General features: G+C 69.9%; 50 protein-coding genes and 1 tRNA gene (2 of these 51 cut by a window edge). 31 read left to right on the top strand and 20 right to left on the bottom strand.

Annotated features, from left to right (window positions below):
- The 4 genes from SANBI_RS10010 to SANBI_RS09995 form a co-directional block, all read left to right on the top strand.
- Nucleotides 1-802: the 3' portion of a LysR substrate-binding domain-containing protein gene (locus tag SANBI_RS10010; RefSeq protein WP_319154628.1), read on the top strand. Its footprint begins 71 nt before the window's first position; 802 of the gene's 873 nt are visible here — the last part of the coding sequence; its start codon lies off the left edge, out of view; it ends in the stop codon at nt 800-802.
- 168 nt (nt 803-970) lie between these two features.
- Complete coding sequence (locus tag SANBI_RS10005; RefSeq protein WP_319154626.1) at nt 971-1,345, top strand: hypothetical protein; 375 nt, start codon at nt 971-973, stop codon at nt 1,343-1,345.
- A 280-nt stretch (nt 1,346-1,625) separates the two neighbouring features.
- Complete coding sequence (locus tag SANBI_RS10000) at nt 1,626-2,162, top strand: VanZ family protein (RefSeq protein ID WP_319154624.1); 537 nt, start codon at nt 1,626-1,628, stop codon at nt 2,160-2,162.
- A 281-nt stretch (nt 2,163-2,443) separates the two neighbouring features.
- On the top strand, nt 2,444-2,833 hold the full coding sequence (locus SANBI_RS09995; RefSeq protein WP_319154621.1) for an ATP-binding protein: 390 nt from the start codon (nt 2,444-2,446) through the stop codon (nt 2,831-2,833).
- A 43-nt stretch (nt 2,834-2,876) separates the two neighbouring features.
- On the opposite strand, the gene SANBI_RS09990 is transcribed toward SANBI_RS09995, so the two are convergent.
- The 4 genes from SANBI_RS09990 to SANBI_RS09975 form a co-directional block, all read right to left on the bottom strand.
- On the bottom strand, nt 2,877-4,628 hold the full coding sequence (locus SANBI_RS09990; protein WP_319154620.1) for a SpoIIE family protein phosphatase: 1,752 nt from the start codon (nt 4,626-4,628) through the stop codon (nt 2,877-2,879).
- A gap of 70 nt (nt 4,629-4,698) precedes the next feature.
- A complete protein-coding gene (locus SANBI_RS09985) occupies nt 4,699-5,559 on the bottom strand; it encodes an SDR family NAD(P)-dependent oxidoreductase (protein ID WP_319154618.1) in 861 nt (286 codons plus the stop codon).
- Nucleotides 5,556-6,155 carry a TetR/AcrR family transcriptional regulator gene (locus SANBI_RS09980; protein WP_319154616.1) on the bottom strand — a complete coding sequence of 200 codons (600 nt, stop codon included), beginning with the start codon at nt 6,153-6,155 and terminating at the stop codon, nt 5,556-5,558. Before SANBI_RS09980 ends, SANBI_RS09985 begins: the two co-directional genes overlap by 4 nt.
- The gene (locus SANBI_RS09975) at nt 6,152-7,114 is read right to left on the bottom strand and encodes an AvrD family protein (protein WP_319154614.1); all 963 of its coding nucleotides are present in this window, start codon (nt 7,112-7,114) and stop codon (nt 6,152-6,154) included. The genes SANBI_RS09980 and SANBI_RS09975 overlap by 4 nt, the downstream gene beginning before the upstream one ends.
- A 92-nt stretch (nt 7,115-7,206) precedes the next feature.
- Here SANBI_RS09975 and SANBI_RS09970 point away from each other — a divergent pair, with 92 nt between their 5' ends.
- The 5 genes from SANBI_RS09970 (at nt 7,207) to SANBI_RS09950 (ending at nt 10,902) form a co-directional block, all read left to right on the top strand.
- A complete protein-coding gene (locus SANBI_RS09970; RefSeq protein WP_319154612.1) occupies nt 7,207-7,812 on the top strand; it encodes a TetR/AcrR family transcriptional regulator in 606 nt (201 codons plus the stop codon).
- A gap of 325 nt (nt 7,813-8,137) precedes the next feature.
- On the top strand, nt 8,138-8,251 hold the full coding sequence (locus SANBI_RS09965) for a lasso RiPP family leader peptide-containing protein (RefSeq protein ID WP_156382781.1): 114 nt from the start codon (nt 8,138-8,140) through the stop codon (nt 8,249-8,251).
- A gap of 505 nt (nt 8,252-8,756) precedes the next feature.
- On the top strand, nt 8,757-10,226 hold the full coding sequence (locus tag SANBI_RS09960; RefSeq protein WP_319154608.1) for an asparagine synthase-related protein: 1,470 nt from the start codon (nt 8,757-8,759) through the stop codon (nt 10,224-10,226).
- Nucleotides 10,223-10,489 carry a PqqD family protein gene (locus tag SANBI_RS09955; protein WP_319154606.1) on the top strand — a complete coding sequence of 89 codons (267 nt, stop codon included), beginning with the start codon at nt 10,223-10,225 and terminating at the stop codon, nt 10,487-10,489. The genes SANBI_RS09960 and SANBI_RS09955 overlap by 4 nt, the downstream gene beginning before the upstream one ends.
- The gene (locus SANBI_RS09950; RefSeq protein ID WP_056133430.1) at nt 10,486-10,902 is read left to right on the top strand and encodes a lasso peptide biosynthesis B2 protein; all 417 of its coding nucleotides are present in this window, start codon (nt 10,486-10,488) and stop codon (nt 10,900-10,902) included. The genes SANBI_RS09955 and SANBI_RS09950 overlap by 4 nt, the downstream gene beginning before the upstream one ends.
- A gap of 66 nt (nt 10,903-10,968) precedes the next feature.
- On the opposite strand, the gene SANBI_RS09945 is transcribed toward SANBI_RS09950, so the two are convergent.
- Both SANBI_RS09945 and SANBI_RS09940 read right to left on the bottom strand, forming a co-directional pair.
- Complete coding sequence (locus tag SANBI_RS09945; protein WP_319154602.1) at nt 10,969-12,024, bottom strand: GNAT family N-acetyltransferase; 1,056 nt, start codon at nt 12,022-12,024, stop codon at nt 10,969-10,971.
- Between the two features lie 116 nt (nt 12,025-12,140).
- Entirely contained in the window at nt 12,141-13,142 is a 1,002-nt protein-coding gene (locus SANBI_RS09940; protein ID WP_319154599.1) for a LysR family transcriptional regulator, read from the bottom strand.
- Nucleotides 13,143-13,348: 206 nt separating this feature from the next.
- Here SANBI_RS09940 and SANBI_RS09935 point away from each other — a divergent pair, with 206 nt between their 5' ends.
- Nucleotides 13,349-14,500: an MFS transporter gene (locus tag SANBI_RS09935; RefSeq protein ID WP_319154597.1), complete on the top strand. Its 1,152-nt coding sequence runs from the start codon at nt 13,349-13,351 to the stop codon at nt 14,498-14,500.
- 188 nt (nt 14,501-14,688) lie between these two features.
- On the opposite strand, the gene SANBI_RS09930 is transcribed toward SANBI_RS09935, so the two are convergent.
- Nucleotides 14,689-14,765, bottom strand: a tRNA-Leu gene (locus tag SANBI_RS09930).
- A gap of 253 nt (nt 14,766-15,018) precedes the next feature.
- Here SANBI_RS09930 and SANBI_RS09925 point away from each other — a divergent pair.
- Nucleotides 15,019-15,672 (top strand): ANTAR domain-containing response regulator, encoded by a 654-nt coding sequence (locus SANBI_RS09925; RefSeq protein WP_042439004.1) that lies wholly within the window; start codon nt 15,019-15,021, stop codon nt 15,670-15,672.
- Nucleotides 15,673-15,762: 90 nt separating this feature from the next.
- Nucleotides 15,763-16,476 carry a GNAT family N-acetyltransferase gene (locus tag SANBI_RS09920; RefSeq protein WP_319154595.1) on the top strand — a complete coding sequence of 238 codons (714 nt, stop codon included), beginning with the start codon at nt 15,763-15,765 and terminating at the stop codon, nt 16,474-16,476.
- Here SANBI_RS09920 and SANBI_RS09915 read toward each other — a convergent pair.
- The gene (locus tag SANBI_RS09915; protein WP_319154593.1) at nt 16,444-16,881 is read right to left on the bottom strand and encodes a hotdog fold thioesterase; all 438 of its coding nucleotides are present in this window, start codon (nt 16,879-16,881) and stop codon (nt 16,444-16,446) included. The two genes, SANBI_RS09920 and SANBI_RS09915, sit on opposite strands and share 33 nt — an antisense overlap.
- Here SANBI_RS09915 and polA point away from each other — a divergent pair.
- A complete protein-coding gene (gene polA, locus SANBI_RS09910) occupies nt 16,880-19,588 on the top strand; it encodes a DNA polymerase I (RefSeq protein WP_319154591.1) in 2,709 nt (902 codons plus the stop codon). The two genes, SANBI_RS09915 and polA, sit on opposite strands and share 2 nt — an antisense overlap.
- A gap of 46 nt (nt 19,589-19,634) precedes the next feature.
- Here the strand turns inward: polA and SANBI_RS09905 are convergent, their stop codons facing one another.
- Complete coding sequence (locus SANBI_RS09905) at nt 19,635-20,471, bottom strand: class I SAM-dependent methyltransferase (protein WP_319154589.1); 837 nt, start codon at nt 20,469-20,471, stop codon at nt 19,635-19,637.
- 296 nt (nt 20,472-20,767) lie between these two features.
- Between SANBI_RS09905 and SANBI_RS09900 the strand changes: the two genes are divergently transcribed.
- Both SANBI_RS09900 and rpsA read left to right on the top strand, forming a co-directional pair.
- Nucleotides 20,768-21,793, top strand: coding sequence for a 6-phosphofructokinase (locus tag SANBI_RS09900; RefSeq protein WP_319154587.1), 1,026 nt, complete (start codon nt 20,768-20,770; stop codon nt 21,791-21,793).
- A gap of 343 nt (nt 21,794-22,136) precedes the next feature.
- Nucleotides 22,137-23,627: a 30S ribosomal protein S1 gene (gene rpsA / locus SANBI_RS09895; protein WP_056133331.1), complete on the top strand. Its 1,491-nt coding sequence runs from the start codon at nt 22,137-22,139 to the stop codon at nt 23,625-23,627.
- A 337-nt stretch (nt 23,628-23,964) separates the two neighbouring features.
- Here rpsA and SANBI_RS09890 read toward each other — a convergent pair whose 3' ends face one another.
- Nucleotides 23,965-25,869 carry an ABC transporter ATP-binding protein gene (locus SANBI_RS09890; protein WP_319161245.1) on the bottom strand — a complete coding sequence of 635 codons (1,905 nt, stop codon included), beginning with the start codon at nt 25,867-25,869 and terminating at the stop codon, nt 23,965-23,967.
- Nucleotides 25,870-26,049: 180 nt separating this feature from the next.
- On the opposite strand from SANBI_RS09890, the gene coaE reads away from it, so the two are divergent.
- Both coaE and uvrB read left to right on the top strand, forming a co-directional pair.
- Entirely contained in the window at nt 26,050-26,673 is a 624-nt protein-coding gene (gene coaE, locus SANBI_RS09885) for a dephospho-CoA kinase (RefSeq protein WP_056133329.1), read from the top strand.
- A gap of 78 nt (nt 26,674-26,751) precedes the next feature.
- Nucleotides 26,752-28,848 (top strand): excinuclease ABC subunit UvrB, encoded by a 2,097-nt coding sequence (gene uvrB / locus SANBI_RS09880; protein WP_056133326.1) that lies wholly within the window; start codon nt 26,752-26,754, stop codon nt 28,846-28,848.
- Nucleotides 28,849-29,116: 268 nt separating this feature from the next.
- On the opposite strand, the gene SANBI_RS09875 is transcribed toward uvrB, so the two are convergent.
- Genes SANBI_RS09875 through SANBI_RS09865 form a run of 3 tightly spaced genes read right to left on the bottom strand, consistent with a single transcriptional unit; the run spans nt 29,117 to nt 32,086 of the window.
- Nucleotides 29,117-29,413, bottom strand: coding sequence for a YciI family protein (locus tag SANBI_RS09875; RefSeq protein WP_319154581.1), 297 nt, complete (start codon nt 29,411-29,413; stop codon nt 29,117-29,119).
- Nucleotides 29,414-29,423: 10 nt separating this feature from the next.
- Nucleotides 29,424-30,119 (bottom strand): MBL fold metallo-hydrolase, encoded by a 696-nt coding sequence (locus SANBI_RS09870; protein ID WP_319154579.1) that lies wholly within the window; start codon nt 30,117-30,119, stop codon nt 29,424-29,426.
- Nucleotides 30,116-32,086 carry a glycoside hydrolase family 15 protein gene (locus SANBI_RS09865; RefSeq protein ID WP_319154576.1) on the bottom strand — a complete coding sequence of 657 codons (1,971 nt, stop codon included), beginning with the start codon at nt 32,084-32,086 and terminating at the stop codon, nt 30,116-30,118. The genes SANBI_RS09870 and SANBI_RS09865 overlap by 4 nt, the downstream gene beginning before the upstream one ends.
- A gap of 230 nt (nt 32,087-32,316) precedes the next feature.
- On the opposite strand from SANBI_RS09865, the gene uvrA reads away from it, so the two are divergent.
- From uvrA to SANBI_RS09840, 5 genes are all read left to right on the top strand, one after another.
- Nucleotides 32,317-35,265 carry an excinuclease ABC subunit UvrA gene (gene uvrA, locus SANBI_RS09860; RefSeq protein ID WP_056133318.1) on the top strand — a complete coding sequence of 983 codons (2,949 nt, stop codon included), beginning with the start codon at nt 32,317-32,319 and terminating at the stop codon, nt 35,263-35,265.
- 151 nt (nt 35,266-35,416) lie between these two features.
- Nucleotides 35,417-35,989, top strand: a complete 573-nt coding sequence (locus tag SANBI_RS09855) for a DUF6328 family protein (RefSeq protein WP_319154573.1) — start codon at nt 35,417-35,419, stop codon at nt 35,987-35,989.
- Between the two features lie 161 nt (nt 35,990-36,150).
- Nucleotides 36,151-37,296 carry an acyl-CoA dehydrogenase family protein gene (locus SANBI_RS09850; protein WP_319154570.1) on the top strand — a complete coding sequence of 382 codons (1,146 nt, stop codon included), beginning with the start codon at nt 36,151-36,153 and terminating at the stop codon, nt 37,294-37,296.
- Complete coding sequence (locus tag SANBI_RS09845) at nt 37,290-38,747, top strand: bifunctional PIG-L family deacetylase/class I SAM-dependent methyltransferase (protein WP_319154568.1); 1,458 nt, start codon at nt 37,290-37,292, stop codon at nt 38,745-38,747. Before SANBI_RS09850 ends, SANBI_RS09845 begins: the two co-directional genes overlap by 7 nt.
- Nucleotides 38,744-39,517, top strand: a complete 774-nt coding sequence (locus tag SANBI_RS09840) for a glycosyltransferase family 2 protein (protein ID WP_319154565.1) — start codon at nt 38,744-38,746, stop codon at nt 39,515-39,517. Before SANBI_RS09845 ends, SANBI_RS09840 begins: the two co-directional genes overlap by 4 nt.
- Before the next feature lie 16 nt (nt 39,518-39,533).
- On the opposite strand, the gene SANBI_RS09835 is transcribed toward SANBI_RS09840, so the two are convergent.
- Entirely contained in the window at nt 39,534-40,007 is a 474-nt protein-coding gene (locus tag SANBI_RS09835) for an OsmC family protein (protein ID WP_319154563.1), read from the bottom strand.
- Between the two features lie 116 nt (nt 40,008-40,123).
- Between SANBI_RS09835 and uvrC the strand changes: the two genes are divergently transcribed.
- The 9 genes from uvrC to SANBI_RS09790 all read left to right on the top strand — a co-directional run bounded on the left by uvrC (nt 40,124) and on the right by SANBI_RS09790 (nt 50,049).
- Complete coding sequence (gene uvrC, locus SANBI_RS09830) at nt 40,124-42,280, top strand: excinuclease ABC subunit UvrC (RefSeq protein ID WP_319154561.1); 2,157 nt, start codon at nt 40,124-40,126, stop codon at nt 42,278-42,280.
- A 42-nt stretch (nt 42,281-42,322) separates the two neighbouring features.
- Nucleotides 42,323-43,267, top strand: a complete 945-nt coding sequence (gene rapZ / locus SANBI_RS09825) for an RNase adapter RapZ (RefSeq protein WP_056133306.1) — start codon at nt 42,323-42,325, stop codon at nt 43,265-43,267.
- A complete protein-coding gene (locus tag SANBI_RS09820; protein WP_408669698.1) occupies nt 43,264-44,235 on the top strand; it encodes a gluconeogenesis factor YvcK family protein in 972 nt (323 codons plus the stop codon). Before rapZ ends, SANBI_RS09820 begins: the two co-directional genes overlap by 4 nt.
- Nucleotides 44,236-44,314: 79 nt before the next feature.
- A complete protein-coding gene (whiA, locus tag SANBI_RS09815) occupies nt 44,315-45,295 on the top strand; it encodes a DNA-binding protein WhiA (RefSeq protein WP_056133300.1) in 981 nt (326 codons plus the stop codon).
- A gap of 589 nt (nt 45,296-45,884) precedes the next feature.
- Nucleotides 45,885-46,889, top strand: a complete 1,005-nt coding sequence (gene gap / locus SANBI_RS09810) for a type I glyceraldehyde-3-phosphate dehydrogenase (protein ID WP_056133296.1) — start codon at nt 45,885-45,887, stop codon at nt 46,887-46,889.
- 130 nt (nt 46,890-47,019) lie between these two features.
- Nucleotides 47,020-48,219, top strand: coding sequence for a phosphoglycerate kinase (locus tag SANBI_RS09805; protein ID WP_056133293.1), 1,200 nt, complete (start codon nt 47,020-47,022; stop codon nt 48,217-48,219).
- 83 nt (nt 48,220-48,302) lie between these two features.
- A complete protein-coding gene (gene tpiA, locus SANBI_RS09800; protein WP_056133290.1) occupies nt 48,303-49,097 on the top strand; it encodes a triose-phosphate isomerase in 795 nt (264 codons plus the stop codon).
- Between the two features lie 318 nt (nt 49,098-49,415).
- The gene (secG, locus tag SANBI_RS09795; RefSeq protein WP_056134243.1) at nt 49,416-49,667 is read left to right on the top strand and encodes a preprotein translocase subunit SecG; all 252 of its coding nucleotides are present in this window, start codon (nt 49,416-49,418) and stop codon (nt 49,665-49,667) included.
- A gap of 31 nt (nt 49,668-49,698) precedes the next feature.
- A complete protein-coding gene (locus tag SANBI_RS09790; RefSeq protein ID WP_056133287.1) occupies nt 49,699-50,049 on the top strand; it encodes an RNA polymerase-binding protein RbpA in 351 nt (116 codons plus the stop codon).
- Between the two features lie 188 nt (nt 50,050-50,237).
- Here the strand turns inward: SANBI_RS09790 and SANBI_RS09785 are convergent, their stop codons facing one another.
- The 6 genes from SANBI_RS09785 to tkt all read right to left on the bottom strand — a co-directional run.
- Nucleotides 50,238-50,876: a MepB family protein gene (locus tag SANBI_RS09785; protein ID WP_319154552.1), complete on the bottom strand. Its 639-nt coding sequence runs from the start codon at nt 50,874-50,876 to the stop codon at nt 50,238-50,240.
- Nucleotides 50,873-51,619 carry a 6-phosphogluconolactonase gene (pgl, locus tag SANBI_RS09780; RefSeq protein WP_319154550.1) on the bottom strand — a complete coding sequence of 249 codons (747 nt, stop codon included), beginning with the start codon at nt 51,617-51,619 and terminating at the stop codon, nt 50,873-50,875. Before pgl ends, SANBI_RS09785 begins: the two co-directional genes overlap by 4 nt.
- Entirely contained in the window at nt 51,616-52,536 is a 921-nt protein-coding gene (locus tag SANBI_RS09775) for a glucose-6-phosphate dehydrogenase assembly protein OpcA (RefSeq protein ID WP_319154548.1), read from the bottom strand. Before SANBI_RS09775 ends, pgl begins: the two co-directional genes overlap by 4 nt.
- Nucleotides 52,537-52,587: 51 nt before the next feature.
- A complete protein-coding gene (gene zwf / locus SANBI_RS09770; RefSeq protein WP_056134239.1) occupies nt 52,588-54,129 on the bottom strand; it encodes a glucose-6-phosphate dehydrogenase in 1,542 nt (513 codons plus the stop codon).
- A 148-nt stretch (nt 54,130-54,277) separates the two neighbouring features.
- Complete coding sequence (gene tal, locus SANBI_RS09765) at nt 54,278-55,414, bottom strand: transaldolase (RefSeq protein ID WP_319154544.1); 1,137 nt, start codon at nt 55,412-55,414, stop codon at nt 54,278-54,280.
- Between the two features lie 251 nt (nt 55,415-55,665).
- A protein-coding gene (tkt, locus tag SANBI_RS09760; RefSeq protein WP_179913157.1) for a transketolase crosses the window boundary here: on the bottom strand, nt 55,666-56,298 show its final stretch. The gene runs 1,545 nt beyond the window's last position; only the last 633 of its 2,178 coding nucleotides appear in the window; its start codon lies beyond the right edge, outside the window; the stop codon is at nt 55,666-55,668.

Genomic DNA, 56,298 nt, shown 5'->3' with positions numbered 1-56,298 from the left:
TGAGTCGCTCCACATCGCGCAACCTGCGCTGTCCCAGCAGATCAAGCGGCTCGAGCGGGACCTGGGGGTCGAGCTGTTCGTCAGGTCGTCGCGCAGCGTGGCGCTGACCGCGGCCGGCCAGGTGCTGCGCGATCGCGCACGAGCGCTCCTGGCGCAGGGCGAGAAGGACGCCGACGAGGTGGTGCGGGTCGCCCGGGGAGAGCAAGGGCGGCTCGACGTCGGCTTCGTCAGCTCGGCGCTGCCGCTCGGTCCCGTGCGACGGGTCCAGCAGTTCCGCGACGAGCACCCGCTCGTCCAGGTCCACCTCACCGAGGGCTGGACGGCGCACCTCCTCGCACGGCTCCTGCGCGGCGACCTCGACCTCGCGATCGTCCGGGACCCCGACGCCGTCGACGGCGTCGAGCTGACCCCTTTCCACACGGAGCGCTTCGTCGCCGCGGTGGCGTCCACGCACCGTCTCGCCGGGCGGTCGAGCATCCGTGGAGAGGAGATCGCGGGGGACCCCTTCGTGTTCTTCCCACCCGGCGCCGGCGCTCTCGCGACAGCGCGCAACCTCGCCCCTGTCGTGGCTGGCGGTGCGATCCCTGAGGTCGTGCAAGAGGCGTCCAACTGGACGACCCTCCTGCACCTGGTCGCGGCGGGGGTCGGGGTGACCGTCGCGCCCGTCAGCGCGCTGCTCACGGCGCCGAGCGGGGTGGTCGCCCTCGAGCTCGACGGCCAGCACGAACCGAGCACCCTCGCCTGGGCGTCGCGCGCCGACGACACGAGGCCCGTGCTCAGGCGGTTCATCGACGCTGTCTGAGCCGTCGTGCAGCGCGAGGGCCTCTCGGGATCGTGCGCTTCGGGTCGACCGTCGACGGTTGACCGACGTGGGACGAACGACGGCCTGTCCGGAACCGCTGTCTGGCGTCCCCGACGTAGATTGGTGCCCGCAAGACACACCTCACGATCCATCTGAAGGAGAGCGGCCGTGCGCAGCAGCAACCGGGACGAGGTCGACGCCATCCTCAGCCGAGAGGTCACCGAGGCTCTCAACGCCTCGATGCCCGCTGTGGTCGCCTCAGCTGCTCGGGCGCAGCTCGCCTCGACGATGCTGCTGACGTGCTCGACCTGCGGCGTCGTCCTGGGGCTGCTCGCAGCGATCTTCGGCTCGACGGTCTCGAGCGGGCTCGCTGTCCTGGCCGGGATCCTCGTGGCCTTCGCGCTGCTCATCGCGACCATGCTCGTCGCGCTCGTCATCGGTCTCCGGGCCAAGCGGGCGAGGGCGAAGATCGCCGCAGCGGTCGAGCTGGACCACCACGGGAGGCTCGTCCGCGTGCAGGGTCGTCAGGTCTACGTCCGCTGACGGTCCATGGACGCGACCGAGGGACGCGGCACAGGCGCTCGGCGGAGCGGCCCGCGTTCAATCGACGAGACGGGAGGAACCCCGTCGTCCACCCGTGGGTGCAGCAGACCGTCCGAGGATCATGCCTCCGGTGGACGTCCTCCCTGGTCGCTCCGGCCTACGGTGTGGGACGGACAGCCCTGAGGCTCTGAGCAGGTCGTCGTGCGCAGGCGGCACCGACGTGCTCAGCGCGTGCAGGTCGACGCTGTCGTCTCGACATCTGCCGCAGGGAGAATCTCACGTGTTCCACCAGGTGCCGGTCCTGCCGGTCGTCGTCCCCGTCGCTGCAGCGGTCGTCGTGATCCTGCTCTGGACTCTTCGCAGACGTGAGCTCCTCACAGGTCGCCGGGCTGCTGTCGCACTCGCTGTCGGCGTGTACGTCGCAGGGGTCCTCGCGAACACGGTCTTCCCGATCTTCCTCGACAAGCCTTCGGCCGACCAGCCCTGGGACACGTACCTGAACCTGGTGCCGCTGGCCGGCTACGAGGTGCGCGACGCGGTGATCAACATCGTGGTCTTCGTGCCGCTCGGGATCCTCGTCCCGCTCTTCCTGCCCCGAGCGCGGTGGTGGAGCGTGCTCGGTCTCGGTGCGGGCTTCAGCCTGCTCATCGAGGTGGTGCAGTACGTCACCGCGCGCCTCTTGGGCGGCGGCCACGTGGCGGACGTGAACGACCTGCTCTTCAACGTCCTCGGTGCCGCACTGGGTCTCGCGCTGCTCGGAGCGGCGACTCGGCGACCACGAGCCAGATCGACCATCGACGGGTTTCGCTGGCGTTGATCGCCGAGGCGCAGGGCTGCTCGGGCGTGCCGGACACATCGGACGTAGGGTCGCGGAGTGCGTGGTGGCGCGCGGGTGCCGTGGGCGAGGACTCTCGCCCAGGCTCGCAGGCTCGCCGACCTCTTCGAGCACCTGCTGTGCGCACCGGCCCAGGGCAGTCCGGTCTCGCTCATCCTCATCGGCCCACCGCCGAACCCTGTGGGAGGACCTGCACGATCTCAGCCCCCGGAGCACCCGTGCCACCGATCCAGTACGCCCACCCTCCTCGAGGGCATCGCGCTGTGCGCACGTGGCACCTCGCCTCGACCAGAGACCTCGCGGGTCTGCGCGCCGACGTCTCGAGGATCCTGACCGGCGACCTCGCGTCCGCCCCAGATCAGTCCGTCGACGGGCTCGTGCTCATCGCGAGCGAGCTGGCGACCAACGCGTTGCGCCACGGCGGCGGGTCGGCCACGGTCCACCTGAGCACCGACGGACCGACCTGTCTGCTCGAGGTCGTCGACCGTGCACCTGAGTCACCCCCGCAGGTGGCCGTCGACCGGGACAGCGGGGACGGTGGCTTCGGGCTCGTCCTGGCTCTCGGCGTCGCCCTGGAGGCTGGTTGGTTCCGCACAGAGACGTCCAAGTGCGTGTGGACTGTCCACACGGCCCCCGTCCACGTCCCGTCGTGAGTGACCGCTCGGGACAGACAGTGACCTGACCGGTCGACCCGGGTCAGACGATCGGTCCGGGCACGTCCGACCCAGGTCCGGCCTCGGGCGGGCGCGGCCGGTTCTCCGGGTAGGGGCGTACCAGGACCAGCGCGACGTCGTCGGCCGCCTCCGAGGGCGCGAGCGTCGCCAGGACGTGGTCGGCGAGCTCGTCGAGGGTCTTGGTGTGGCCACCCCGCAGTGCGTCGACCAGCGCTGCGGTGCTCGTGGTCCAGGACACCCCACGGCGTTCGGTCAGGCCGTCCGTGTACAGGAAGAGCGTGTCCTTGGGGTGCATGTCGACGCTGTGCTCGGTGCGGGGCGTGCCTGCGAGGACCCCCAGGAGCGGGTCGTTGTGACGGTCGAGGATCTCGATGGTCCCGTCTGCGCGGAGCAGCAGCGGGTGGGGGTGCCCGGCGTTGGTCCAGCGGACCGTGCGCACCCCGTCGAGGCGACCCACGGGGTCTTGCTCGAGGCGCGCCATGATCGCGGTGGCTGTCGCCGAGGGGCCGAGGTTGAGACCTGCGATGGCCTCGTCGGTGCGTTCGAGGACCGTCGCCGGTGGGTGACCGCTGTCATAGGCGATCGCCCGGATCAGCCCGCGCAGCTGCCCCATCGCGGCTGCGGCGTGGTAGTCGTGGCCGGTGACGTCACCGATCACCAGGGTCGTGGCGCCATCTTTGGTCAGGAACGCGTCGTACCAGTCCCCGCCGATCTCGAGGTCGCGCGCCGCCGGCTGGTACCGCACCACCAGGTGCAGGTGGTCGGGCTCGGGGGGAGCCGTGAACAGGGAGTGCTGCAGGGCGATCGAGGTCTCCCGGGCCTTGGCGTGCTCGAGCTCGAGGACCTGCGCCCTGGCGTCGAGGAAGTCGACCTCGATGCGCTGGAGCGTCGCGGCGCGCAGCGCCCCGGACAGCGCCGCGGCGATCAGCAGCGCGAAGCCGCGCAGGGCCGCGTCGAAGGGGCGCGTGGGAGCGACGTCCAGGATCAGTGCCCCGTCTGCGTCGCCGTGGTCGGTCGAGGACAGCGGTGCCACGATCACCGAGCCGGCGACTGTCACTGCTCGTGAGCTCAGGACCGGGTCGAGCACGTCTGCGCCTGTCTCTCGGGCCAGCGCAGGGTCTCCGGTGACGACGGTCCCCGGTGCGGCCGGGGTGCGCAGGACGATCGAGCACCGCGCGAGGTCGGGGCTCGCGGTCAGCAGGTCGATCGCGGTCTGGGCGATCGTGGCGGGGTCGCTCGGGGTGCGCTGGAGCTCGGCGTAGAGGGAGTCGACCAGGGCGAGGCGCCGCTGGGTGACGACCTGGGTGGTGGTCTCGGTCGCGATGCCCAAGATCCCCGCGACCTCACCCCAGTCGTCGAGCAGCGGGCTGTAGGAGCAGGTGAAGAAGGTCTCCTCGACGAAGCCTGACCGGTTGACCATCAGCTGTTCGTCGGTCGCCCAGGTGGGCAGGCGGGTCGTCATGACCTGCTCGACGGTCGCGCCCAGGCCGTCCCAGACCTCCTCCCACACCGTCGCGAGCGGTGCGCCGAGGGCCGCCAGGCGTTTGTGGGTGCCGAGCATGTCGCGGTAGGCGTCGTTGAAGATCATCGTGAGGTCGGGGCCCCAGGCGATCATCACCGGGAACTTCGTGCTGAAGCACATCCGCGCGGTCTGGCGCAGAGACTCGCCCCACGTGGACATCGCCCCCAGAGGGGTGGACTCCCACGCGAGCTCGAGCGTGGCCGAACCCATCGAGCTGCTGCGAGCAGTCGGACCGAACCACGCTGTGTCCATGGCGTCAATGTACTGCCCACGGGCGTGCACGTGACGAGCTCTGCGCAGAGGGCCGGACGACGGCACGGAGCTAGCCGACGTGCTCGTCCTGCGCGGACGCTCCGGGGGCTGGGACGAGCGGCGCGACTTCCTCGACGACTGAGCGCAGAGAGACCTTCCCAGCCGTGCGCGGTCGTGCGCCCAACGTGCTCCCACCACTGACGTCGAGCAGCGTGCCGGTCGTACGACGAGAGTCCTCAGACAGCAAGAAGCCGATCGCACGGGCGACGTCCTCGACAGCCGCCACGTCGTCGAGGACCGAGAACCCGGCCATGTAGGTCCTGATGGCGGGGTCTTGGAACGCCGGGTGCCCGTTGTCGGTGAACCCGGGCACCACGGCGTTGATCCGGATGCCGCGCGGTGCCAGAGCCTCGGCCGCGTGCCGGGTCAGCGCCTCGACCGCCGCCTTCGACATCGCGTAGACGATGTCCCCGGGGCTCGAGAAGTGCACACCCGCAGACGAGACGTTGACGATGCTCCCGCCGGTGGTCATCCTGCGCGACAGCTGCTGCGTGAGGAAGAACGGGGCGCGTGCGTTGATCGCGAGGTAGAGGTCGAAGTCGTCCGGGTCGGCGGCGTCGAAGGAGGGGCCGAGCAGCTTGGCGGCGTTGTTGACGAGGCCCTTCAGGGGCAGAGAGTCGTGCTCGACCAGCAGCCGGTCCACCTCGGACACCAGATGCTGCACCCCCGACATCTCGCCGAGGTCGGCCTGGACAGGCCAGCATCGTCGCCCCATCGACTCGGCGTGGGACACCAGGGCGTCCACCGCTTCACGGCGTCGGCCGTGGTGGGCGACGACGTCGTGACCACGGTCTAGCAGCAGTCGAGCCGTCGCTGCACCGATCCCACCGGAAGCACCGGTCACGAGGACGGCGCTCTGCTCCTCCGTCATCGTCGCCCCTCTGCGGCCGGGGCACGGAGCAGTGCGACCATCCCCAGCGCCGCCTGCTCGAGCAGGCGCGGCGCGTCGTGCCACAGTCCCTGCGTCCGGCAGTAGTCCATCGTGCCCATCCCGCTCGCGACGACCAGCCAGCCCGCCGACGTCAGGTCGACGTCGTCACGGAGCTCGCCGTCCACCCGCGCTGCGTTCAGCAGGGCATCGACGAAGGTGAGCCACGTCTGGAACGGGTCGAGGCGTCGTCCTGGGAAGGCGTGGCGTGCGCCGGACGCGAGGCAGACGCCGGCGCGGACGAGGACGTCGCCCGCGAGGTTCTCGCCGACGAGCCTGAAGGCGAGGACGAGACGGTCGAGGGCCGAGCCGTCGTGGCTCGCGAGCCGATCTTGCACAGCGTGCATGCTGGCCCTCTCGTGGTCGAGCACGACCGTGCCGATGTGGTGCGTCGAGGGGAAGGCTCTCAGGGCCACCTCTGACGGGACAGCGGCTTCTGCGGCGATGTCCGCGATCGAGATCTCCGCGAAGGAGCGGGTGGTGAACAGCTCGGAGGCTGCACGCACGAGGGCGTCTCTGCTGGCGTCGACGTGGTTCATGCTCCAGGTGATCCCTTCGAGGGTGCGGGCGTGGGTTCGACGTAGGCGAGGCTCGCCCTGGCATGCACGAGAGCCTCGATCTGCGACTCTGCAGAGATGTCGTGGATGCGTCGGCCGTCCCGGTCGAGGACGCGGTGCCGAGTGACCCGCGTCGAGCTGGAGACGCGAGACGGCAACGGCCGGGGAGTCTTACTGATGTCGATCGTCATCGAGCGCATCCAGAGCTCACCACGACGGTGCTCGACAGGCATGCTCTGGTAGATCGTCGCCTGGGTCATCTGACCCATCGTGACGAGCAGGTCGATCGCGCTGACCGCGGGGGAGAACGCGGCCTCTACCCCTGACAGCACAGGCATCTGGGCTCCCGGACGAGGATAGAAGTCGTGGAGGGCTCCGACGCCTTCGTCGACGGTGCGCGGGGTCAGCGACGTCTCAGCGCCGACGTGCCGGAAACCCTCGGAGTAGACCGAGGGTGTCCCGTCGTCGCCGCCCTCAGGTCCTCTGGCTGCCGAGCGGCGCAGGGCGAGCCGCGTACGCATGCCGCCGGTGTCTGCCGTGAGCGACAGGTCGGTCTCACCGATGACCCCCTCGACGTCGAGGACGAGCGGGATGCTCGCGAGATCGGTCCTCGGCCCCGTGGGAGCGCGGAGCTCGACCCGCTCGACCCAGTAGGAGGACAGGCGAGCCGGGTCGGCGAGCCTCTCGAGCACGATCAGCGGGAGGGCGATGGCGTCGACCGAGCTCAGGTGCGGTGTGCGGGCCGAACCGTCCCTGCCGCGGGACCAGTCCTGCGGATAGAGAGCCGCGACGACGGCGTGCGCGCGGCAGTCGTCGATCGGGTCCTCGCGGACCGTGCCGACCTCGTAGCGGACCTCTCGATAGCCCTCGGCGAAATACCTCCCGTGGGCGGGGCCGAGAACTGCGGTCAGAGGCGTCTTTGTCGTTTCCCCCTGGAGCATGTGATTTACATTACAGTCCCGGGCCTAACGTCCGCCTGCGGTGTCCGTACTGTTTTGAGGTCTTTCGTCGGGCTGGTTGATATCGTTGCGGCATGCAGACCAACCTCGGAGGTAGGCCCCAGACGCCGGGGTTGAGCGAAGCACTGCTGCAGGCGGCGGAGAGGACGATGGTCTCCGAGGGTTTCGAGGCCCTGACGGTCGACCGGCTCGTGACCGAGGTCGGCACGACCAGGCCCACGTTCTACAGGCGCTTCCCGAGTACGTCCGCCCTCGCCTTCGAGGTCATCTGGCGGCGCTTCGGTACGGGTTCGCCGGTCGATACGGGCTCGCTCTCCGACGACCTCCTCACGTTGCAGCGCGAGGACATCGCGATGTTCTCGACCCCGCTGATGCAGCGCAACCTCCCTGGGCTGGTGAGGTTGGTCCGCAGCGACCCGGAGATCCGGAGCCGTTACCGCAGCGACTTCATCGAGCCCCGTCGGGCGAACGTCCGTGACCTGATCTGCTCTGCGGCGGACCGAGGGGAGATCCCCAGCGCTGACGTCGACTTCGAGCTCGTCTGCGACCTGCTCATCGGACCGTTGCTCGCGCGCACGCTCCTCCCGCTGGAGGGGGCCCTGGACGACCGTCTCGCGCGGATGACCGTGCAGACGGTGATGACGCAGCTCGGCGCCTCGCCGCACGGGACCAAGGCCTAGCCAGCGTCGACGGACTCCGCCTCCTGGGTCGCGTCCCGCGTGAGACCGACCTCCTGCGCTGTGGCCTGCGCTCTGACCTGCGACGTCGGAGCACGGACCCCTCCCGGCGCCCGGAGGGCCCTCGGTAACCCTCTGGGCGCGCTGATCTCGAGTGCTTGTCCTCTCCGGAGACCACTGTTACGGTGAGGCGCGTAACGAAACCTCGACCGTCGCAGGGGGATCTAGGTCGAGGTATCTGCGCCCGGGGATCGGCTTCACCCCCCCCGGATCCAGGCGGAGAGCCAGCTCTTCGCGCAGCAATGACGCTTCTGGAGAGGAGGACATCATGGAGAAGGCATACCAGGCACCGAGCATCGTCGCCGCAGGCGACTTCACAGAGCTCACGCAGGCCGTGCGAGACGGCGGGGTCGTCGACTTCGTCGGCGGATGGTGGTTCTGATCGGACACCGCTGAATCACTGAGCGCCGCCCTGGCGACCACGTCTCGACAGGGCGGCGCTCACGCGGACGGACAGTCGCGCGGGACCTGGGCCTGCGCACGATCGACGGGGGCGGCTGATGGGATTCGTGGTTCTGGCTGACACGCCCGAGCACTCTGCAGTGGCCGACTCGTGCCTGGCCCAGGGGTGGTCCTGCACGACTCGTCATGCCTCAGGGCGCCCCTGGATCGTCCGGACGTCTCGGTCCCGCGCCCCTGAGCAGCTCGTCTCGGCCGGGAGTCGCCGGATTCTGGCCGTCGGCGCGGTCCACGCGCACGACGGAGCGGGTGTCCTGGAGCGAGGCCTGGGCCAGGCTCGCACCGCGTCAGACCTCGTCGCTCTGCGCCGCCACCTCTCCGGGGACTTCCATCTGTTCATCAGCACAGAGGACGGCACGGTCCAGGCCGGCTCGATCTCTCGGACACGCAGGCTCTGCAGCACACGGCTGCGAGGCACGGGTGCCGTCGTGTTCTCGGACAGCGCGTCGTTGCTCGCCGAGCTCGGTGGCCTCCCTGTGGACGAGCAGCTGGTGCCCGTGTGGGCGCTGGCCTCCTACCCTCCGCACCCCGTCGACGACCTGCCGCTGTGGCGAGGGGTCGACGCTGTGCCGCCCGGATCCTTCGCTGCCCTCGACCGCGACGGGACGCTGCGTCTGACCAGCTACTGGTCGCCTCCGACTCCTGAGATCGGCGATGCCGAGCAGGCGGCCGACCTGGTCCGGACTGCGCTCTCGCGGGCCGTCGAGGCCCGGTCCGCGAGCTTCGCGTCGGTCAGCGCGGACCTGTCCGGCGGGCTCGACTCGACGAGCCTCGCCTTCATGCTGGACCGCCACATCGCGACCTTCGAGACCTTCCACTCGCTGTCCGACGACAGCCTGAACGACGACGCACGCTGGGCGGCCGTCGCGGCAGCCCGGCTCCCAGGTGCCGAGCATCATGTGTTCCCCTACGACGAGTCACCGACGTGGTACACGATGGTGGAGGACCGGTCGTACTCCCGTGACACACCAGACCCCATGGCACGGACCCACGGGAAGTCCTTGTACCTGCACACCCGGGTCGACGTCGCCGCCCCGCACGCGCGCCTCAACGGCACCGGCGGCGACGAGCTGTTCTCGATGGACGTGCTGGCGATGCACGACTACCTGACGACGGACCGGGGTGCCGCGAAGAAGCCCTTCGAAGCCTTCGTGTACGAACGCCACGACGTGCCGCGCACGGTCCGCCGCCGGATGGCGAAGGACCCAGACCGTGACGTCTCCTTCGAGGACTGGTTCGCCCGTCTCGGCGCCGCGACAGTCTCCGAGAGGAGGCCGTGGTCCCTCGGCTGGGAGTCGACGCCTCGCCTGGCGCCGTGGATCACCGACGACGCACGTGCGCGGCTGGGGGACCTGTTCGAGGGCCGCGGCCGCAGCCTCGGTGACCTCGCACCGCTGTCTCCGCGCAAGCCGCAGCACGAGATCATGAAGCTCGTCCGCATCGGCGGGGACGTGACCCGGAGGATGACGGCACTCTCTGCCGGGCACGGTGTATGGGTGGAGAGCCCGTTCCTCGACGAGGCCGTCGTCGAGGCAGCGCTGCTGGCGAAGCCCTCGGTCCACATCCGCACAGGGACGTACAAACCGCTGCTCGGCGCAGCCATGCGCGGCATCCTCCCGCCTGCTCTTGCCCAGAGGAGGTCCAAGGGTGGGTACAACCGCGAACTCTACCGCGGGCTCGAGCAGAACCGACCGGCCCTGCTGGAGCTGTTCGGGCAGGACAGCCGAGCCGTCGCACGAGGCATCGTCGACCGTGCCTCGGTCGTCGACGCGCTGAGCGGCCTGCCGGCCACGGTGTCGACATTCATGGACCTCGACGTCGCGATCGGCCTAGAGCTGTGGCTGCGGGACGTCGAACGACCGAGATACCCGTCGCTGCAGAAGGAGCTGGCCCGATGAGCTACGTGCTGAACCCCTCGCTCGAGATCGTGGAGGCCGAGGGAGGAGGGATCGCCCTCGACAAGAAGTCGGGCGCCTACCTGCAGCTGAACCCGTTGGGGTTCACGGTGCTCCAGGCGATGATCGACGGACGCTCCCTCGCCGAGATCCAGGACGATCTCGTGCAGGAGTTCCCCGAGCAGGCTGGGCGGATCGGCGCGGACCTGGACGCTCTGGAGCAAGACCTGCTCGCACGGTCCGTGGTGAAGAAGGCGAGCCGATGACGCCTCCGAGGCTCTCGCTGTCGATGCGGCTCAGGACGTGGTGTGCGATCGGGGTGGCGCGGCTGCTGTCCACGATGCGGCCCGGGCGGCTGGAGAAGTCCCTGCGCGCACTCTCCGCAGGCGCACGCCCGGCGACCCGTGAGGAGGCTCTGCGCTGCTACGAGGCCGTGGTCGCGACGAGCGCGCGGTGCGCAGGCCGGTGGTGCCTGCAGCGCTCGGTCGCCGTCTCGCTCCTCTGCCGGAGCAGCGGCAGCTGGCCCGAGTGGCAGAGCGGGGCGTGCCTGATGCCGTTCCGCGCCCACGCGTGGGTCGCGGTGGACGGTGTGCCCGTCGGAGAAGACCCGGCTCTGGCGGACTACTTCCGGCCGGTGATCTCCGTCCACCCGCGGAAGGCGGCTGTCAGAGAGGTCTGACGCGGGGGAGCGGCGGCTCTCGTCCGGGCGGAGACGGGCGTGCTCAGGGGACGCGTCTCGCCTGGGTCAGCGGATGCTGAGCAGCTCGTCGGTGGATCGGCGCCCGGTCGGTATGGCGAGACGCCCGACAGGTGACGACGAGTCCGGGCGACCGAGGGCAACGGCATGTCGGGCGCTCCAGCCAGGCTCAGCGCCGACGACGGTCGCCGCGGTGTCGGCGTTCTCCTCGGGGTAGAGGCTGGTGACGCAGCTTCCGAGCCCTGCCGAGGCGGCGGCGAGGGTCAGGGACTGGGCGATCCTCCCGGCGTCGAACTCGGTGTCGAGGTGGCGTTCGCGCGGGCTCAGCAGGACCACGACGACCGGCGCCGTGGCGAGGTGTGCGGCGTACGCACCGAGCCCCGCCAGCCCTGCCCGGGTGGCCTGGTCGTAGACCGCCACGAATCGCCACGGCTGCCGGTTGCGCGCCGAACCTGTCCACCTCGCCTGGTCCACCAGCTGCCTGACCACGCTCACCGGGACGTCCTCGTCCAGGAACGAGCGGACGGTCCGACGTGCGATGAGCGAACGGAGCTGTTCCATCTGGCCATCCTGCCCGGTCGGCTCGTCCCAGAGGCGTTCGTGCCCGGGGGAGGGGTGGCCGGTGCGGGGGCCTGGGCCCGAGGGGCTCAGAGGGGTGGACGAGGTCGAACCGACCTGGGCCGCGCCTCCCGAGAGCCTCATGAGGCCGGCGTCGGTCGGGACGAAGCCGCAGGCGTCGAGGTAGAAGCTCTTCAGGTGCTCTTCGAAGTCGACGTGGAGCCATTCGCAGCCTGCGCGGGCGGCGTGGTCACGCGCGACCTCGATCAGGTGGACACCCACGCCCTGCCGACGGGAACGCACTGCGACGAGAGTGTCCTCGACGAAGGCGTGGGCACGTCCGTCCCAGGCGATGGCGACGAAGCCGACCAGCCCTCGATCGTCACGAGCGGTGACCCAGCCCAGGCTGTTGCTGTCGAGCTGGTGGTTCCAGCCCGTCTGCTCGAGCTGATGGCCGAAGCCCTCGGCGTGCAGGCTGCTGAGCTCTGGGTCGGTGAACGCTCCACGCCATGCGTAGAGGAGGGGACCGCGATCGGGACCGGGCACTGCGCCTCCTGGGTCGTGGCCTTGCCTGGATGGTCTCTGGGTGAGTCAGAGCACGGCAGCACACTGCCGTCTGTCTCGAGCCCGGTCAACGGGATATCTCCGGTCCGGGCAGGACCCTAGCGCTCGGCGTGCTTGACGAGAAGATCGCCGACTACCGCCATCCGGGGACCGACCGGGTGCTCCTGGTGGTGCGCCGCGGCCGGGGTGCCGTGGTCGGCGTCGACGACGTGGTCGTCTGCACCCCGGACAGCCTCGGCGAGCCGTCGGAGCTCGTCAGAGTCCCTGTCGGCGCGCCACACGAGCCCTAGGGCTGAGTCGGGCAGACCTGTGAGCGGGACGAAGGCCACGTCTGGGCGCTGGCTGTACTCGGCTGTGGCTGCGCACACGACCAGCCCGACCTGCGCCGACGCGACCTCCGAGAGGCCCTCTTGGATCGTGCCCGCCCCTGCGGTCGTCGGGATCGCCCTGCCTCCGGGGGTCGACGTCGGAGCGTGCACGTCCAACCAGTACCTGGGGGCCGCCCCGGTCACAGGGACTGTCGTGATCTCGGCCAGCCTCTCGACCGAGACGGTGTCCAGGGCCGCGAAGCGGTGACTCTTCGAGACGGCGAGCACGGGAGGCCTGCGCGAGAAGACCGCACCGGTGACGAGCTCGGGTTCGTCGACAGGCAGCAGCACGATCGCTGCATCGATGCTCCCGGCCAGCACCTGGGTGAAGGGGTCCCCCAGGGGCAGCTCGTGGGTGCTCACGGCGCGCTGTGGGTCGTCCCGCCCGAGCTGGGCCAGCACCGCGGCGAGCGCCGGGTAGATCGCGCCCTGGAAACCGACCCGGAGCCGCCGCGGTGTACCGCGCGCTCGCAGCCGTGCGTCGTCCAAGACCGTCACGAGTGCACGATGGGCTGGCTCGAGCGAGGCGTAGAGGTCCACCCCGAGAGGCGTGAGCTCGACCCTCCGGCTCGTGCGCTCCACCAGCCGCGCACCGATCCGGCGCTCGAACGCGCTGACGAGCTGGCTGACCCGGCTCTGCGAGACGAAGAGCCGCTCTCCGGTGCGACCGAAGTGCAGCTCTTCCGCGAGCACGATGAAGCACTCGATCTCGCGTACCGGAAGCTCTGCCATCGACTCTCTCCTCACGTCGCACGGACACTCACCCTGCTCGATCGATGAGGTGGGCTCATGAGTGTATGAGTGATCGCCCGTAGATGGCCCGTGCCCTTCTCCGGTCTGCTGGATCCATGGACCATGCACACCGGGCACAGCCCTCCTCACCCAGATCTGGCTTTCCAGCCTCTTCGCCCCGCGACACCGAGAACCGCTGGGCCGCGGTGCTCCTCGTAGCTGCCTCGACCTTCGTCGTCGTCGCTGCTGAGATGATGCCCGTCGGGCTCCTCACCCCCATGGGTTCCTCTCTGCAGGTGAGCGGAGGAACTGTCGGTCTCTCCCTGACCATCACCGGTCTGGTCGCCGCTGCCACCGCGCCCTTCGTCCCTGCCGTGGCGGGACGGTCCGACCGTAAGACCGTCCTCGTCGTCCTGATGGCGCTCGTCGCGCTGGCCAACGCGCTCACCGCCGTCGCCCCGACCTTCGCCGTCGTCGCCTGCGCGCGCATCGTGCTCGGAGCAGGGATGGGAGCTGTCTGGGCGCTCGCGGCCAGCCTCGCACCGCAGCTTATCGAGCGACGGTCGGTCGGGGCGGCCACCACGCTCGTCTTCAGCGGGATCGCCGTGGCCTCTGTCCTCGGCGTGCCCGTCGGGACCTTCGTCGGCGGAGTCATGGGATGGCGGGCCTCGTTCTGGGGTCTCGCCGCAGCTGCCGCCCTCGTCTCGGCCGCGATGGTCGTCGTGCTCCCACCGATGCGCCCAGAGGCGCGTCCTCCCCTGGGTCGCGTCTCCTCGGTCCTGCGCAGGCGAGGCGTCGCGTCCGGTCTCGTGCTCACGGCCTTCCTCGTGACAGCCCACTTCGCCGCCTACACCTACGTCCGTCCTGCGCTCGAGCGCCTCGTCGGGCTGGACGGCTCTCAGATCGGCACCATGCTCGTGGTCTACGGGGTCCTGGGTGTCGTCGGTACCTTCGTCGTCGGCCCCGTGGCCGTCAGGGTGCCCAAGCCCGTGTGCGCCGTCCTCGCGCTCGGGATCGCCGCGACGCTCGTCGTCCTCCCGCTGGCGGGGACCTGGTCTCTGGTCGTCGTCGCAGCGCTCGTCGGGGTGTGGGGTCTGTCCTACGGAGGCGTGTCGGTCAGCACGCAGTCCTGGATGGCGGCCGCCGCGCCAGCCGACCGCGAGCTGACGTCAGCGCTGTGGGTCGCGGTCTTCAACGCGAGCATCGCCCTGGGGGCGCTCGGGGGCGGTCAGGTCTACGACCGAGCCGGACCCACCTCGGTCTTCTGGGTCGCAGCAGGGTTCGCCGCCGTCGCGCTCGTCGTCGCCGCCGTGAGTGCTCCTCGCCAGGATGCGGAGAGGCTGGGTCGGCCGGTCTGATCCTCGGAGGCGCCGGTCTGCGTGCGCTGTGCTCGTGGCCTGTGGGCACACCCGGTCTGAGCTCGGACGGAGGCCGTGGCTGTGCCGTCGGCAGGGTGAGGAGCGCGGGCGTGCCGCACCTCGACCGCGGACGCACCGCGACGTGCGGCGCGTCGTGCGGGGAGACCGCCGATGGTCGCGGGAAGAGCTGGTGCCCCGGGTGGGATTCGAACCCACACTGGATCGGGTTTGAGCCGAACGCCTCTGCCGGTTGGGCTACCGGGGCCTGGTGCTTGCTGGCAGTGCCCGACTATGAAACCACAGACAGGGGTCGGTGCGGGCATCCGGTGGCGGGCGCCTGGGGACCCGCACCGACCTCTCGAGGTGGACCAGGCCCGACGACCCAGAGGAGGGGAGCGGTCCGCGGCGCGAACCCGACCGGACGGTAGGTGTGGCACAGACGACGTGCGCAGATGCTCACCGCCCAGGTCCCGACCGACTAGGATGAACCCGTGACGGACAACGAAGAGAAGAAGAGCATGCTGCCTCTGGACCTCCCGCCTCTCCTGGAGCCGGTCGAGACCCCCGAGGAAGAGCCCGCAGCACCCCCGGCGCGCAAGGTGCGCCGTGCCGTCGTCGCCGAGGACGAGGCCCTCATCCGCATGGACGTCGTCGAGACGCTCCGCGAGGCTGGCTTCGACGTCGTCGGCGAGGCCGGCGACGGTGAGACCGCCGTCAGGCTGGCCCTCGAGCTCAAGCCCGACGTCGTCGTGATGGACGTCAAGATGCCCGAGCTCGACGGCATCTCGGCAGCCGAGCGCATCGGCAAGGCGCACGTCGCGCCCGTCGTCCTGCTCACGGCGTTCTCGCAGACCGAGCTGGTCGAGCGTGCCCGCGACGCCGGGGCGATGGCCTACGTCGTCAAGCCCTTCAGCCCCGCAGACCTGCTGCCTGCTGTCGAGATCGCGATCTCGCGCTACTCGCAGATCAGCGCCCTCGAGGCTGAGGTCGCCGACCTCGCCGAGCGCTTCGAGACGCGTAAGCGTGTCGACCGCGCCAAGGGTCTGCTCATGTCGAAGATGGGCCTGAGCGAGCCGGAGTCCTTCCGCTGGATCCAGAAGACGTCGATGGACCGTCGCCTCACCATGCGTGAGGTCGCCGACGCCGTCATCGACCAGGTCGGCGACAACTGATCTGATCTCACACTGCCCGCTGTTGACCCGCACGGGTCAGCAGGGGCACGCTAGGTCGAAGCGTCCACCCCCTCTCGAGGAGCCTTGCCCATGCGTGCACTGGTCGATGTCCGGCCCGCCGTCGCGTCGGACCTCCCGGTCCTGGCGAGGCTGAGCGTCTCCGCACGGCACGAGGCTGGTACGGGTGTCCAGCTCTGCGTCAACGACGAAGAGCGTCTGACACGGCAGCTCGCGACCCTCACGGGTCTGCCGGGTGGTCGTATCAAGGTCGCCGTGATCGAGGGGCAGCCCGTCGGGTTCATGCTCGTGCGCATCATCGAGCCGAGCCTGTTCAGCGACGTCACGTCGGTGTACATCGAGGCGCTCTACGTGTCGCAGGACTTCCGTCGTCGCGGGGTGGGGCACGCGCTGCTCACGGCGGCCGGCGACCTCGCCGCGTCGGTCGGTGCTCTCGACGTCTACTCCGTGCCGCTCCCTGGTTCCCGAGGTGTGCAGCGCTTCCTCGCCAGGCTCGGCTTCGCGCCCGCAGCATCGCACCGTGTCGTCACCACGGCCGTGCTGCAGCGCAAGCTCGCCGCCGAGAGCGCCGGCCGCCGCCACCAGGTCCGCAGCATCGAAGACCTCATCGCCCGGCGTCGCCGCGCGCGCATCGAGACGAACAGCGGTCCGCTCGACCTGCGCAGCTTCCAGGCGAGCCTGTCGCTCGACAAGGCCCCGGAAGAGCCGTCGGCGACCGACGAGGCCGCCGCAGCGGACGACCTCGTCGAGTCCTCAGACCGTCGGCACGAGCACCAGGCAGGTTAGCCGCGCCGTGCAGGTCCGCCTGCCCCGGTCGTCGGTCACGACGATCTCGTAGCTCGCTGTCGTCCGCCCCAGGTGGAGCGGCGTCGCGATCCCCGTGACGATCCCGGACCGTGCCGCCGAGTGGTGCGTCGCACCCACCTCGATCCCCACCACCGTGCGCCCCTCGCCCGCGTGCGCCTGGGCCGCGAGCGACCCGAGAGTCTCAGCGAGGACGACGCTCGCACCCCCGTGCAGCAGCCCTGCGGGCTGGGTGTTGCCCTCGACGGGCATGGTGCCCACGGTGCGCTGAGCACCGATCTCCAGCAGCTCGATCCCCATCCTCTCGATGAGCGTCCCGCGGACGAGGTCGGCGATGACGGGGGAGGCGACTGTGGCGTCGCCCTGCGTGGTGTCGTTGTCGGTCATGGGAGATAGGTTTGCAGGTGTGACCGACACTTCGCGACCCAGACTCCTGCTGATCGATGGCCACTCGATGGCCTACAGGGCATTCTTCGCCCTGCCGGTGGACAAGTTCTCCACCACCTCTGGCCAGCACACGAATGCCGTCCACGGGTTCATCTCGATGCTCGCGACGCTGCTGCGCGTCGAAGAACCCACGCACGTGGCCGTCGCCTTCGACGCTGGCTCGACCACCTTCCGCACCGAGGCGCTGCCCAGCTATAAGGGCACCCGCGACGCGACGCCCGAACCCTTCAAGGGGCAGGTGCCCCTCATCAAAGAGGTCCTCGAGGCGATGCACGTGCCGCACCTCGAGAAGGACAACTTCGAGGCCGACGACATCCTCGCGACCCTGTCCTCGCAGGCCGACGCGCTCGGCATGGAGGTGCTCGTCTGCTCGGGCGACCGTGACTCCCTCCAGTTCGTCAACGAGAACGTCACCGTGCTGTACCCGGTCAAGGGTGTGTCCGAGCTCGCCCGGATGACCCCGGAGGCCGTCCGCACCAAGTACGGCGTCGAGCCCCACCAGTACCCCGAGCTCGCCGCCCTCGTCGGCGAGACGAGCGACAACCTCCCGGGTGTCCCGGGCGTCGGCCCGAAGACGGCCGCGAAGTGGATCAACCAGTTCGGCAGCCTAGAGCAGATCCTCGACCGCTCCGACGAGATCAAGGGCAAGGCTGGGGAGTCCCTGCGCGACAACCTCGACGTGGTCCGTCTCAACCGCCAGCTCAACCACCTGCTGACCGACGTCGAGCTGCCTTTCGGCCCGGACGACCTCAAGGTCCAGCCGTGGGACCGCGAGGCCATGAGCACGGTCTTCGACGCGCTCCAGTTCCGGACGCTCCGCGAGCGTCTCTTCGCGATGCACCCTGCGGCAGACGACGACGAGAACGTCGGCCCGTCGGTCGACGTCACCCTCGAGGACCTCGCTCCGGGACTGCTCGAGGCCTGGTTCGCCGAGCACGACCAGCGTCCGCTCGGGCTCGACGTGGCCGGACGACCCGTCCCCGCAGGCGGAGACGCCTGGGCGCTGGCAGTCGCCGACGGACCCGCCTCGGCTGTCGCCCTCGACCTGACCGACCTCTCGGACGACGATGACCGTGCGCTCAGCGACTGGCTCTCCGACCCCACCCGGCCCAAGGTCGTGCACGGCGGCAAGTCCGTCTGGCACGAGCTCGCGTCTCGGGGATACTCCCTCGAGGGGGTCGTCTTCGACACCGAGCTCGCCGCCTACCTCTGCTTCCCCGACCAGCGCAGCTATGACCTCGGCGACCTCGCCGAGCGTCACCTGCACCGCGAGCTGACACCGCTCGACACGTCGAACGGCGACCAGGGTGCGCTCGACCTCGCCGTCGGCGAAGACAGCGAGGGCGGGCGTCTCGCCGTCCGTGCTGCTGCGTTGACCGATCTCGCCGAGGTCCTGCGCGGCGAGCTCGGCGACCGCAGCGCCGAGTCCCTGCTGACCGACCTAGAGCTCCCGCTCTCGGCGGTGCTCGTGCACATGGAGCGTCACGGGATCGCGATGGATGTCGACTACCTCCGCGAGCTCGAGCAGCACTTCGGTGAGCTCGTGGCCGGGGCCGCCGGAGCGGCTTACGAGGTGATCGGGCGCGAGGTGAACCTCGGGTCGCCCAAGCAGCTCCAGGAGGTGCTCTTCGAGCAGCTCGAGATGCCTAAGACCAAGAAGATCAAGACGGGGTACACGACCGACGCGGCGGCGCTGGCGGACCTCTTCGTCAAGACCGAGCACCCCTTCCTCAAGTTCTTGCTCGAGCACCGGGACTCGACCCGGCTGCGCCAGACGGTCGAGGGTCTGCTCAAGTCTGTCGCGGACGACGGGCGCATCCACACGACCTTCCAGCAGACCATCGCGGCGACGGGTCGACTCAGCTCGACCGAGCCGAACCTGCAGAACATCCCGATCCGCACCGAGGCCGGGCGCCGCATCCGTCGCGCCTTCGTGGTCGGTGACGGGTACGAGACCCTGCTGACTGCCGACTACTCGCAGATCGAGATGCGCATCATGGCGCACCTCTCGGGCGACGAGGGCCTCATCGAGGCCTTCCGGACCGGCGAAGACCTGCACAACTACGTGGGCTCGCGCGTCTTCCAGGTCGAGACCTCAGCCGTGACACCGGCCATGCGCTCGAAGATCAAGGCGATGTCCTACGGCCTCGCCTACGGGCTCTCGTCCTTCGGCCTGTCTAACCAGCTGAACATCGACGTGAAAGAGGCCTCCAAGCTCATGGAGGACTACTTCACGCGCTTCGGTGGTGTGCGGACGTACCTCGCCGGAGTTGTCGACGAGGCGCGTGCTAACGGGTACACGGCCACGATCATGGGGCGCCGCCGCTACCTGCCCGACCTCACGAGCGACAACCGTCAGCGCCGGGAGATGGCCGAGCGCATGGCCCTCAACGCGCCGATCCAGGGCAGCGCAGCCGACATCATCAAGGTCGCGATGCTCGGGGTCGAGAAGGAGATCGCGGTCCGCGGGCTGAAGTCCCGCCTGCTGCTCCAGGTCCACGACGAGCTCATCCTCGAGGTCGGCCACGGCGAGCTCGAGGAGCTCACCGCCCTCGTCCGCGAGCAGATGGGATCGGCGGCCGACCTGCGCGTCCCGCTCGACGTGTCGGTCGGCACGGGGTCCAGCTGGCACGACGCCGGACACTGACGACAGCTCGTGCGGGCAGGCTCGCACCCCGGGCCGACGTGGACGCTCAGCCCGGCGTGCGCGCGCTGAAGATCGCCGTCCCGGGGAGGAGGCGTCCGCGGGTCGGGCTCCATCCTCCCCAGGTCTGGTCGTGCCCCTCGGGCCACTCCGGCTCGACCACGTCGACGAGCTGGAGCCCCGCGGCCGTGATCTCACGGACGTGGTCACCGAGCGTCCGGTGGTACTCGGCGTAGGTGACGGTCCCGCTCTCGTCCCGCTCGGCGTACGGCCTGCGGTCGAAGTATGACCGCTGAGCCGTGAGCCCGCGCTCGGTCGGGTCGTCGGGGAAGGCCCAGCGGACGGGGTGCGTCACGGAGAACACCCACCGTCCGCCGGGCCGCAGCACGCGCGCGACCTCGGCGTGCACGGCCAGGGCGTCGGGGACGAAGGGGATCGCACCGTAGGCGCTGAAGACCACGTCGAAGCTCGCGTCGGCAAAGGGCAGGACCCGGGCGTCGACCTGGAGGACCGGGACGTGCGTCCCCTGCGCAGCATCGATCCGCAGGCTCTCCCGCAGCATCCCGTGGGAGACGTCGGTCGAGACGACCCGCGCTCCCTGGCGGGTGAGCCACCTGCCGCACTGCGCCGCACCAGAGCCGATCTCGAGCACCTGGGCACCGCGCAGCGACTCGAGAGGCCCGAGCAGGTGCGCGTCCTTCTCCCGGAGTCCTTCCGGGCACCAGCAGAAGTCGTCGGCGCCGAGAAATTCGCCGTGCTCGTCGAGGTATTCCGTCGCGTTCTCGTCCCACCAGCCGCGGCTCGCAGCCCCGGCTGATTCGTCGGGCACGTCCTGGTAGCCGGCGCGCAGCGCTCTGTCGTTCGTCACGGGACCAGTCTGAGGCATCGGGTCGCTCGGCTGGCCGACCTCTCGGTGGGCGAGCGCGCCGGTCTGCCGACGAAGATGCTGGTCAACCCGCCGCGCGACACGCTGCTGGGCTCGCAGCGGGCCTGCCGGGCGGGGCGCCCCTCGCGTGCGGCCTGTCCTCTGCGGGGGTGTGGTCAGCAGAGCGACACCTGTCCCTCCGGATGGGACCAATGGCGGCTCGGACCAGCGGAGGGGCTCTGTAGGGTTGAGGTCGAGGGTCCAGTTCTGGACCACGCGACGACGCTGCTCACCTGACACTTCTTGAGGGAGTTTGAATGAGAATCGGTCTGCTCACCGGCGGTGGCGACTGCCCAGGGCTCAACGCTGCGATCCGTGCGGTCGTCAAGCAGGGGCTGGGGGAGTACGGGCACACCATCATCGGCTTCCGCAACGGGTGGAAGGGTGTCGTCGACGGCGACGTCCGGACCATGTCCCGTGAGGACATCCGCAACGTCCTTCCCCAGGGCGGGACGCTGCTGGGCACCGCGCGGTACCACCCGCACTCGGCAGACGGCGGTCTCGACGGCGTGATGGCGACGCTCGAGGCCGAGCGGATCGAGGCGCTCATCTGCATCGGTGGTGACGGGACGCTCCACGCGGCCAACAAGGTCGCCGAGCAGGGCATCAAGATCGTCGCGATCCCCAAGACCATCGACAACGACGTCGCCGGGACCGACCTGTCGATCGGCTTCCACACCGCCGTCAACATCGCGACCGAGGCGATCGACCGCATCCACACGACCGCGGAGAGCCACAACCGCGTCATGGTGGTCGAGGTCATGGGCCGCCACGCCGGATGGATCGCCGTGAACGCCGGGATCGCCGGAGGCGCCGAGCTCGTGCTCGCCCCCGAAGAGCCCTTCGACATGGACCGCATCGTCAAGTTCCTCAAGCACCGTCACCGCTCGCACGCGAACTTCTCGATCGTCGTGGTCGCCGAGGGCGCGCTGCCCAAGGAGGGCAGCTCGATGCAGTACGAGGCACAGCTGGGCAAGTTCGGCGAGATCGTCGCCGGCGCCATCGGTGAGCGCGTCGCGAACGAGATCGCGACCCGGACAGGCTTCGACACGCGACTGACGATCCTCGGTCACGTGCAGCGTGGCGGGACCCCGACGCCGACCGACCGGATCCTCGGCAGCCGCTTCGGTGTCGCGGCCGTCGACGCCGTGAGCCGCGGCGAGACGAACGTCATGACGGCCCTGCGCAACGAAGAGGTCGTCCTCGTGCCCCTCGAGGAGATCGCCGGCAAGGTCAAGCACGTCCCCGACGACCTGCTGCGGGTCGCCCGGGTCCTCGCCTGAGAGACCAGCACGCCCGCGCGGGCGACGACGGGTCTGCCCTGATCAGGGGCCCGTCGTCGCCCGCGCGCCCACGTTGACCCACACACCGCCGCGCCGGTAAGGTATATGGCGGTGCAGTACGGTCGCGCCCGCTCGTCCCGGAACGGTCAAGAAGCTCTCAGAGGCTCTCGTCTGTCGTCGCGACGAAGGGGTCGGCACGCAGGCGCTGCGCACGACACGCACCACCAGCCTGTTGCACCTGCACCATCTCGCAGTACTGAGCACCATGTCCCGTGCCCTCGCGCACGAACACGCAGCATCCCTATCCGAACTACTTCCTGTCCGCATCGGAGCACCTGACTCAATGACCATCTCTACCCCCGCGAAGTCCGCCCCGCAGGTCGCCATCAACGACATCGGCACTGCAGAAGACTTCCTTGCAGCCATCGACGCCACCATCAAGTACTTCAACGACGGTGACATTGTCGAAGGCACCATCGTCAAGGTCGACCGTGACGAGGTCCTCCTCGACATCGGTTACAAGACCGAAGGCGTCATCCCCTCCCGCGAGCTGTCCATCAAGCACGACGTGGACCCCGGAGAGGTCGTCCAGGTGGGCGACGTCGTCGAGGCGCTCGTCCTCCAGAAGGAGGACAAGGAAGGCCGTCTGATCCTGTCCAAGAAGCGCGCACAGTACGAGCGCGCCTGGGGCACGATCGAGAAGATCAAGGAAGAGGACGGCGTCGTCACCGGCACCGTCATCGAGGTCGTCAAGGGTGGCCTCATCCTCGACATCGGTCTTCGTGGCTTCCTCCCCGCCTCGCTCGTCGAGATGCGTCGCGTCCGCGACCTCCAGCCGTACGTCGGCAAGGAGATCGAGGCCAAGATCATCGAGCTCGACAAGAACCGCAACAACGTGGTCCTGTCGCGCCGTGCCTGGCTCGAGCAGACGCAGTCCGAGGTTCGCTCCACCTTCCTGCAGACGCTGCAGAAGGGCCAGGTGCGCCCCGGTGTCGTCTCCTCGATCGTCAACTTCGGTGCCTTCGTGGACCTCGGCGGCGTCGACGGTCTCGTCCACGTCTCCGAGCTGTCCTGGAAGCACATCGACCACCCGGGCGAGGTCGTCGAGGTCGGTCAGGAAGTCACCGTCGAGGTCCTCGACGTCGACTTCGACCGCGAGCGTGTCTCCCTGTCGCTCAAGGCGACGCAGGAAGACCCGTGGCAGACCTTCGCCCGTACGCACGCCATCGGTCAGGTCGTGCCGGGTAAGGTCACCAAGCTCGTCCCCTTCGGCGCGTTCGTGCGCGTCGAGGACGGCATCGAGGGCCTCGTGCACATCTCGGAGCTGGCTGTCCGCCACGTCGAGCTGCCCGAGCAGGTCGTCAACGTCGGCGACGACGTCTTCGTCAAGGTCATCGACATCGACCTCGAGCGTCGCCGCATCTCGCTGTCGCTGAAGCAGGCCAACGAGGGCGTGGACCCGGAGTCGGACGACTTCGACCCCGCTCTGTACGGCATGGCTGCCGAGTACGACGAGGCCGGGAACTACAAGTACCCGGAGGGCTTCGACCCCGAGACGAACGAGTGGCTCGAGGGCTTCGAGTCGCAGCGTGAGGTCTGGGAAGGCCAGTACGCCAAGGCGCACGAGCGCTGGGAGTCGCACCGCAAGCAGGTCGCCGAGGCCGTCAAGGCTGACCTCGAGGCCGCTGAGTCGGGCGACACCGACTCTGGCTCGAGCTCTTCCTCGGCCAGCACGTACTCGTCGGCTCCGGCTGCCGAGCCCACCTCCGGTGGCGGCACGCTCGCCTCGGACGAGGCTCTCGCCGCACTCCGCGAGAAGCTCACCGGTAACTGATCTGACCCGGGGCCTCGGCCCTGAGACGGCTCAGCACTGACAGCAGAGGCCGGTCACCTTCGGGTGGCCGGCCTCTGCTGTGCCCTGGCCAGGGGCGGTTCTCCGCCGTCCGCCAGTGTCCACGAGGTCGCACCTGTGGCGGCGAGGTCGCACGGACACGCCAGAGTACGGGCAGCGAGCCGTGCTTCTGTCGTGTCCGTGCGACCTCGTCATTGAGGGACGACTTCGTCATCGTCTGGACGACCTGGGGGCGGGACTGTGCCCTGGTAACGGGGAGCCGGGTCGGGCCCCGGTCCGGAGAGACCGGGGCCCGACCCGGCTCGAGCCGGAGCTTCTGTCAGGCTGGGTCGCTCAGACCGCTCACGGCCTCGGCGAACTGGGTGTGGTAGAGGTCGGCGTAGAGACCGCCGGCCTCGAGCAGCTCGGTGTGCGTGCCCTGGGCGACCACGCGCCCCTCGTCGAGGACGACGATCCTGTCCGCCTCACGGATGGTCGACAACCTGTGCGCGATGACCACCGAGGTCCGGCCGACCAGGGCTGCGCTCAGCGCACGCTGGACGGCTGCCTCGGACTCCGAGTCGAGGTGTGCTGTCGCCTCGTCGAGGACGACGACGTCCGGTGCCTTGAGCAGCAGCCGCGCGATCGCGAGGCGCTGCCGCTCACCGCCCGACAGCCTGTACCCGCGGTCGCCCACCACGGTGTCGACACCCGAGGGCAAGGACTCCACGAGGTCCCAGATGTGCGCGGCGCGCAGCGACTCCTCGATCTCCTCGTCGGTCGCGTCCGGCCGGGCGTACCGCAGGTTGCCGGCGATCGTGTCGTGGAACATGTGCGAGTCCTGGGGGACCGTGCCGACAGTCGCGCGCAGGGACTCGAGCGTCACGCCCCGCAGGTCCTGGCCAGCCACCTCGATCGTGCCCTCGGTCGGGTCGTACATGCGGGTGACCAGCTGAGACAGCGTGGTCTTGCCAGCACCCGACGGGCCCACGAGGGCGACCATCTCGCCGGGTTCGACCCGGATGCTCACGTGGCTCAGCGTCGTGGACTGCGGGTCGTTGACGAGGGTCGCGACAGACTCGAGCGACGCGAGCGAGACCTCGGCGGCCGTCGGGTACCGGAAGGTCACTTCGCGCAGCTCGATGCTGGCTCCGTGCTCGGCGACCGCGAGGCGCAGGTCTGTCGCGTCCTGCGCATCGGTCACGCTCGGTTGGAGGTCGAGGACCTCGAGCACCCGCTCGAAGCTCACGAGCGCTGTCATCACGTCGACCTGGACGTTGGACAGGGCGGTGAGCGGCCCGTAGAGCCGGCCGAGATAGGCGGTGAGTGCGACGACGACCCCGACCGTGAGCCCGCCGCTGATCGCGCTGAGCCCACCGACGCCGTAGACGACCGCGACCGCGAGGGCGGCGACCGTCGTCAGGCCCACGCGGAAGTAGGTCGAGTACATGGCGAGCTTGACGCCGATGTCTCGGGCGCGGCCGGCGTCGTGCGCGAACCTGCGTGACTCGTCGGCCGGACGACCGTAGGTCTTGGCCAGGTGTGCGCCCGCGACGTTGAAGCGTTCGTTCATGGTCTGCGAGGTGTCCGCGTTGATCTCGTAGGACTCCCGTGTCAGCCGCGCCAGCCGTGGTCCGATCCACCGGGCCGGCAGGATGAAGGCGGGCAGCAGCACCAGGGACAGGGCTGTGAGCTGCCAGGACATCGAGAACATCGCGGCGAGCACGAAGACGACGGTCAGGGTGTTCGAGAAGACGTTCGACAGCGTCGAGGTGAAGGCCTGCTGGGCGCCCAGCACGTCACCGTTGAGGCGCTGGACGAGGGCACCGGTCCGGGTGCGGGAGAAGAAGGCGAGGGGCATCTGCTGGACGTGGTCGAAGACCGCGATCCGCAGGTCGAGGATGAGTCCTTCGCCGATCCGCGAGGACAACCAGCGCTGCGCCATCGTCAGCGCCCCCGAGGCGAGAGCCAGGACAGCGACGAGTCCTGCGAGCCACAGCACGACGTCTCGCCGGCCCGGGGTGATCCCGTCGTCGATGATCGCCTTGAAGACGAGCGGCGTGGCCGCCCCGATGAGGGCGTCGATCGCGATGAGCACGAGGAACACCGTGAGCTGCCGCTTGTACGGGCGGGCGAAGGCCAGCACGCGCCGGACCGTGCCGTCGGCGAGCCGGTGCTGGGTGATACCGCGTTCCTGGCGGAACGAGCGGAGCTGTCCGCCGCCGCCTCCACCTCCTGCGTGCATCGACACGATGTGCTCCCTTCGACGTGCTGTGTGGTCGTGCTGCTCGCCGCGACCTGTCGCGGCTCGGCGCGCCGTGGGCACGGCGGACGCGATACGTTGGGCCGACGCCCGTGCACCGGGCACCGGACGGTACGGCGCCCAGGGCGCCGTCCTCGCCGGCCGTGCGACGAGAGGGACGAGATGATCAGGATAGGTCTGACCGGCGGGATCGCCGCCGGCAAGTCGGTCGCCTCGACGCGCTTCGCGGAGCTCGGCGCAGTCGTGATCGACCACGACGTGCTCGCCCGCGAGGTCGTCGAGCCAGGGACTGTCGGGCTCGACCGGGTGGTCGAGGCCTTCGGCCCGGAGGTGCTGCTCGAGGACGGCTCGCTCGACAGGCCGGCGCTCGGTCACATCGTCTTCGGCGACCGTGCGCGGCTGGACCTGCTGAGCTCGATCATCCACCCGGAGGTGGCGCGGCTGTCCGCAGAGCGCGAGGCTGCCGTGGCCACCGCAGATGCCAACGCCGTGGTGGTCCACGACATTCCCCTGCTCGTCGAGACAGGGCAGCAGGAGACCTTCCACGTGGTGGTCGTGGTCGACGCCCCGGCCGACCTGAGGATCCGCAGGCTCGTCGAGAAGCGGGGCCTGGACCTGCCCGAGGCCCGTCGCCGGGTCGCGTCGCAGGCGACGGACGAGGCGCGCCTCGCAGCTGCCGACGTGGTGCTGCCCGGGGCCGGTGACGTGTCGCAGCTGCGCGCTGCCGTCGACGCCCTGTGGCGGCGGCTCCAGGACGAGGTCGAGGCAGAGGTGCCCGTCCCCTGACGCTGCTGCTCTGGCGCTGTGGCCACCGGCACGCTCGTCCCGGTGGGCGTTGTCGGTGGCTGGTCGTACGGTTGTTCCATGCGACCTGTGACAGATCTCCAGCGGACAGTGGCACCCTTCGAGGTGATCTCCGAGTACACCCCGTCGGGGGACCAGCCGACGGCGATCGCTGAGCTCGCAGAGCGTATCCAGGGCGGTGAGAAGGACGTCGTGCTCCTCGGTGCCACGGGTACCGGAAAGTCCGCGACCACGGCCTGGCTCATCGAGAAGCTGCAGCGTCCGACGCTCGTCATGGCGCCGAACAAGACCCTCGCCGCGCAGCTCGCGACAGAGTTCCGCGAGCTCTTGCCGAACAACGCCGTCGAGTATTTCGTGTCGTACTACGACTACTACCAGCCCGAGGCGTACATCGCGCAGACGGACACCTTCATCGAGAAGGACAGCTCGATCAACGACGAGGTCGAGCGCCTGCGCCACTCGGCGACGAGCAACCTGCTCACGCGGCGCGACGTGATCGTCGTCGCGTCGGTGTCGTGCATCTACGGTCTGGGTACCCCGCAGGAGTACGTGGACCGCATGGTCCGGCTCGACGTCGGCGACCAGGTCGACCGCGACACCCTGCTGCGCAAGTTCGTCACCATGCAGTACACCCGCAACGACATGGCCTTCACCCGTGGCACCTTCCGCGTCCGTGGGGACACCGTCGAGATCATCCCGGTGTACGAAGAGCTCGCGATCCGCATCGAGTTCTTCGGCGACGAGATCGAGGCGATCCAGACGCTGCACCCGCTGACCGGTGACGTCGTGCGCAACGAGACCTCCATCCACCTCTTCCCGGCCACGCACTACGTCGCCGGTCCAGAGCGCATGGAGAAGGCCATCGCATCGATCGAGACCGAGCTCGAAGAGCGTCTCGCGACGATGGAGGCCCAGAACAAGCTGCTCGAGGCGCAGCGCCTGCGGATGCGCACCACCTACGACATCGAGATGATGCGCGAGATCGGCAGCTGCTCAGGTATCGAGAACTACTCGCGGCACATCGACGGTCGTGGTCCGGGCACGGCCCCGCACACGCTGCTCGACTACTTCCCCGAAGACTTCTTGCTCGTCATCGACGAGTCCCACGTGACGGTCCCGCAGATCGGCGCGATGTACGAGGGTGACATGTCGCGCAAGCGCAACCTCGTCGACCACGGCTTCCGACTGCCGAGCGCGATGGACAACCGTCCGCTGCGCTGGGAGGAGTTCGTCGACCGCATCGGCCAGACCGTCTACCTCTCGGCGACCCCCGGCAAGTACGAGCTGTCGATGGCTGACGGCTTCGTCGAGCAGATCATCCGTCCGACGGGACTCATCGACCCCCAGGTGATCGTCAAGCCGACCAAGGGGCAGATCGACGACCTCCTCGAGGAGATCCGCGTCCGCGCGGAGAAGGACGAGCGCGTCCTGGTCACCACGCTGACCAAGAAGATGGCCGAAGACCTCACCGACTACTTCCTCGACAAGGGCGTGCGAGTCAGGTACCTGCACTCCGAGGTCGACACGCTGCGACGCGTCGAGCTGCTGCGTGAGCTCCGGATGGGGGAGTACGACGTCCTGGTCGGCATCAACCTGCTCCGTGAAGGCCTCGACCTCCCTGAGGTCTCGCTCGTGGCGATCCTCGACGCCGACAAAGAGGGCTTCCTGCGGTCCGCGACCTCGCTCATCCAGACCATCGGTCGTGCGGCTCGTAACGTCTCGGGCCAGGTGCACATGTACGCGGACACCGTGACGCCGTCGATGGCCATGGCCCTCGAGGAGACCGACCGCCGCCGCGAGAAGCAGGTCGCGTACAACCTCGAGCACGGGATCGACCCGACCCCGCTGCGCAAGAAGATCAGCGATGTCACGGACATGCTCGCCCGCGAGGACATCGACACCCGCGAGCTGCTCGAGGGCGGATACCGCAAGCCCGCCAAGGGTTCGGCGCCTGTCCCGGGCGGCCCGAAGGAGGGTGCGTCCGGCAACAGGCTCGCTGTCGCTGCTGCCGGTGATCTTGTCGGCCTCATCCAGGAGCTCGACGAGCAGATGCACGCTGCTGCGGCCGAGCTGCAGTTCGAGCTCGCGGCCCGCCTCCGCGACGAGGTCTCGGGCCTGAAGAAGGAGCTCCGGCAGATGCAGGCCGCCACGGCCTGACCTCCTCGCGCGTGACAGAGGTCGGCGGACACGCCCATGACAGACGAAGACGCGGCCACCCCCGACGGGGTGGCCGCGTCTTCTTGCGTCTGAGGGGGAGTGCCTGCCGGGAGGACCGAGGGACGAGGAGCGCCGGGCCGAGTTCCACCAGAGGTGTGTCACGTCGGGCGCGACGGGAGGCATGTCAGGCCGGCCGCGACCTGGCATGCGGCAGACCGAGCGCCATCGACGCTGCGTCGGACCTGTGGGCCGAGAGGCCGATGGAGCGTCAGTCCGCCCAGGGCCCGAAGACGACTGTCCACTCGGTGACTGCACGAGCCGCGACGAGCTGCTGCTGGTGGAAGGGGTCGGCGTCGAGGATCGAGCTGACGGCCTCAGCAGACGCACCCGTGAGGATGAGCAGCGCACCCTGCATGTCGTCGTCGGAGACCGGACCCGACGCGAGCAAGATCCCCGCGGCATACAGACCGCCGAGGAAGGCACGGTGCGCCGGGCGGTGCGTGTCGCGGGCAGCAGAGTCGTCGGTGTAGACGTAGGTCACGGCGTAGGTGGTCATGCCCGCCATTCAAGCACCTTCACCAGCGGCGGGACCGCCACTCGTCGAGGTGCGGACGCTCAGCGCCGAGGGTGGTCGGCGCTCCGTGCCCGGGGTGGATGACGGTGTCGTCCCGGAACCGGGCGAAGATCTTCTCCTCGACGTCACCGAGGAGCTGCGCGAACCGCTCCGGGTCGTGGTTGGTGTTGCCGACCCCGCCGGGGAACAGAGAGTCACCGGAGAAGATGTGGGTGCGACCGGCGACAGCGTCGGGCTCAGACACCTCGTCCGGCTCGACCAGCACGAGGGCGACCGACCCGGGGGTGTGGCCGCGGAGCGGGACGACCTCGAGGTCGATCGTCCCGGCGACGAGGTGCTCGCCCGCGTGCAGGCGCTGCCGCGTGGGCACGCTGATGGCCTCGGCGTCCTCGGCACCCGCGGCCGTCGTCGCCCCGGTGACACCGACCATGTCTTCGAGCGCCCCGACGTGGTCGTGGTGGCTGTGGGTGGTGACGACGAGGTCGAGGCGCGCAGACCCCGAGCCCTCGCGCACGAGCGCGAGCAGCCGGTCCGAGTCGGCAGCGGCGTCGACGAGCACCTGCGCGCCGGTGGTCCGGCAGGTCAGCAGGTAGGCGTTGTTGTCCATCGGGCCGACCGCCACCGACCTGAGGTCGACGTGGTCGAGCCGGGTCAGTCGTGTCGGCGAAGCCGGCGCGGTGCTCTGGTCGTCGGTCATGGTGCGTCCTCCCTCGTCCTCGGAGCGCCGCTCGGCGCCTCCGCCGTGCCGGTGGTCGTCGTGCCTGTGCTGGTCGTCCCGGTGCCAGTCGTCCCCGGGCTCGTCGTGCTGGGGGCGTGGTGCCCCGCGGAGTGCAGACCGCCACAGTCGCTCGTGGCTCGGTCGAGGCTGTGGACAGCGCGCACGAGCCCGAGGTGGGAGAAGGCCTGCGGGAAGTTCCCGGCCATCCGTGCGCGCCCGTCGTCGTACTGCTCAGCCATGAGCCCGAGGTCGTTGGCCGAGCCCACGAGGGTGTCGAGCAGCTGCTGCGCCTCGTCGGTCTGGCCGGTGCGGGCGAGGGCGTCGACGAGCCAGAAGGAGCACACGAGGAACGGCGCCTCGTCGCCCTCCAGGCCGTCACCTGTCTGCTCGGTCTCGTAGCGCCTGACGAAGCCGTGCTCGGTGGCGAGGGTCCGCTGGATCTCCCGGACCGTCCCGACGAACCTCTCGTCGGTCGGGTCGATGAACCCCACCTGGGCCATCTGCAGCAGAGACGCGTCCGTGTGCTCGGCTCCGTAGTACTGGACGAAGGCACCGAGCCCCGTGTCGAAGCCGTGCTCCATCACCTGGGCGTGGATCTCGTCACGGGCAGCCTTCCAGTGCTCGACGGGCCCGTCGAGGCCGTGCACCTCGACACCCCTGACGGCTCGGTCGATCGCTGCCCAGCTCATCACGCGCGAGTGCACGAAGTCCCGCTCGGGTCCTCGGACCTCCCAGATCCCGCGGTCAGGGCGGTCCCAGTGCTCGACGAGCGCGTCGACGAGGTGCCTCTGCAGCGACCAGCTGTCGGCCGTCTCCGTGAGGCCAGCGTCCCGCGCCATGTCGAGGGCGCACATGACCTCGCCGAGCACGTCGTTCTGCACCTGGTCCACGGCCGCGTTCCCCACCCGCACGGGCCTGGAGCCCGCGTACCCGGGCAGGTGGTCGAGCTCGTGCTCGGGGAGGTCGCGACGCCCGTCGACGCCGTACATGATCTGCAGGTCTTCAGGGTCACCGGCGACCGCGCGCAGCAACCAGTCGCGCCATCCGACGATCTCGTCGTGGTAGCCAGACTCGACGAGCGCCTCGAGGGTCATGGCGGCGTCGCGCAACCAGCAGTACCTGTAGTCCCAGTTGCGCTCCCCGCCGAAGTCTTCGGGCAGGGAGGTGGTCGCCGCCGCGACGATCCCGCCGGTCGTGCTGCTCGTCAGGAGTCGCAGGACGAGCAAAGACCTGACGAGCGGCTCGCGGTAGGGGCCGGAGTAGGGAGTCTGACGGGCCCAGTCGTGCCAGCTGTCGGTCGCTGTGGCGATCACGTGCGCGACGGACAGCGGTGGGGGAGTCGCACCCCAGGACGGTGTCCAGGTCGAGGAGAACGTGAACCGTTCACCCTCGCTCGCCTCGAAGACGTCTCGGTGACGGTGGTCTTCGGCCCGCGGCAGCCGGGTGCCGCGCAGCAGCAACGAGTCTGGGCCGGCGACGGCGCGGATCGCGTGGCGCCCGGTCCGGTGGTCGTCGTCGACCCGGCTCACCCAGGGTTCGTAGGCGCCGTAGCCGAAGCGCACCACCCACTCGTGCTCGATCGTCACGTGGCCGTCGAGCACCTCGAGCTCGCGGACCAGGTCCGCCCGCCCGTCGCCGGGTGGCATGGCGTCGACGACGCGTGCCGTGCCTGTCGCCGTCGTGTAGGTGGTCTCGAGGACGAAGGAGTCGCCGAGATACCGCCGTGTCACCGAGACGGGGTCGCGGACCGTCAGCAGCCACCGTCCGTTCTCGGGGGTGCCCAGCAGCGCGGCGAAGCACGCCGGTGAGTCGAAGTCGGGCAGGCACAACCAGTCGACCGACCCTGTCCGGCTGACGAGTGCGCAGGACCGCCCGTCGCCCAGGACCGCGTAGTCCGCGATCGGTGTCGAGCAGGGGGTGGTGTCGAGCGCAGGGCTGTCAGGCATCTCCCGATTGTGGTCTCTCGACGGTCGTCGAGCACGTCGGGGGAGGTCGGAGCGGTGCGGGAGGCATCTGGGGCCGCGTCGAGGGCTCAGGAGGCTACCGTCACGTCGCGGGGCTCGGAGCCGTGAGGGCGGCTGCAGTGGGGCCTGGCGACGGCACGCGAGACGTGCGACCCGGTCACAGTTCTTCGAACAGGTGTGCGCGTGTCGGTGGTCGACCGTACGATGTCGGGGTGAGTGATCGCCTCGTCGTCCAAGGTGCCCGTGAGCACAACCTCCGCAACGTCGACCTGGATCTTCCCCGTGACGCCCTGATCGTCTTCACCGGTCTGTCAGGCTCTGGGAAGTCCTCGTTGGCCTTCGACACCATCTTCGCCGAAGGGCAGAGACGGTACGTCGAGTCGCTGTCCGCGTACGCGCGCCAGTTCCTCGGCCAGATGGACAAGCCCGACGTCGACTTCATCGAGGGCCTCTCGCCCGCGGTGTCGATCGACCAGAAGTCGACCAACCGGAACCCTCGGTCGACCGTCGGCACCATCACCGAGGTCTACGACTACCTCCGTCTGCTCTTCGCGCGCGCCGGCACGCAGTACTGCCCGGTGTGCGGCGAGCGTGTCACCGCCCAGACCCCGCAGCAGATCGTCGACAGGCTGCTCGAGCTCCCCGAGGGCACGCGGTACCAGGTGCTCGCACCTGTCGTCCGCGGGCGCAAGGGTGAGTACGCGGACCTGTTCAAGGAGCTCCAGTCGAAGGGCTTCGCCCGTGCCCGGGTCGACGGCGAGGTCGTCCAGCTCACCGAGCCCCCGACGCTCGAGAAGAAGCTCAAGCACACCATCGAGGTGGTCGTCGACCGTCTCGTCTCGCGCGAGGGCGTCCAGCGTCGTCTGACCGACTCGGTCGAGACCGCCCTCGGCCTCGCGGGTGGTCTCCTGGTCGTCGAGATGGTCGACGCGGAGGAGGGCGACCCGGACCGGGAGCGCCGGTTCTCCGAGCACCGCGCGTGCCCGAACGACCACGTGCTCACCCTCGACGAGATCGAGCCGCGGACCTTCTCCTTCAACGCGCCCTACGGTGCGTGCCCCGAGTGCACGGGCATCGGCATGCGCCTCGAGATCGACCCTGAGCTCGTCATCCCCGACGAAGACAGGTCGCTCGCCGACGGGGCCGTCGCCCCGTGGTCGCAGACCTCCTCCGAGTACTACCAGCGGGTCCTCGGCGCTCTCGCCAAGGACCTCGGCTTCTCGATGGACGTCCCGTGGCGAGCGCTGCCCGAGCGCGCCCGCAACGCTGTGCTGCACGGACAGAACCACGAGGTGCAGGTCAAGTACCGCAACCGCTGGGGCCGTGAGCGTCAGTACTCGACAGGTTTCGAGGGGGTCATCTCCTTCCTCGAGCGCCGTCACTCCGAGACCGACTCCGAGTGGTCGAAGGAGAAGTACGAGGCCTACATGCGCGAGGTCCCGTGCCCCGTCTGCGACGGCACGCGCCTCAAGCCTGAGGTGCTCGCGGTCCGCGTCGACGGCAAGTCGATCGCCGAGGTCTGCGCCCTCCCGCTGCGCGAGGCCCGCGACTTCCTCGACAACCTGCAGCTGGGTGTGCGCGAGCGTGCGATCGCGACGCAGGTCCTCAAGGAGATCCAGGACCGTCTCGGGTTCCTGCTCGACGTCGGGCTCGACTATCTCTCGCTCATGCGTCCCGCCGGCACCCTGTCCGGTGGAGAGGCCCAGCGCATCCGCCTCGCGACCCAGATCGGATCAGGCCTCGTCGGCGTGCTCTACGTCCTCGACGAGCCGAGCATCGGTCTGCACCAGCGGGACAACCGCCGCCTCATCGACACGCTGACTCGCCTGCGCGACCTCGGCAACACGCTGATCGTCGTCGAGCACGACGAAGACACGATCCGCACTGCGGACTGGGTCGTCGACATCGGCCCGGGTGCTGGTGAGCACGGTGGTCGTGTGGTGCACTCCGGCGACTACGCGGGTCTGCTCGAGGCCCCGGAGTCGGTCACCGGCGCGTACCTCGCCGGCCGTCGCTCCATCCCGATGCCGACGCTGCGCCGTCCCGTCGACCCCAAGCGCCAGCTGACCGTGGTCGGTGCGCGCGAGCACAACCTCACCGGGATCGACGTGAGCTTCCCGCTCGGGGTGCTCACGGCTGTCACGGGTGTGTCGGGCTCGGGCAAGTCGACGCTGGTCAACTCGATCCTCTACACGGTGCTCGCCAACGAGCTCAATGGCGCCCGCCAGGTCGCCGGCCGCCACAAGCGGGTCACCGGGCTCGAGCACCTCGACAAGGTGGTCCACGTCGACCAGGGGCCGATCGGACGCACACCGCGCTCGAACCCCGCCACCTACACGGGTGTGTGGGACCACGTCCGACGCCTCTTCGCCGACACGAGCGAGGCGAAGGTCCGCGGTTACACGCCCGGACGCTTCTCCTTCAACGTCAAGGGCGGGCGCTGCGAGGCGTGCTCTGGCGACGGCACGCTCAAGATCGAGATGAACTTCCTCCCGGACGTCTACGTCCCCTGCGAGGTCTGCCACGGGGCGCGGTACAACCGCGAGACCCTCGAGGTGCACTTCAAGGGCAAGACCGTCGCCGACGTGCTCGACATGCCGATCGAAGAGGCCAACGAGTTCTTCGCGGCGGTCCCGGCGATCTCACGTCACCTCAAGACGCTCGTCGACGTGGGTCTGGGCTACGTGCGTCTCGGGCAGTCCGCCCCGACGCTCTCGGGTGGTGAGGCGCAGCGCGTCAAGCTCGCGAGCGAGCTGCAGAAGCGCTCGACGGGTCGGACGATCTACGTCCTCGACGAGCCGACCACGGGTCTGCACTTCGAAGACATCCGCAAGCTGCTCGCGGTGCTCCAGTCTCTGGTGGACAAGGGGAACTCGGTCCTGGTGATCGAGCACAACCTGGACGTCATCAAGAACGCCGACTGGGTCATCGACATGGGCCCCGAGGGCGGGTCCGGTGGTGGCCTCGTGGTCGCCGAGGGCACACCCGAGCTGGTCGCGTCGGTCGAGGCCAGCCACACAGGCCGGTTCCTCGCCGAGGTGCTCCAGAACCATGAGCCCGCGGGTGTCGCGCCGCTGCCGAAGAAGACCGCAGCCGCTGCCGTCACGAAGAAGCCAGCCAAGAAGCCCGCGAGCCGGGCGAAGGCCAAGCTCAAGGAGTGACGTGCTGGGCCACGAGCGGCTGAGCACGTGCCGCCTCCGACGACAGTCGGTCGGGCGGTGACGAGAGGCGGTACCCGCAGGGGTGCCGCCTCTCGTGCTGCAGCCCCTCGTGCGATGGTCCCCACCGAGGCCCGGTGCCACACTCGGGAAGATGAGCGATACGCCTTCGAGCCGCCGCCCGACGAGCGGCACCCACAACCCCGTCGACGACCGTGACGAGAGCGTCTCCGAGCGAGCCGACCGCAACTGGGCGGAGCTCTTGCAGGAGCTCCGGGTCACGCAGACAGGCAGCCAGATCCTCACGGGCTTCCTCGTCACGCTGCCGTTCCAGCAGGCCTTCGCGGAGCTCGACAGCCTCCAGCGGGGCACCTACGTCACGCTGCTCCTGCTGTCCGTGCTCGCGACGGTCCTGCTCGTCGCGCCTGTCGCGGCCCACAGGGTCCTCTTCCGTCGCCACCTGCGGCTCCTGCTCGTCCGGGAGGCGGACGTGTGCGCCCGCACAGGGCTGGTGGTCCTCGGTCTCGTACTCACCGGCGTGACGTTCTTCCTCGTCGACGTGATCTTCACCCGGCCTGCTGCCCTCCTGACCGGGGCTGTGGTGCTGCTCGTCGTGCTCGCCCTGTGGCTCGTCGGACCTGTCGTCATGCTGCGACGGGCACAGTCGGCAGAGCCCGCACAGGGCAGTCAGGAACGCTCGAGCAGCTCGCGTCCTGAGCGGGGGTGAGCCCAAGCCGTCAGGCGGCCTGGACGAACCGTCTACGACCCCAGGAGGACGGCGCAGCGTCTCGCCGTGCAGGAGCGCGGCCGCCTGCGTACGATCCACTGACTGCGCGGCACCGGGCTGGCGTGACCCAGCGTGGCTGGCGGAGGAGAGACGAGGTAGGCGTGCAGCGACCGACGACCACGCTCGAGGGTGGCGTGCACCGAGCAGACCTGACGAGCGGCCGGCCCACCCGCCGGTCGACCGCGATCGACGCCCTGCTCGCCGAGGTCCCCGACCTGGGGACCGACGTGCCGGCCTCCGTCGACTGGGCGGTCCGGATCGGTGACCTCGTGCCGGGGCCCGGGCTCGGCCGCACCCTCGAGCTCTGGGAGACTCTCGCGTCCACGGCGGCGCTCGACGTCGGTGTGGCCCGCGTCCTCGAGCCGCACCTCGACGCGCTCTCGATCCTCGACCAGGCACCCGACGGCACGGACCTCGCCGAGCTGGGAGACACCCCGAGCAGCTGGGGCGTGTTCGCCGCCGAAGGACCGGGAGTGCGTCTCGAGGCGCGCCCGGTCGGCGGCGGCTGGCAGCTCGACGGGGTGAAGCCGTGGTGCTCGCTCGCCGCCGACCTCAGCCACGCCCTGGTGACCGCCTGGACTCCCACCGGCAGGCGGCTCTTCGCCGTGTCGCTGCGAGACGACGGCGTGAGGCCCGAGACCGGACCGTGGGTCTCCCGCGGCCTGCGGCAGGTCGTCTCTGCCCCGGTGACCTTCCGCTCCGTCCGGGCGATCCCCGTCGGCGACGACGAGTGGTACCTCACGCGCCCTGGCTTCGCCTGGGGAGGCATCGGCGTCGCGGCAGCCTGGTGGGGCGGGGCTGTCGGTGTGGCCCGCGACCTCTTCGACTCCCTCGGTGAGCGCGAACCCGACCAGATCGCGCTCGCACAGCTCGGAGCCGTCGACACGAGCCTGCGAGCGTCGCGAGCCGCGCTCCTCGACGCAGCGACCGTCGTCGATGCGCCGCCGTCAGCGGCCGACAGAGCAGCCGGTGGCCACGGCGACCCGCTCCTCGGCGTCTCGCCAGGCTCGGCTGGTGCTCAGACTCCTTCGATCCTCGCTCGCCGCACACGTGGGACAGTCGCCCGCACGGTCGAGGAGGTCCTCACGCGGTCCGCGCACACCCGAGGCCCTGGTCCGCTGACCGCCGACGAGCGGCACGCCCGCAGGGTTGCCGACCTCGCGGTCTACGTCCGTCAGCACCACGCCGAGCGCGACGACGCGTCCCTCGGCAAGGCCCTGCTCTCGGGCGGGGTCCGACCATGGTGAGCTTCGACCACCGCGACGTCGGGACGCCCGAGGCCGACTGGGAGCAGTCAGGCAGGCTCGGCGAGCTCGAGCCGTTCGAGGTCTCCGGGCTCGAGGCCCTCGCCGCTCGTTCTGCGCTGCGCGTCGTCGTGCTGGCGGCCCACCCGGACGACGAGACGCTCGGGGCTGCCGGGCTCGTCGCCCGTCTCGCCCGGGCGGGCGCGCGCGTCTCCTACGTCATCGCCTCGGACGGAGAGGCCTCCCACCCTGACTCTCCGACGACGAGCGTCGAGGAGCTCGTCCGCACCCGCCGGCGCGAGCTGCTCTCGGCGGTCCAGCACGTCGCCCCCGGAGCGGCGGTGCACCTCCTCGGGTTGCCTGACGGCGGGCTGCGCGAGCACCGGGCTGAGCTCAGGTCGTCGGTCGGGTCTGTGGTCACGGCTGACGGTCCGCACGGCCGCGAGGGCACGACGCTGGTCGTCGCACCGTGGGCCGGCGACGGGCACCGAGACCACCGCATCGTCGGCGAGGTCGCGCGGGAGGTCGTGCAGGGGGCGGCTGGCGAGCGAGAGCTGCGCCTGGTCGAGTACCCCGTGTGGTTCTGGCACTGGGGTTCCCCGGACGACCCCGCGCATCCATGGTCGTCGATGCGTCGGCTCGACCTGACCGGCGACGAGCCGGACAGTCGGCGTCGTTCTCTCGCGGAGCACCGGAGCCAGGTCGCCCCGCTGTCGGACCAGCCAGGCGACGAGGCGCTGCTCGGCCCGGAGATGCTCCGCCACTTCGACAGGCCCTACGAGGTCTTCGTCGTCGAGGAGAGAGCAGAGGCAGACCCTGCCCAGCCCGACGATGCGTCGGAGCAGCCCACCATGACCAGCAGCCTCGGTGAAGAGTTCTTCGACAGCTTCTACGAGGGCCGATCGGACCCTTGGGGTTTCGAGTCGCGCTGGTACGAAGAACGCAAGCGTGCGATCACCCTCGCGAGCCTCCCGCGCCAGACCTTCCGCGCCGGGCTGGAGATCGGCTGCTCGACGGGTGTGCTGACCGAGGCGCTCAGCCAGCGGTGCGGCACGATCCTCGGGGTCGACATCGCCGCCGCCCCGCTCGATGTCGCGCGTCGACGCCTGGGCGACGGCGCACGCTTCGAGCAGCTGACGACACCGCGCGAATGGCCCGCTGGGGACTTCGACCTGATCGTGCTCTCCGAGGTCGGCTACTACTACGGCCCCGAGGACCTCGTGACGATGCTCGACCGCGCGGTCGCCTCGCTCACGCCGGACGGTGTGCTGGTGCTCTGCCACTGGCGCCACGAGGTCGAGGAGTACCCGCTCAGTGGCGACGAGGTCCACGCGGCGGCTGCTGAGCGGACCGACCTGGTCCGGCTCCTCCGGCACGAGGAAGAAGACTTCCTGCTCGACGTCTTGGTGCGCCCGCCGGCGCGTTCCGTCGCACGAGAGACAGGCCTGCTGTGACGGGCGCCCCTGCCCACGGCGCACGCTCCGTCGAGGGCCACGAGCCCGGGACGCAGATTCGTGCTGTCTGCGTGGTCGTCCCCGTGCACGACGAAGAGGCGCTGCTCGGCAGGTGCATAGCCGGGCTCCGCCATGCTGTGCACCATGAGCAGGCGCGGGTGGGAGGGGCGCCGGTCGAGGTCGTGCTCGTCCTCGACGGCTGCACGGACGCCTCCGCGAGCATCGCTCGACTGTCGCCGTTCCGCGTGGTCGAGGTGTCCGAGCGACGGGTCGGCGCCGCCCGGGCCACGGGCGTCGAGGTCGGCCTCGAGGCCCTCCGGGAGATCTACGGCCCCCTGTCCGACCAGGCGATCTGGATCGCGTCGACCGACGCCGACTCGCTCGTCCCCGCGCACTGGGTGTCGTCGCAGGCCGGTCTCGCCGACCAGGGGGCGGACGTCGTCGTCGGCACGGTCCGTCCCGACCCTGCCGACCTCACGCACCGTCAGCGTGCGGCGTGGCAGGCGACCCATGTCCCGGGCCGAGCGAACGGCCATGTGCACGGTGCGAACCTCGGGATGCGTGCGGACGTGTACGCGGCTGCCGGCGGCTATCCGCCCGTCGAAGAGCACGAAGACGTCGCGCTCGTCGCCCGGGCGCGCGCCACGGGAGCCACGGTGGTCGCGAGCGACGACGCCTGGGTGCTGACGTCCGGACGCCAGCAGGGGCGCACTCCTGGTGGGTACGCGCGCTATCTGAGGGAAGACCTGGTCGGCGAGGCCTCGGCCTGAGCCTGTGGTGCTCTGCTCAGCCGGCCGCGTGGACCACCGGCCGCACGTGCACGGGGAAGTTGACCGAGCGGGAGATGAAGCAGTGCGCATGAGCCTTCTCGTGCAGCTCGGCCACGACGTCGTCTGACGCCTCGGAGGACACGGTCACCTTCGGGCGCAGCTCGATCTCGGTGAACTGCCCGGCACCGGCAGCCTCGACGCGCATCGTCCCGACGGGGGAGTCGGAGTACGCCGTGACGATCACGCCCGACTGCGCCGCGACGTGCAGGAACCACAGCATGTGGCACTCGGAGAGCGAGGCGACGAACAGCTCTTCGGGGTTGTGGCGGGCGCTGTCCCCGCGGAACGCCGGGTCAGAGCTCGCCAAGATGTCGGGCTTCCCCTCGACGGCGACCACGTGGTCGCGTGAGTAGGCGGTGTAGCTGGAGGTCCCGGTCTCGCCGGCTCCGGTCCAGGTGATCGTGGCGGTGTACGCGTGGAAGGCTCCCATCGGCCCACCGTATCCGGAGTTCACCAGATGTGACACCGGTCACGTCTGAGGAGGGCGTGACCCACGCCGCCCTCTCTGGCGCGGTCCGTGTCAGCCGCCCCGACTAGGCTCGTCCTATGGCCGATCCAGCAACATACCGACCCGCGCCGGGCGAGATCCCGACGACGCCAGGGGTCTACCGCTTCCGCGACGAGCACGGACGCGTGATCTACGTCGGCAAGGCCAAGAACCTCCGCGCGCGGCTCTCCAGCTATTTCCAGGATCTCTCCGCGCTGCACCCGCGCACCCAGACCATGGTCACGACGGCGTGCTCGGTCGAGTGGACCGTCGTCGGGACCGAGGTCGAGGCCCTCGCCCTCGAGTACTCGTGGATCAAAGAGTTCGACCCGCGCTTCAACGTCAAGTACCGCGACGACAAGTCGTACCCGTACCTGGCCGTGACGATGGGGGAGTCGGTCCCGCGCGCCCAGGTGATGCGTGGCTCCAAGCGCGCCGGCACCCGGTACTTCGGTCCCTTCGCCCACGCCTGGGCGATCCGCGAGACCCTCGACCTGCTGCTGCGGGTCTTCCCGATCCGCACCTGCTCGGCGGGCGTCTACAAGCGCGCCCAGCAGTCGGGTCGGCCATGCCTGCTCGGGTACATCGACAAGTGCGCAGCACCGTGCGTCGAGCGCATCTCCAAGGACGCCCACCGCGCCCTGGCCGAAGACTTCTGCGCCTTCATGGCCGGTGACACCGCGAAGTTCATGCGGCGCCTGCGCGACGAGATGGGCATGGCCGCCCAGAACCTCGACTACGAGCGCGCTGCCCGGCTGCGTGACGACATCGGCGCGCTCGAGCGCGCGATGGAGAAGAACGCCGTCGTCCTCCAGGACGGGACCGACGCCGACATCTTCGCGCTCACCGGCGACGAGCTCGAGGCTGCTGTCCAGGTGTTCCACGTCCGGGGTGGCCGCATCCGCGGTCAGCGCGGCTGGGTCGTCGAGAAGGTCGAAGACCTCACCGACGCGGACCTCGTCGAGCACCTGCTCCAGCAGGTCTACGGCACCGCCGACGAGGCGGCCGGCGGCGACGTGAAGGCCGCCCGCGACAGCGGGCTGGTCCCGCGCGAGGTCCTCGTCCCCGTCCTCCCGGCGCACCTCGAGGAGATGACCACCTGGCTCTCCGGCCTGCGCGGTGCGCGCGTGGACATCCGCGTCCCGCAGCGTGGTGACAAGCGTGAGCTCGCCGCGACGGTGCTCAAGAACGCCGAGCACGCGCTCGCCCTGCACCGCACCCGGCGCGCGGGCGACCTCACCAACCGGAGCCTCGCGCTCCGTGAGATCCAGGAGGCGCTCGACCTGGAGAGCGCGCCGCTGCGCATCGAGTGCTACGACATCTCGACGACCATGGGCACCCACCAGGCCGCGTCGATGGTCGTCTTCGAAGACGGGCTCGCCCGCAAGAGCGAGTACAGGACCTTCGGTGTCAAGGGTCCCGACGGCGAGGGCGCTCGCGACGACACCGCCGCGATGTACGAGGTCATCACCCGCCGCTTCCGACGCTACCTCGCGGAGCGCTCGGACTCGGCCGACCTCGAGATCGAGACCTTCGGCGGCGAGGTCGACGCCGAGACCCCCGCGACCGACCGCAAGCGCTTCGCCTATCCGCCGAACCTCGTGGTGGTCGACGGCGGCCCGCCCCAGGTCGCCGCAGCGGCCAAGGCCCTCGCCGACCTCGGGATCGACGACGTCGCCCTGTGCGGTCTTGCCAAGCGCCTCGAAGAGGTGTGGGTGCCGGGGGAGGAGTACCCCGTGATCCTCCAGAGGTCCTCCGAGGGCCTGTACCTGCTGCAGCGTGTCCGTGACGAGGCGCACCGCTTCGCGATCACCGCGCACCGCAAGAAGCGCGGGAAAGGCATGACGGTCTCCGAGCTCGACTCGGTGCCCGGTCTGGGCCCGGCCCGCAAGGGTGCGCTGCTCCGGCACTTCGGCTCGCTCAAGCGCCTGCGCGCGGCGTCGGCCGAGGAGATCGCCACGGTCCAGGGCATGGGCCAGCGCACCGCCGAGGCCGTGGTCGCGGCGCTCCGCCCTGCGGGGTCACCGGCCGAGGAAGGCTCGGCCACGGACACCGTGGAGTCGGCGGCGGTCCCGTCAGCCGAGCAGCCGGAGCTCGGGGGGCGGGCAGCGGCGGACACTCCCGAGGGTGGAGCTTCCCCGGCAGCGGGCTCTCCGGAGCCGAGCCCGGAGGTGCCCAGCCCTGCGCCGGTCGAGACCTCCGACGCGCGGGCCTGACCTGCGGGTGAGTCGGCGACGGAACACTGGCATGCTTGAGGCATGACTGACGACGTCGCTCCGAAGACCGTCCCCGTAGGGATCCCGCAGGTCGAGGCCGTCACGCACCCTCCTGAGCCAGAGGCGAGCGAGGTGCTCATCATCACGGGCATGTCGGGCGCCGGCCGGTCGAGGGCTGCCATGGTGCTCGAAGACCTCGACTGGTACGTGGTCGACAACCTCCCGCCCCGGATGCTCGTCCCGCTCGTCGACATGATGACGCGCGCGGGTTCGTCGATCACCCGTGTCGGTGCTGTCGTCGACGTCCGTGGCCGTGAGTTCTTCAACGACCTGACCGAGGTGCTCGCACGGTTCCGCAAGCGTGGCATCCCGTACCGGATCCTCTTCGTCGACTCCTCTGACGAGGTGCTCGTCCGCCGCTTCGAGCAGGTCCGCCGGCCGCACCCGCTCCAGGGCGAGGGTCGCATCCTCGACGGGATCGCCGTCGAGCGTCAGCTGCTCTCGGCCATGCGCGACCGCGCCGACGTGCTCATCGACACCTCTGAGCTCAACGTCCACGACCTCGCCCGCGAGGTCCGCCGCAGCGTCGCCGAGACCGGCCAGAGCCCCGAGACGCTGCGTATCAACGTGGTCTCCTTCGGCTTCAAGTACGGCATCCCGCTCGACGCCGACCATGTCGTCGACATGCGCTTCCTGTCCAACCCGTACTGGATCACCGAGCTGCGCCACCTCACAGGCCGTGACGCGCCCGTCCGCGACTTCGTGCTCGCACGCCCGGGGGCCGTCGAGTTCATCGACCGCTACGTCGACGCTCTCGAGCCCGTGCTGTCGGGGTACCTCAACGAGGAGAAGCGGTACGTGACGATCGCGATCGGCTGCACGGGTGGCAAGCACCGCTCGGTCGCCGTGAGCGAAGAGATCGCGCAGCGCCTGCGCGACCGCGGCCACCGCGTCGCCGTCACCGCCCGCGACCTCGGGAAGGAATGACCGTGGGGTCTGGCGACGCCCCCGCTGTCGTCGCGCTCGGAGGGGGGCACGGTCTCTCCGCGAGCCTCTCCGCGCTGCGTCTCATGTCGGACAGGCTGACCGCGATCGTCACCGTGGCGGACGACGGTGGCTCGTCGGGTCGGCTGCGCGAAGAGCTCGGTGTGCTGCCTCCGGGCGACCTGCGCATGGCGCTGGCCGCGCTCTGCGACGACTCCGAGTGGGGTCGGACCTGGCGCGACCTGCTCCAGCACAGGTTCACCTCCACGGGTGATCTCGACCAGCACGCTGTGGGCAACCTGCTCATCGTCGCTCTCTGGGAGCTGCTCGACGATCCCGTCGAGGGGCTCGACTGGGTCGGGCGGCTGCTCGGTGCCCGCGGTCGGGTGCTGCCGATGGCGTCGGTCCCGCTGTCGATCGAGGCCGACGTCGTCAGGGACGGCGAGCTGACGACCATCGTCGGGCAGTCCGCCGTCGGGTCGACCGCCAGCCGCGTCGAGAGCATCCGGCTCATCCCGTCGGACCCGCCCGCCCACCCGCAGGCCGTCGAGGCCGTCATGGCCGCCGACTGGGTCGTGCTCGGTCCGGGCTCGTGGTTCTCCTCCGTCATGCCGCACCTCCTGGTGCCTGAGCTCGCCGAGGCCCTCGTCACCTCCAAGGCCCGGGTCTGCCTCACGCTCAACCTCGCGAGCGAGACCGACGAGACCCACGGCATGACGACGGTCGAGCACCTGCGCGCCCTGGCCCGCCACGCCCCGGACCTCCACGTCGACGCCGTGGTCGCGGACCCTCTCGCCGTCGACGACCCCGATCTGCTGCTGGCCGAGGTCGAGCAGATGGGCGCGACGCTGCTCATGCGCCAGGTCCGGCGCGGTGACGGCACGCCTCGGCACGACGCGCTGCGGCTCGCGGCCGCGTACAGGGACGTCTTCGACAACTTCCTCGGGGACGTCGGCACCCGCAGCCGCTGAGTCTCTGAGGTCGTGCAGCCACCCCCCGTGGTGGCCCAGCGGGTCCCAGGACGACGAGCAGGGATGGCAGGATTGACCCATGGCGCTCACGGCTCAGGTGAAAGACGAACTCGCACGGCTCCCGGTCGACAAGACCTCCTGCCGCAAGGCCGAGGTCGCAGCGATGCTGCGGTTCGCCGGAGGTCTGCACCTCATCCAGGGACGCGTCGTCATCGAGGCCGAGCTCGACACCGCGATCGCCGCGCGCCGGCTGCGCCAGGCCATCGCCGAGGTCTACGGCCACACGAGCGAGATCGTGGTCGTCTCCGCCGGTGGCATCCGACGGGGGAGCCGCTACGTCATCCGGGTCGCGAAGGACGGCGAGTCCCTCGCCCGGCAGACCGGTCTGCTCGACGCCCGGGGCCGTCCGGTCCGTGGTCTGCCGCCCCAGGTCGTCTCGGCCGGTGTCGCCGAGGCCGAGGCGGCGTGGCGGGGGGCGTTCTTGGCCCACGGCTCGCTCACCGAGCCCGGCCGGTCCTCAGCCCTCGAGATCACCTGCCCGGGTCCCGAGGCCGCCCTCGCCCTGGTCGGCTCCGCTCGCCGTCTGGGCATCTCGGCCAAGTCGCGCGAGGTCCGTGGGGTCGACCGTGTGGTCATCCGCGACGGCGAGGCGATCGGTGCCCTGCTGACGCGCCTCGGCGCGCACGAGACCGTCAAGGTGTGGGAGGAGCGTCGGCAGCGCCGCGAGGTCCGCGGGACCGCGAACCGCCTCGCCAACTTCGACGACGCGAACCTGCGCCGCTCGGCGCGAGCCGCCGTGGCCGCCGGTGCGCGGGTCGAGCGAGCCTTCGACATCCTCGGCGCCGAGCTGCCCGACCACCTGCGCGAGGCCGGCGAGCTGCGCCTCGCGCACAAGCAGGCCTCCCTCGAAGAGCTCGGCCAGCTGGCCGTCCCGCCGCTCACCAAGGACGCCGTCGCCGGGCGGATCCGGCGTCTGCTGGCGACAGCCGACAAGCGCGCGGCCGAGCTGGGGATCCCGGACACCGAGGCTGGGCTGAGCCCGGACCTGCTCGACCTCTGACACGGCCGGGGGAGCGCGGCGCGTCGTCCTCTGACTAGCGGGTTGTTCGCGCGCCGCTGCCACGCCGTGCGTTCGCGGCTGCCATCTGCGCACAGCTGCGGAGCGTCCTGCTCGTGCCGTCGGCCGTCCGCCCAGGCCAGGACCTCGGTCCGGGGTCGCCGGGCCGCTCTGCGCGCCCAAAGGTCGGCCTCGGACACCGCTGTCGACCGCCCTTCCGTCCGCACCCCGTCCCGCACCGCTCGCTCGGCGACCGCCTAGGCCAGACCTAGGGCTCCAGCAGGCCCAGGACCCCTCCCGGACACGTGCGTGTGACCAGGTCGTGGGAGTTGTTGCCAGATCTTGGCCCGCCGTTGGTTCCCAGGTGCCCGGAGCGTGGGGTGAAGCCGTCTCACGGGACGATGGTCCTCACACGAGAGGCCATCTAGGTATAGGCTCAAGGAGTCAGGTTCACGGGAGACCCCGAGCCGGACCGAGGATCGGTCCAGCGACGTCTTTTCGGATGCCAGGCAACTCACCAACGTACGCTGACGTACGTGTCGTTCGTCAACTACCGTGCGTCGGTTCGTCCGGCGCGCCCGAGGAGGGCATAGTGACCATCCGCGTCGGAATCAACGGCTTCGGTCGAATTGGACGTAACTTCTTCCGCGCAATCCTTGCGTCTGGAGCAGACATCGAGATCGTCGGTGTCAACGACCTCACGGACAACAAGACGCTTGCGCACCTGCTCAAGTACGACTCCGTCCTGGGCCGCCTCGCCGCCGAGGTCTCGTACGACGAGGACTCCATCTCCGTCGACGGCAAGAAGATCAAGGCCCTCGCAGAGCGCAACCCGGCAGACCTGCCCTGGGGCGCACTCGGTGCCGACATCGTCATCGAGTCGACCGGCTTCTTCACCGACGCCACGAAGGCGAAGGCCCACATCGAGGCCGGCGCCAAGAAGGTCATCATCTCCGCTCCCGCGAGCAACGAGGACGGCACCTTCGTCATCGGTGTCAACGAGGGCGACTACAACCCCGAGACGATGCACATCATCTCGAACGCCTCCTGCACGACGAACTGCCTCGCCCCCATGGCGAAGGTGCTCGACGAGGCCTTCGGCATCGAGCGTGGACTCATGACCACGATCCACGCCTACACCGGTGACCAGAACCTGCAGGACGGCCCCCACAAGGACCTCCGCCGCGCCCGCGCAGCAGCGATCAACATCGTCCCGACCTCGACCGGTGCGGCCAAGGCCGTGGCGCTCGTCCTCCCGCAGCTCAAGGGCAAGCTCGACGGCTACGCGCTCCGCGTCCCCGTGCCCACAGGCTCGGCCACCGACCTCACCTTCACCGCCTCCAAGGAGGTCACGGTCGAGTCGGTCAACGCCGCGATCAAGGCTGCAGCCGAGGGCCCCCTCAAGGGCATCCTCGTCTACACCGAGGACCCGCTGGTCTCCTCCGACATCGTGACGGACCCCGCGTCGAGCATCTTCGACGCTGGCCTCACCAAGGTCATCGGCGACCAGGTCAAGGTCGTCTCCTGGTACGACAACGAGTGGGGCTACTCCAACCGCCTCGTCGACCTCACGGTCCTCGTCGGCGAGAAGCTCTGAATCGCTGCGAATCCCTGAGTCACGGGTGATCACCCGAGCTCGCTGAACCGTCCGCGTGAGTGATGAGAGCCGTCTGGCCACGTCACTCACGCGGACGTTCTCATGTCCGCCCCCTGAACCTGGAGTACCCATGAAGACGATCAAGGACCTCGGCGACCTGCGCGGCAAGCGCGTTCTCGTCCGTTCAGACTTCAACGTGCCGCTCGACGGCACGACGATCACCGACGACGGCCGCATCCGTGCCGCGCTCCCCACCCTCTCCTCGCTCGTCGAGGCCGGCGCGAAGGTCGTCGTCACGGCGCACCTCGGCCGCCCCAAGGGTGCTCCCGAGGACAAGTACTCGCTCGCGCCCGTCGCAGCCCGCCTCGGCGAGCTCCTCGGCGCCCCGGTCACCCTCGCGAAGGACACCGTCGGAGAGTCCGCGAAGGCCACCGTCGCAGCTCTCGGCGAGGGCGAGGTCGCCCTCCTCGAGAACATCCGCTTCGACCCGCGCGAGACCTCCAAGGACGAGAGCGAGCGCCAGTCCCTCGCCGCCGACCTCGCTGAGCTCGCCGACTTCTACGTCTCCGACGGCTTCGGCGTCGTGCACCGCAAGCAGGCGTCCGTCTACGACATCGCCCTCGCGCTGCCCTCCGCCGTCGGCTCCCTCGTGCTCAAGGAGGTCGAGTCCCTCAAGAAGGCGACCGACAACCCCGAGCGCCCCTACGTCGTCGTCCTCGGTGGCTCCAAGGTCTCCGACAAGCTCGGCGTCATCGGCAACCTCATCACCAAGGCCGACCGCCTCCTCATCGGTGGCGGCATGCTCTTCACCTTCCTCGCCGCGAAGGGCTACTCGGTCGGCAACTCGCTCCTCGAGGAAGACCAGATCGACGCCGTCAAGGGCTATCTCGCCGATGCCGAGAAGGCTGGCGTGGAGATCGTCCTCCCGGTCGACATCCTCGTCGCCGACGAGTTCAAGGCGGACTCGCCCGCGACAGTCGTCGCAGCAGACGCGATCCCCGACGGCAAGATCGGCCTGGACATCGGCCCGGAGTCGCAGAAGCTCTTCGCCTCCAAGATCGTCGACGCCAAGACCGCGGTCTGGAACGGCCCGGCCGGCGTCTTCGAGTTCGAGGCCTTCTCCGGCGGCACCCGTGCCGTCGCCCAGGCCCTCGTCGACGCGACCAGCAACGGCGCCTTCACGATCGTCGGCGGTGGCGACTCCGCCGCGGCCGTGCGCATCCTCGGCTTCGACGAGGCCGGCTTCAGCCACATCTCGACAGGTGGCGGCGCGAGCCTCGAGTTCCTCGAGGGCAAGTCCCTCCCGGGCATCGCCGTCCTCGACGCCTGACACACCCGCTCGACGGGGGAGGGCGGTGTCCCACGCGGGACGCCGCCCTCGCCCTCACCCCTGACTCACGAAGGTAGGACCACATGGCCAACGCCCGTACCCCCCTCATCGCCGGCAACTGGAAGATGAACCAGGACCACCAGGAAGCCATCCACCTGGTGCAGAAGCTCGCCTGGGCCCTCAAGGACGCCAAGCACGACTTCTCGCAGGTCGAGGTCACCGTCCTCGCCCCGTTCACCGACCTCCGCAGCGTCCAGACCCTCGTCGACGCCGACAAGCTCGAGCTCACCTACGGTGCGCAGGACGTCTCCCAGCACGTCTCGGGCGCCTACACCGGCGAGATCTCGCCCGTGTTCCTCAGCAAGCTCGGTGTCTCCTACGTGGCCGTCGGCCACTCGGAGCGTCGCCAGTACCACGCCGAGGACGACGCGCTCGTCAACGCCAAGTCGAAGGCCGCGCTGGCCCACGGCATCATCCCGATCATCTGCGTCGGCGAGCCCCTCGAGGTCCGCAAGGCCGGAGACCAGGTCTCCCACACCCTCGCCCAGGTCGACGGCGCCCTCGAGGGCCTCTCGGCCGAGGACGCCGCCAAGGTCGTCATCGCCTACGAGCCCGTCTGGGCCATCGGCACCGGTGAGGTCGCCACCCCGCAGGACGCGCAGGAGGTCGCCGGAGCGATCCGCGCCCGCCTCGCCGAGCTCTACTCGGCCGACGTCGCCGACGCCGTCCGCGTGCTCTACGGCGGTTCGGTCAAGTCCTCGTCGATCGCCGAGCTCATGAAGGAGCAGGACGTCGACGGCGCCCTCGTCGGAGGCGCCAGCCTCGACGCCGAGGAGTTCGCCAAGATCGCCCAGTTCAAGGCTGCCGCCGCGAGCTGATCGCCCGATCGACAGGGTGGGACCGGGAGTTCGGTCCCACCCTGTCGTGCGTCGGAGGCCCCGGGCGACGATCCGGGTGGCCGGTCCGGTCAGGACGAGCGTCCGGACCACGGGCCACGTCTCCTGCGAGTGCCTCGCGCTCGACGAGCGTGGGGTGGTCTATCCTGGTAGACGGCACGGATCGTGGTGTCCGTCACCTGCACTCCCCGCCCCGGTCGTCACGACCTCGGCCTGCAGGCGACCGACCTGCTCCACGTGCTGCTGAACATCGGTGCTCCTCCGTGAGCACCTCACCGACGTAGAGGGAAGAACAAGTCTGTGGACATCCTGCGTATCGCGCTCCAGGTCGTGCTCGTCCTCACGAGCGGCTTCCTGATCCTCCTGATCCTGCTGCACAAGGGCAAGGGCGGCGGGCTCTCGGACATGTTCGGCGGCGGTGTCTCGAGCAGCGTCGGCAGCTCCGGGGTCGCTGAGCGCAACCTCAACCGCATCACCGTGGGCTTCGCCCTCGTGTGGTTCGTCGTGGTGGTCCTCCTCGGGCTCATCACCAAGGTCGACACGGGCATCTGACAGCCCATCCATCTCTGGCAGGAGCGGCACAGTGGCCGGTGGTAGTGCGATCCGAGGATCGCGAGTTGGAGCAGGTCCCATGGGCGAGGCCGAGCGGGGCGCGACAGCGCCACGCTTCTTCGTCTCCTACTACTGCGCGAACGGGCACGAGACCCGCCCGAGCTTCTCGATCGAGAGCAACGCCCAGGCGCCCGAGCACTGGGACTGCACCCGGTGCGGCTACCCGGGCGGCCAGGATGCGGAGAACCCGCCGCCCCTCGTGCGCAACGAGCCGTACAAGACGCACCTGGCCTACGTGAAGGAGCGCCGCTCCGAGGAGGACGGCGAAGCCCTCCTCGACGAGGCCCTCGCAGCACTCCGCGCCCGCCGCGGTCGCCGCTGACCAGTAGCCCCCCGCACCTTGCCCGAGTTGGCCGGTGCCTGCTCGACCGTCCGACGAGATCGTGACTTCCGAGCGAGATCGATCCCTGCACGGCCCGATCTCGCTCCGAAGTCACGATCTCGTTGCCGTCTGCCGTCTGCCGTCTGCCGTCTGCCGTCTGCCGTCTGCCGTCTGCCGTCTGCGGCGCGCTAGAGCCCTAAGAGCCTGCGCGCTCGTCCCAGGTCGCCATCGCCGAGGGGCAGTGGGACGAAGTGCTCGACCTGCCACCGCTGGGTGCGCGCGGCCTGCCCGGGAGCGGTGAGGGACCACGGCGGGTAGACACGGAAGCCTCGCTTGCCCCCGCGGCCGTCTCGAGCCACGATGCCGTGAGACACCAGTGACGCACGGTCGAAGACGAAGACCCCGCGTGCCGGGTGTGGCCCGTCCTCGGCGGCGGTGACGAGGAGCGTATCCGCGCTGTCGTCCGCGTCGAAGGGGCCGGTGGTGCCGTCTGCGGACCGCCGCCAGTGCGTGACGAAGAGACCGACCTTGGTCGGGGTGATCTTGCCGGAGCGGACCCTCACCTGGGCCTGGGCCTGGGCCTGGGCCTGGGCTTGGGCTTGGGCGTGGGTAATTGCCTCAGGTGTGTCGCTGGGGCGGACGCCCTCGGGGTCCAGACGATCCAGACCGCTCACGCTCACCAGCATCCCGTCGTACTCGGCGCTCTCGGGCTCCACCACCTCAGAGACCACAGCCAGTCCGAGCGGGGAGAAGAGCTCTCGCACGACGAGGGCGAGACCGCTCACGGTCTCGCCCTCGTCGTGCGCAGCCTGGGCTGCGTGGGTCATCGTCCGGCGGCCGCCGAGTCGAGCAGCCACAGGGTGAGCTGGGCACCGACAGCCGCAGCCGCCGGCGCCTCGGCCTTGTCTGCGCCAGACAGACCGGCCTTGACGGCGTCGGCCTTCTCGGCGCCGGCGGCGATGATCCACACCTCGTGGGAGGCCTGGATCGTCTCGAAGGTCAGCGAGACACGCTCGGGCGGCGGCTTCGGGGAGTTCCGCACACCGACGGTGCTCTGCCCGGTGACGGTCCCACCGGGGTGGCCAGGGAACAGCGACGCGACGTGCGCGTCAGGGCCCATGCCCAGCAGTGTGATGTCGAAGACGGGCGCCGCTGCACCCTCGGGGGCGAAGCGCGCGAGCTCCTCGGCGTAGAGCGCCGCAGCCGCGTCGACGTCCACGTCACCGTCGACGGACGGCATCGCGTGCACGTTCTCCGCGGGCAGCACGTCGAGGTGGTCCAGGAGCGCCTCACGGGCCTGGGTCTCGTTGCGGTCCGCGTCGCCAGCGGGCAGGTAGCGCTCGTCGCCCCACCACAGGTGCACGCCAGTCCAGTCGACGGCGTCGCGCACGGGGTTCTTCGCGACGGCCGCGAGAGTCTTGATCCCCACGGTCCCGCCGGTCAGGACCACGTGCACGGGGGAGCGCACGGACTGCAGGTCGAGGATCCGGGTGAGGAGCCGAGACGCCGCAGCCTCGGCGAGGATCTGCGCGTCCGGGTGGACGACCACCAGCCGGGACTGCGGGCTCATGCGGAGGCCGTCACGCGGGGCAGACCCTTGGCGAGGACCTCGCCGTAGACCTCGTCGGGGTCCAGACGGCGGAGCTCCTCCGAGAGGCACTCGCGGAGCGAGCGCACCGGGAGGGTGATGCGGTGGTCCGGCTGACCGGGCTGTGAGAGCGTCGCGACCCGGCCGTCGGGACGGTCGAGCACGATGTCGCCGGACTTGCGGTGCAGGACGACCTTGGTGATCGCCAGCTCGTCGGTGTTCCGCGTGATGGTCACGGGGCACCGCAGCTTCTCGGCGAGCCAGGCGCCGAGCAGGTCGACCGAGGTGTGCGCCTCGGAGCCCTCGACGGTCACACCGGTGACGGGCTCGTAGGGCGGCTGGTCGAGCATCGCGGCGAGCAGCCCGCGCCACACCGTCACGCGGGTCCACGAAAGGTCGATGTCACCCGGGTGGTGGTTCTTGCGGAGCGTCTCGAGCGTGGCGCTCGGCGACGTGCACTTGAGGCTGTCCGTGATGCGGATCTTCGCCATCTGGCCGACGAGGTCGGTCGACGGGCTGTCGGGAACCTCGTTGGGCCACCAGGCGACGATCGGTGCGTCGGGCAGCAGCAGCGGCATGATGAGCGTGTCCGGGTGCTGGGCGACCACCGAGGACGGGCGCAGCACGATGACCTCGCTGGCCCCGGCGTCGCCGCCCACGCGGATCTCCGCGTCGAGCTGGTCGGGGCGGCCCTCGGCGGTCGAGACGACGACGATGCGGCACGGGTGCTCGCGGCTCGCGTCGTTGGCGGCGTCGACCGCCTCCTCGATCTCGTTCTCGTCGGCGACGATCACGAGGGTGAGGACGCGGCCGAGGGCGATCGCCCCGCCCTCCTCGCGGATCTTGATGAGACGACGCGCGACAGCGCTGACTGTCGTCTCCGGCATGTCGATGATCATGGTGTGCTCTCTCAGTCGGTCAGGCGCAGGTCGGTGAGGTCCGGTGGCTCGTCAGGGCCGACGCCAGGACCGGCCGTCGCGGGCGAGCATCTCGTCGGCGGAGTCCGGGCCCCAGGTACCGGAGCGGTACGCGTCCGGGGTGCCCTTGCTCTCCCAGAACTTCGTGATCGGGTCGAGGATCTTCCACGAGAGCTCGACCTCCTCGTGGCGGGGGAAGAGGGGCGGGTCGCCGAGGAGCACGTCGAGGATGAGTCGCTCGTAGGCCTCGGGGGAGGACTCGGTGAAGGCGTGGCCGTAGCCGAAGTCCATCGTGACGTCGCGGACCTCCATCGCGGTGCCGGGGACCTTCGCGCCGAGGCGCAGCGTGATGCCCTCGTCGGGCTGGACGCGGATGACGATCGCGTTCTTGCCGAGCTCGCTCGTCGCGGTCGACTCGAAGGGCAGGTGCGGCGCCTTCTTGAACACGACGGCGATCTCGGTGACGCGGCGGCCGAGGCGCTTGCCGGTGCGGAGGTAGAAGGGCACGCCGGCCCAGCGACGGGTGTCGATGTCGACACGGATCGCCGCGTAGGTCTCGGTCGTCGAGGCGGGGTCTGTGCCCTCTTCCTCGAGGTAGCCGACGACCTCTTCGCCGCCCTGCCAACCGGAGGCGTACTGCCCGCGGGCTGTGTGCTTGCCGAGGTCCTTGGGCAGGCGCATCGCGGAGAGGACCTTGATCTTCTCGGCGATGAGGTCGTCTGCCGCGAAGGAGACCGGCTCCTCCATCGCCGTGAGGGCGAGGAGCTGGAGCAGGTGGTTCTGGATGACGTCGCGCGCTGCGCCGATGCCGTCGTAGTACCCGGCACGGCCACCGATGCCGATGTCCTCGGCCATGGTGATCTGCACGTGGTCGACGTAGTTGGCGTTCCAGATCGGCTCGTACATCTGGTTCGCGAAGCGCAGGGCCAGGAGGTTCTGGACAGTCTCCTTGCCGAGGTAGTGGTCGATCCTGAACACGTCTTCGGGGGCGAAGACCTCGGAGACCACGTCGTTGAGCTCGCGGGCGGAGGCGAGGTCGTGACCGAAGGGCTTCTCGATCACCACGCGGCGCCAGGCGTCCTCGGGCGACTTCGACAGTCCCGAGCGGGCGAGCTGGCGGCAGACGACGGGGAAGGCGCTCGGCGGCACGGAGAGGTAGAACGCGTGGTTCCCCTTGGTGCCGCGCTCCTCGTCGAGCTCCGCGACGGTCTGGCTGAGGCGCTCGAAGGCCTCGTCGTCGTCGAAGGAGCCCTGGACGAAGCGGATGCCCTCGGCGAGCTGGTTCCACACGTCTTCACGGAAGGGCGTGCGGGCGTGCTCCTTGACGGCGTCGTGGACGACCTTCGCGAAGTCCTGGTCCTCCCAGTCGCGCCGGGCGAAGCCTGTGAGCGCGAAGCCCGGGGGCAGCAGGCCACGGTTGGCGAGGTCGTAGACGGCCGGCATGAGCTTCTTGCGGGCGAGGTCTCCGGTCACGCCGAAGATCACGAGACCGGACGGTCCGGCGATGCGCGGCAGGCGCAGGTCGCGCGCATCGCGCAGCGGGTTGGAGTCGGCTTCGATCTTTGCGGGTCTCACGGGCGCCACCATCTTCTCCGGGTGTGGCCTGTCCAGGTCACGCCCACGGTCTGACTTGTCTGTCTGACGTGTCGAACGACTGGTCTGCGACGCTGCGCCGCAGACCAGTCATGTCTAGCAGGACTCTAGGACCTGAGTCCTGGGTGTCTCAGGAGGAGGCCCCGGAGAGTCCGTCGCGGACTGTCTGGAGCAGCTCGTCCCAGCTGGCCTCGAACTTCTGCAGGCCGTCTTCTTCGAGGTTACGTGTCACCTCGGCGAGGTCACCGCCGAGACGCGCGAACGTGTCGAGCGTCGCACGCGCCTCGTCGTAGGTCCCGGTGATCGTGTCGCCGCTGATCTCGCCGTGGTCGGCGACGGCCTGGAGGGTCTTCTCGGGCATGGTGTTGACCACGCCCGGCGCGACGAGCTCGGTGACGTAGAGCGTGTCGGGGTAGTCGGGGTTCTTGACACCCGTCGAGGCCCAGAGCGGGCGCTGCGGACGTGCGCCGCGTGCCTCGAGGGCCTTCCAGCGGTCGGAGGCGAGCGTCTCGCGGTGGATCTCGTAGGCGAGGCGGGCATTGGCGATCGCGACCTTTCCGAGCAGACCCTTGGCCTCGTCGGAGCCGATCTCCTCGAGCTGCTTGTCGACCGACCCGTCGACGCGCGAGACGAAGAAGGACGCGACCGAGGCGAGGTCGGAGACGTCGCGGCCTGCCTCGAGCGCCTGCTCGAGGCCTGTGAGGTACGCGTCGATAACCGCGGAGTAGCGCTCGAGGGAGAAGATCAGCGTGACGTTGACGCTGATGCCCTGGGCGATCGCCGCGGTGATCGCGGAGAGACCCTTCTCGGTCGCGGGGATCTTGATGAACAGGTTCGGGCGGTCCACGGTCGACCACAGGCGCTCGGCGAGCCTGCCTGTCGCGTCGGGGTCCTGCGCCATGCGCGGGTCGACCTCGATCGACACGCGGCCGTCGACGCCGCCCGAGCGGTCGTAGACGGGTCGCAGGACGTCGCAGGCGTCGCGGACGTCGCGGGTGGTGATCTCCCAGACGGCGTCGTCCAGGTCGGTGCCCTGCGCGGCGATCTCCGTGAGCTGCTCGTCGTAGCTCTGCCCCTGGGAGAGCGCGCTCGCGAAGATCGTCGGGTTGGTGGTGACGCCCACGACGTCGCGGGTGGCGACGAGGTCGGCGAGGTTGCCTGTCGTGATCCGCTCGCGGGAGAGGTCGTCGAGCCAGATGGCGACCCCCTCTGCGCTGAGTCGGGTCGTGGCCTCGGACTGGGTGGGAGTGCTGCCGTTCTCTGTCACGGTGTGGACCTCTCCTCGTGCTGCTGGGTGCTGCTGCGGCGGGTGCTGTGTGCTCGCGCTGCGGGTGGTGCTCGTCGTGTGGTGGTGCTGGTCGTGCGGTCGCGCTGGGCAGACGACGACGGGCTGCGTCCGTCCCTGTTCCATCAGATCAGAGAAGGACGCAGCCCGCGATCAGAGCCGTGCGTCTCGTGCCTCACACCTGCGGTGCGGTGCCCCCGAGGGGACGCTCACCGCAGGTGTGCTCGCACGCGTCAGGGACGGTCGGCGGTCCCGCCCTCGGAGGGGGTGGCGGAGGCACCGGGAGCTGCGGAACCCGCAGCCTCGATGGACTCCTTGGCCGCGGCCACGACGGCCTCGGTCGTGATGCCGAACTCGCGGTACAGCGTCTTGAAGTCCGCGGAGGCACCGTAGTGCTCGATCGAGATCGAGCGGCCGGCGTCTCCGACCAGCTCGCGCCAGCCCTGGGCCACGGCGGCCTCGACCGACACGCGGGCCTTGACCGAGGCGGGGAGGACCGACTCGCGGTACTCGGCGTCCTGCTGGTCGAACCACTCGCGGCTCGGGATCGACACGACGCGGGCGTTGACGCCCTCGGCCTTGAGGGCCTCGCGGGCGTCGACCGCCAGCTGGACCTCGGAGCCTGTGCCCATGAGGATGACGTCCGGGGTGCCGTTCGGCGCCTCGGCGAGGACGTAGGCGCCCTTCGCGACACCGGCTGCGGAGGCGAAGGTCTCGCCGGTGGCGGCACCCTCTCCACGCTCGTAGGTCGGGACGTTCTGACGGGTCAGGACGATGCCGGCGGGACGGTCGGTGTGGCCGAGGATCGTCTTCCAGGCCCAGGCGACCTCGTTCGCGTCCGCGGGGCGGACGACGTCGAGACCCGG

Source organism: Sanguibacter biliveldensis (assembly GCF_033798665.1).
Classification (GTDB): domain Bacteria; phylum Actinomycetota; class Actinomycetes; order Actinomycetales; family Cellulomonadaceae; genus Sanguibacter; species Sanguibacter inulinus.
The sequence above is the reverse complement of the archived record's forward strand: the minus strand, read 5'-3'. Positions and strand labels throughout refer to the sequence as shown.

What these genes read in the sequence shown, in the direction of transcription:
- SANBI_RS09990 (WP_319154620.1), bottom strand. Translation starts at nt 4,628, where the DNA reads ATGGACACAGCGTGGTTCGGTCCGACTGCTCGCAGCAGCTCGATGGGT.
- SANBI_RS09985 (WP_319154618.1), bottom strand. Translation starts at nt 5,559, where the DNA reads ATGACGGAGGAGCAGAGCGCCGTCCTCGTGACCGGTGCTTCCGGTGGG.
- SANBI_RS09980 (WP_319154616.1), bottom strand. Translation starts at nt 6,155, where the DNA reads ATGAACCACGTCGACGCCAGCAGAGACGCCCTCGTGCGTGCAGCCTCC.
- SANBI_RS09975 (WP_319154614.1), bottom strand. Translation starts at nt 7,114, where the DNA reads ATGCTCCAGGGGGAAACGACAAAGACGCCTCTGACCGCAGTTCTCGGC.
- SANBI_RS09970 (WP_319154612.1), top strand. Translation starts at nt 7,207, where the DNA reads ATGCAGACCAACCTCGGAGGTAGGCCCCAGACGCCGGGGTTGAGCGAA.
- SANBI_RS09965 (WP_156382781.1), top strand. Translation starts at nt 8,138, where the DNA reads ATGGAGAAGGCATACCAGGCACCGAGCATCGTCGCCGCAGGCGACTTC.
- SANBI_RS09955 (WP_319154606.1), top strand. Translation starts at nt 10,223, where the DNA reads ATGAGCTACGTGCTGAACCCCTCGCTCGAGATCGTGGAGGCCGAGGGA.
- SANBI_RS09950 (WP_056133430.1), top strand. Translation starts at nt 10,486, where the DNA reads ATGACGCCTCCGAGGCTCTCGCTGTCGATGCGGCTCAGGACGTGGTGT.
- SANBI_RS09940 (WP_319154599.1), bottom strand. Translation starts at nt 13,142, where the DNA reads ATGGCAGAGCTTCCGGTACGCGAGATCGAGTGCTTCATCGTGCTCGCG.
- SANBI_RS09925 (WP_042439004.1), top strand. Translation starts at nt 15,019, where the DNA reads ATGCTGCCTCTGGACCTCCCGCCTCTCCTGGAGCCGGTCGAGACCCCC.
- SANBI_RS09920 (WP_319154595.1), top strand. Translation starts at nt 15,763, where the DNA reads ATGCGTGCACTGGTCGATGTCCGGCCCGCCGTCGCGTCGGACCTCCCG.
- polA (WP_319154591.1), top strand. Translation starts at nt 16,880, where the DNA reads ATGGGAGATAGGTTTGCAGGTGTGACCGACACTTCGCGACCCAGACTC.
- SANBI_RS09915 (WP_319154593.1), bottom strand. Translation starts at nt 16,881, where the DNA reads ATGACCGACAACGACACCACGCAGGGCGACGCCACAGTCGCCTCCCCC.
- SANBI_RS09905 (WP_319154589.1), bottom strand. Translation starts at nt 20,471, where the DNA reads ATGCCTCAGACTGGTCCCGTGACGAACGACAGAGCGCTGCGCGCCGGC.
- SANBI_RS09900 (WP_319154587.1), top strand. Translation starts at nt 20,768, where the DNA reads ATGAGAATCGGTCTGCTCACCGGCGGTGGCGACTGCCCAGGGCTCAAC.
- rpsA (WP_056133331.1), top strand. Translation starts at nt 22,137, where the DNA reads ATGACCATCTCTACCCCCGCGAAGTCCGCCCCGCAGGTCGCCATCAAC.
- SANBI_RS09890 (WP_319161245.1), bottom strand. Translation starts at nt 25,869, where the DNA reads ATGCACGCAGGAGGTGGAGGCGGCGGCGGACAGCTCCGCTCGTTCCGC.
- coaE (WP_056133329.1), top strand. Translation starts at nt 26,050, where the DNA reads ATGATCAGGATAGGTCTGACCGGCGGGATCGCCGCCGGCAAGTCGGTC.
- uvrB (WP_056133326.1), top strand. Translation starts at nt 26,752, where the DNA reads ATGCGACCTGTGACAGATCTCCAGCGGACAGTGGCACCCTTCGAGGTG.
- SANBI_RS09875 (WP_319154581.1), bottom strand. Translation starts at nt 29,413, where the DNA reads ATGGCGGGCATGACCACCTACGCCGTGACCTACGTCTACACCGACGAC.
- SANBI_RS09870 (WP_319154579.1), bottom strand. Translation starts at nt 30,119, where the DNA reads ATGACCGACGACCAGAGCACCGCGCCGGCTTCGCCGACACGACTGACC.
- SANBI_RS09865 (WP_319154576.1), bottom strand. Translation starts at nt 32,086, where the DNA reads ATGCCTGACAGCCCTGCGCTCGACACCACCCCCTGCTCGACACCGATC.
- SANBI_RS09855 (WP_319154573.1), top strand. Translation starts at nt 35,417, where the DNA reads ATGAGCGATACGCCTTCGAGCCGCCGCCCGACGAGCGGCACCCACAAC.
- SANBI_RS09845 (WP_319154568.1), top strand. Translation starts at nt 37,290, where the DNA reads ATGGTGAGCTTCGACCACCGCGACGTCGGGACGCCCGAGGCCGACTGG.
- SANBI_RS09835 (WP_319154563.1), bottom strand. Translation starts at nt 40,007, where the DNA reads ATGGGAGCCTTCCACGCGTACACCGCCACGATCACCTGGACCGGAGCC.
- uvrC (WP_319154561.1), top strand. Translation starts at nt 40,124, where the DNA reads ATGGCCGATCCAGCAACATACCGACCCGCGCCGGGCGAGATCCCGACG.
- rapZ (WP_056133306.1), top strand. Translation starts at nt 42,323, where the DNA reads ATGACTGACGACGTCGCTCCGAAGACCGTCCCCGTAGGGATCCCGCAG.
- SANBI_RS09820 (WP_408669698.1), top strand. Translation starts at nt 43,264, where the DNA reads ATGACCGTGGGGTCTGGCGACGCCCCCGCTGTCGTCGCGCTCGGAGGG.
- whiA (WP_056133300.1), top strand. Translation starts at nt 44,315, where the DNA reads ATGGCGCTCACGGCTCAGGTGAAAGACGAACTCGCACGGCTCCCGGTC.
- SANBI_RS09805 (WP_056133293.1), top strand. Translation starts at nt 47,020, where the DNA reads ATGAAGACGATCAAGGACCTCGGCGACCTGCGCGGCAAGCGCGTTCTC.
- tpiA (WP_056133290.1), top strand. Translation starts at nt 48,303, where the DNA reads ATGGCCAACGCCCGTACCCCCCTCATCGCCGGCAACTGGAAGATGAAC.
- SANBI_RS09785 (WP_319154552.1), bottom strand. Translation starts at nt 50,876, where the DNA reads ATGACCCACGCAGCCCAGGCTGCGCACGACGAGGGCGAGACCGTGAGC.
- pgl (WP_319154550.1), bottom strand. Translation starts at nt 51,619, where the DNA reads ATGAGCCCGCAGTCCCGGCTGGTGGTCGTCCACCCGGACGCGCAGATC.
- SANBI_RS09775 (WP_319154548.1), bottom strand. Translation starts at nt 52,536, where the DNA reads ATGATCATCGACATGCCGGAGACGACAGTCAGCGCTGTCGCGCGTCGT.